The organism is Mycobacterium pinniadriaticum (genome assembly GCF_026242045.1).
GTDB lineage: Bacteria > Actinomycetota > Actinomycetes > Mycobacteriales > Mycobacteriaceae > Mycobacterium > Mycobacterium pinniadriaticum.
In genome coordinates, this window is record NZ_JAPJDO010000038.1 from 1 (window position 1) to 52408 (window position 52408).

Here is a 52408-nt window from a genome sequence, read left to right on the forward strand (position 1 = left end):
GTCCCGTTTAAACTCGTCGGGATAATTTTTCCTTGCCATCGTGGTGGATCATCTCGCTTCCCCCGCCAATCTTGCGGGATTAAGCGTGTCCAACACACGGGGGCAGGGCCCTAGAGCGGGTCTGAACTGTCGTTTGTATTGGTGAGCGGGCGTTTCGTGTCCACACACTGGTGCCAGTGTAGACATGCAGAGTTCTCATTTGTACGGCGTGTCATGTTCTAATAATGGGCTTCAACGTGGGTATTTGTGCTACAAAGTAGACATGTATGTGGCGCGGATCCCGAATCGTGGATCACCGCCGGCGATCCTGTTGCGGGAAAGCTACCGCGAAGGCGGCAAGGTGAGAAACCGCACCCTGGCCAACCTGTCGCACTGGCCTGAACCCAAGGTCGATGCGCTGTCGCGGGCGCTTAAAGGGCAGCAGCCGACGCGGGAATTGTCTGAGGCGTTCGAGATCACCCGCAGCCTGCCGCACGGGCACGTGGCCGCAGTGCTGGGCACCGCGCGCAATCTCGACGTGGAGGCGCTCATTGACCCGACGCCGTCGCGACGGCGAGATTTGGTGACCGCGATGCTGGTCGCGGCGGTGATCGCGCCGGACTCCAAGCTGGCCACCGCGCGGGGGCTGCGCACCGAGACGGCCACCAGCTCACTGGGCCAGCTGCTCGGTGTCGCCTCGTGCGACGAGGATGACCTGTATGCGGCGATGGACTGGGTGCTGGCCCGCAAGGACACCATCGAAACCACCTTGGCCACCCGGCATTTAGTCAACGGCACGCTGGTGCTCTACGACGTGTCCTCGGCGGCGTTCGAGGGCCGCACCTGCCCGCTGGGGGCGATCGGGCACCCCCGAGACGGGGTCAAAGGCCGGCTGCAGATCGTCTACGGGCTGCTGTGCACGACCGCCGGGATCCCGATCGCCATCGAGGTGTTCGAGGGCAACACCGCCGACCCCAACACCCTGGCCGCCCAGATCAGCAAGCTCAAAGACCGGTTCGGGCTGACCCGGGTGTGTCTAGTCGGGGATCGGGGCATGCTCACCAACGCGCGCATCCGCGACGAGGTGGCCCCCGCGCAGCTGGATTGGATCAGCGCGTTGCGCGCACCCCAGATCAAGGCCCTCGTCGAGGAGGGCGCGCTGCAGCTGTCGCTGTTCGATGAGCAGGACCTCGTCGAGATCGCCTCCCCGGAGTTTCCCGGCGAGCGGCTGGTGTGCTGCCACAACCCCGCCCTAGCCGAGAAACGCACCCGTAAACGCCAGGAGCTGTTGGCCGCCACCGAAAAAGAACTCACCCCCATCGGGGCCGCCACCCGCAGAGCCACCCGGCCATTGCGCGGCAAGGACAAGATCGCGCTGCGGGTGGGCAAGGTCATCAACCACTACAAGATGGCCAAACACTTCACCATCACCATCACCGAGGACTCCTTCACGTTCACCCGTAACACCGAGGCCATCGCCGCCGAGGCCGCCCTCGACGGCATCTACGTGCTGCGCACCAGCCTGCCCGAACAGACCCTGGCCACCGACGATGTGGTGTTGCGCTACAAGGGACTCGAAGACGTCGAACGGTTCTTCCGCACACTGAACAGCGAACTCGACGTGCGCCCCATCCGCCATCGGCTGGCCGACCGGGTCCGCACCCACATGTTCTTGCGCATGCTGTCCTACTACATCACCTGGCACATGAAACAAGCCCTGGCCCCAATCCTGTTCCGCGACAACGACAAACCCGCCGCAGCCGCCAAACGCACCAACCCCGTGGCCGCAGCTCAACGCTCCGATGAAGCGCTGGCCAAAGCCGCCCGTAAACGCACCCCCGAAAACACCCCGGTGCACAGCTTCACCAGCCTGCTCGCCGACCTGGCCACCATCTGCGCCAACCACATCCAGCCCGCCAACGACACCCCAGCGTTCACCATGACCACCACCCCCACCCCACTGCAGCGACGTGCCTTCGACCTGCTCGCCGTCTCCCACCGTCACGGCTACACGTAGTCAGTGCCCAACCCAAAACCGCAGGTCAACACCCACCCATCACCACACCAGGGGGAACTTCGGACTAAATCAGCGGTGTCCTAGTGTCCTGCGCCTGGTATTCGTTGATTAATTGTAGAATCGGTGGATGGCAAGACGGGGCCGTCCGGTAGTTGAGTTGGTGTTGACCGATGAGGAGCGCGAGACGCTGCAGCGGTGGGCGAGGCGGCCGAAGTCCTCGCCAGCGCTGGCGCAGCGGTCACGGATCGTGTTGGGCTGTGCGGCAGGCAAATCCAACAAGGAAGTGGCTGCCGAAGAGGGGGTGTGGCCACAGACGGTGTGCAAGTGGCGGCAACGTTTTGTTGACGATCGCCTCGATGGCTTGAGCGATGAACCGCGTCCTGGTGGGCCGCGCACCATCGCCGATGAGCAGATCGAGGCGGTGCTGGTGGCCACGCTGGAACGTACCCCGGCCGATGCCACGCACTGGTCGCGGGCGTCGATGGCCAAGGAGTCCGGGCTGTCGAAGTCGACGGTAGGTCGGATCTGGACGGCGTTCGGACTCAAACCGCATCTGGTCGACACCTTCAAGATCAGTAACGATCCGCAGTTCATCGACAAGGTCCGCGATGTCGTCGGGTTGTATCTCGACCCTCGTGCGCCGCGAGGCACTGATGATTTGAGCGGAGGTGAGAGACCTTCGCCGCCGGACCTGTCGCAGCAGGGACGGTGAAGCTGAGGGCAGCCTGACCCGGGAGTTGCCGGGATGGGTGGGAGCAGCCCTGACAACGCCGGGACGTGTCAGCATCGCCAGATGGGGCGGGTCCGGCAAGCGTGATGAAGAGGAGTACGCGAGGAACCAGCGTCATTACGTCCCTCGAAAGGTAAACCGGCTCAAACCTGGCGGATATGGGCCGGGCGCGGTGCGCACCCGTGCCGGGTGGATCGGGGCGGGGAACTTCTGGGCAGTCATGTGGGTGGCGGTCCGGGAGGCCACGGTGATGTGCTGCGGGGTAGTCGTGGCGAGGCCGCAGGGATAGAGCTGGGCTCCTCCTTCGTCGAGCGAATCACAGTGAACGCGGGAACCGCCCTGGTCCTGCCTCGTAGCCGTGATGCCATCACGGATTGCCGGGCTGGGCACATCGTCGGCCGATCGGGTCGGGGCGGGACGGAGCCGCCGTAGTACTCCGAGCCGGGGAAAGCCCGTGCACATGGGGAAGGGCGGCAGCGGTTGCGAGAAGGGAAGGATGCTGTAATGCCGAAAGACGCACCGGTGGATGTCGGTGCACCGTCGGAACCCATTGTGGGACCTCACCGTCGGGTATCGGAGATGCAGACCAAGCTTCACTGTTGGGCTGCGACCGATCCGGGTCGCAGGTTCGATGACCTGTTCAATTTCGTGTGTGACCCGGCAACGTTGTTGGTGGCGTTCGATCGGGTCGCGGGCAACCACGGAGCGAACACTCCTGGTGTGGACGGCCTCACGGCCGCCCATGTCGAGGAAGTCGTCGGGGTGCCCGGGTTTCTGGACGACCTGCGAACCTGTTTGAAGGATGGTTCGTTTCGACCGTTGCCGGTGCGGGAACGCAAGATTCCCAAACCCGGTGGGTCGGGAAAGCTGCGAAAGCTGGGCATCCCGACTGTGGCGGATCGGGTTGTTCAGGCTGCGTTGAAGCTGGTGCTGGAACCCATTTTCGAGGCTGATTTCGAACCGGTCTCATACGGGTTCCGCCCCAAGCGGAGGGCTCAGGACGCGATCGCCGAGATTCACCTCTACGGCACCCAAGGCTATCGGTGGGTGCTTGACGCGGATATAGAGGCGTGCTTTGACCGGATCGACCACACGGCCCTTATGGACCGAGTGCGGTCGCGGGTCAAGGACAAACGTGTCTTGGGCTTGGTGAAGGCGTTTCTCAAGGCCGGTGTGCTCACCGAGTACGGCGACCGAGAGGACACCCACACCGGAACACCGCGGGGCGGCATCTTGTCGCCGTTGTTGGCCAACATTGTCTTGTCGGTGCTCGATGAGCACCTGATGCGGCCATGGTGGCCGGGTGGTTCGATGTCGACTGCTTATCTGCGTAGTCGGCGTCGCGTCAAGGGTCTGCCGAGGTGGCGAATCATCCGCTAGGCGGACGATTTCGTCGTACTCGTGCACGGAGACCGGACGCACGTCGAAACCCTACGCGAAGATGTCGCCAACGTGCTCGGCCCTTTGGGACTTCGACTCTCCGAGTCCAAGACCCAGGTGGTGCACATGAGCGACGGGTTCGACTTCCTCGGCTTCCACATTCGGTGGAAACACAAGCGGGGAACGAACAAATGGCATGTATACACCTTCATCGCCGAGCGACCGCTACGGTCGGTGAAGGCGAAGGTCCGTGCCTTGACGAACAGGAAATCGCAGCAGAACCCAGGGGCCGTGCTGGTCAGAATCAACCAGATCTTGCGCGGCTGGACCAACTACTTCCGGCACGCGGCCTGCAAACGCACCCTCAGCCGCCTGTTCCACTTCGTGTGGTGGCGGGTGATCCGGTGGTTACGGGCGCTGCATCGCTGGAGGTGGAAGGACGTCCGCCGCCGGTTCACCACCCCCGATGGACGGTGGAAACCGATTGAGGCGGACGGGATCGCCCTGTTCAACCCGGCGACGATACCGGTCACCCGATATCGCTACCGAGGCACCCGATCCCCAACCCCTGGACCAGCGTCACCACTGCCTGACGGCAGCGACCGTGGAGAGCCCGGTGCGTGGAGACACGCACGCCGGGTTCGGCGAGCGGCCTGGGGAAACGGACCGAGAGTAATCCCGGCGCCGCGCCCCAGGCCGACTCAACCCGAGAAGGCGTTGGTGCTGTACGTGGACGAGAAATCCCAGATCCAGGCCCTGGACCGCTCGGCGCCGGTGCTGCCGATGATGCCTGGACTGCCTGAACGCCGCACCCATGACTACGTGCGCCACGGCATCACCACACTGTTCGCGGCCCTGGATGTGGCCACCGGTCAGATCTACGGATCGATCCACCGCCGCCACCGCGCCGTCGAGTTCAAGAAGTTCCTCATCAAACTCGATAGCGAGGTTCCCCCCGGGTTGGATGTGCATCTGGTCTGCGACAACTACACCACCCATAAATCACCGGTAGTGACCAAATGGCTTGCCGCACACCCGCGGTTCCACATGCACCACACCCCAACCTACTCGTCGTGGCTCAACCAGGTCGAACGCTGGTTCGCGCTACTAACAGACAAGAAACTGCGCCGCGGTGCTCACCGCTCAATCCAGGCCCTGGAGAAGGACATTCGCGACTGGATCGCCGACTGGAATCGAAATCCACGGCCATTCACCTGGACCAAAACCGCCGACGAAATCTTTGAACGCCTCAACTCATATCTTCAACGAATACCCGGTGCAGGACACTAGCCCGCCAGGTTGAATCGTCCTTGGCTACCGTAGATCGCCAGCGAGACGAGCAGCGTCACCGACACCACGACGACGAGTGACGTCCGCACAGCGTCGCCCGTCGCGACCCCGACACCCGAGGGCCCACCGGACGCGAAGTATCCGAAGTAGGTGTGGATCAACAGGATTGCCAACGCCATCAGGATGGCCTGGACGAACGACCACAGCAGATCCATCGGGTTCAGAAAAGTCGAGAAGTAGTGGTCGTAGAGGCCCGCCGACTGGCCGAGCAGGGCCACGGTGGTGTACCGGCTGGCGAGGAACGACAAGATGACCGCGACCGCGTACAACGGTGCGATCGACAACATCCCGGCGACGATCCTGGTGCTCACCAGGAAAGCCACCGGCCGGATCGCCATGGCTTCCAGTGCGTCGATTTCCTCGTTGACCCGCATAGCACCCAGCTGGGCGGTCACCCCTGCGCCGAACGTGGCAGCCAGACCGATTCCGGCGACCACCGGTGCCGAGATGCGCACATTGATGAACGCGGCCAAGAACCCGGTGAGCGCTTCGATGCCGATGTTGCCCAGCGAGCTGTAGCCTTGGACCGCCAACGTGCCGCCGGTGGCCACGGTCAGAAACCCGACGACCACCAGGGTTCCGCCGATCATCGCCAAGACGCCGGCACCCATACTGATCTCGGCGACCAGACGAACGATCTCGATGCGGTAGTACCGCAGCGCGGTCGGAATGCCCGCCATCGCCCTGGCGTAGAACAGGGCCTGATCCCCGATCCGGCCCAGCACGTACACGGGCCGGTCGAATGCGCGGGCCACCCGGGGAAACACCGTCCGGTGCGTCACGAAGGTTTCCGTCTCACCATTTTCAAGCTCCACCCCTGCCATGCTGCGCTGTAGGGCCGATCGTCCCAGCTATCGACGCCGAATGGCTTCACTTCGGGTGGGACCGGTGCTTTGAGCTGGCGGTTGGATCGCGGATGCTGGTTGCGTGATCACACCCGAACCGTTCAGCGCGCTCGGTGTCGACGGCATCCGCATCGCCGCCGATCGCCTGGGCGATCCGGACGCGCCGACTGTTGTGTTCCTGCACGGCGGCGGGCAGACCCGCCGCTCCTGGGGCCGGGCCGCGGCCGCAGTCGCCGACCGCGGCTGGCAGGCGATCACCGTCGACCTACGCGGGCACGGCGAGTCCGACTGGTCGGCAGATGGCGACTACCGGGTGGTCAGCTTCGCCGCTGACGTGCTGGAACTCCTGCGTGAGCTGCCAGCGCGGCCGGTGCTCGTCGGGGCATCGCTGGGCGGGTTCACCGCCATGCTGCTCGCCGGCGAGCTGGCACCGGCCGCGCTGCGCGCACTCGTTCTGGTCGACATCGTCCCCGACATGGACCCGTCCGGGGCCTCGCGGATCCACCGCTTCATGTATGACCGCATGGAATCGGGCTTCGAGTCACTCGACGAAGTGGCCGACATGATCCAGGAGTACAACCCGAACCGGCGGCGGCCCGCCGATCTCGACGGCCTTCGTGCCAACCTGCGCCACCGCGACGGCCGGTGGTACTGGCATTGGGATCCCAAGTTCATCGACGGTACCGCGGCCCGCCCACCCATCGAAGTGACCGAGGTCGAGCGGATCAACTCAGCGGTCGAAGCGATCCTCACCGCCGGCGTTCCGATGCTGCTGGTGCGCGGCCAGATGAGTGACCTCGTCACCCACGAACGCGCCGCCGAGTTTCTCGAGCGGTTCCCGCAGATCGAGTTCGTCGACGTCGCCGGCGCCGGGCACATGGTCGCCGGTGATCGCAATGACGTCTTCGCCGCGGCGGTCGTCGAATTCCTGACCAGACATGTCGACAACCGGTGAGCCGACCCGGAGCGGTGGTTCGAATGCGAATTGCAGGCGTCGACCGGGTGGACGGGTGAAGTTCCGGACTGCGGTGCTCGGCCTCGGGTTCGCGTTCACGGTGATGGCTGATCCGGTGTCCTCGGTGGCCTACGCGATCGAGGCCGCGCTGCGTGGCTTGGAAGGTGACCTCAGCGCCCTGATCCCGACCATGGGGGCCGTGGTCGCGATCATTGCCGTGATCTCGGCGACCTATCACGAGCTGATCGGGCGTTTTCCGGGCGGAGGCGGAGGACCCGAGGCGATCGCGCGCGCTTTCGGCGAAGGGTGGGCCTTCATTCCACTGGGCGCGCTCCTGGTCGATTTCACCCTGACGGTTGCGGTCAGTTGCGCAGCGGGGGCTTCAGCGCTGATCGCGTATCTGCCCCAGCTGGAGTCGTATCGGACCCCGATCGGGCTGGGGCTCGTGGCCTTGGTCGCCGGGGTGGTCTTGCTCGGCCAGGGTGGCCGGGTGGTCTTCGCCGTGGCGACCATGGCCTTCATCGTCTTGTCGACGTGCGTCATCGTGGCGGGCATCTCCGCTTCGCCCGCCGTGGACAGCACCGCGAATCACCCCTCAGGCGGCAATCTGCTGGTGGCAGGCGCCGGACTGGCTTCGGTGCTGCTCGCGATCCCGCTCGGGATGGCGCTGGCCACGGGAGTCGAATCCCCGTCGAATGCGATCGCCCAGTTGCCCCAACTCGGTGATCACGCCAGACGGCGGCTCGGACGCCAGACTCTGTGGTTGATGGTCGCCATCGTCGGGACGCTGACAATCTGCTTCACCGCGCTGGCGGTCAAGCTGCGGTTGGGTATCCCGGCAGAAGATTCCACACTGATCGCCGACATGGCGCGGCGTGCCACGGGGAGTGGTGTTCTGTTCACCACCTTCCAGGCCAGCAGTGCGCTGCTCCTGCTGGCTGCCGCGGCGTCGTCCTATCTGGCCGGCTCGGGAGTTCTCAAGGCGCTGGCCACTATCGGCGCGGACGGCGCCGGCTTGGTCCCTAGCCGGTTTGGGCGCTTGAACAAATTCCTGATACCGGAGTGGGGAGTCGGCCTGGTGCTCGCGGCGGCAGCGATGCTGATCGGGGCCAGCGGTCGGGAGCAACGCCTGGTCGGCTTCTACGCCGTGGCAGTCTTCGCCAGCTTCCTGGCCGCGACGATCGCCTGTGCGCGGTTGTCCTACCGCGACGGTCGATGGGCGGCTCTGGTGCTCAACATCGTCGGAGCGGTGTTGGTGGCAACGGTGTTGGTCATCAACGCCCGTCGGGTTGAGGGACTAGTAGCGTTGCTAGCGTCTGCCGCAGTAGCGGTCTACCTGTGGCGGGTGTGGGTGGCGCGGGGACGGCCCCGGGGGGTGGCGGGCGCTGGCGCCCAATGATGCCCGACGACCGGGTGGTCTGGCCGGTGCGCACCGCGGTGAACGAGGTGTGAACCGGGGGCGAACTGTCCTACCAGTGCTGGCGCCTCCCGCTGCTGACCACGACACTGTTCTGCGTGACTGCGGATTCGCTCTTCCACAAGGTCCTCGACTGGCTGCGCGGCGGCTACCCCAATGGGGTCCCGGGACCCGATCGTGTTCCTCTGCTGGCTCTGCTGCGCAATACGCCGCTCAGTGAGGACGACATCAAGGGCATCGTCCGCGAGATCTCGGTGCACGAGGCGGAAGAGCCCGCCGGCCATCAGATCGATCGCGACGAGATCGAGCACTTCATCGCCGATCACGTCCACCACGACGCCGGTCCGGAGAACGTCCAGCGGGTGGCGGCGACGCTGGCCGCGGCGGGTTGGCCGCTGGCCGGCGTGGCCGAGGACACGGTCAAGGACTGACCATTACCCGGCGCGCAGCGACTCGGTGTCGATCACGAATCGGTACCGGACGTCGCTGGCCAGCACCCGCTCGTAGGCCTCGTTGATGTAGTCGGGCGCGATGACCTCGATCTCGGGCGTCACACCGTGCTCGGCGCAGAAATCGAGCATCTCCTGCGTCTCGGCGATTCCGCCGATCAGCGAACCCGACAGGCTGCGCCGACCGAAGATCAGGGCCGATGCGGGAACGCTCATCGGATGTTCGGGCATGCCGAGCTCGACCAGCGTGCCGTCCAGAGCGAGCAGGCCAAGGTAGGCGTCGAGATCCAGGTTGGCCGACACGGTGTTCAGGATCAGGTCGAACGTGCCTGCCAGCTGCTTGAAGGTCGCCCGGTCGCTGGTGGCGTAATACTCGTCGGCGCCCAGCCGCAGGCCGTCCTCCATCTTCTTCAGCGATTGGCTCAGCACGGTCACATGGGCGCCCATCGCCTTGGCCAGTTTCACCCCGACGTGGCCGAGGCCACCGAGACCGATGACGGCAACCTTCTTGTCCGGTCCGGCATTCCAGTGCCGCAGCGGCGAATACAGCGTGATCCCCGCGCACAGCAGGGGTGCCGCGGCGTCCAGCGAGATGCTGTCGGGGATCCGCAGCACATAGTTCTCGTCGACGACGATCGCGCCGCTGTATCCGCCCTGCGTGGGCTGACCATCGCTACCGACACCGTTGTAGGTGCCCACCATGCCCGGGTTGGTGCAGTACTGCTCGACGCCGGCCAGGCAGTTGGCGCACTCGCGGCAGGAGTCGACAAAACAGCCCACACCGACCCGGTCGCCGACCTGGTATTTGGTCACCTCGGGTCCGACTTCGGTGACCACACCGGCGATTTCGTGTCCGGGCACCATCGGATACTCGACCTGGCCCCATTCGCCGCGCACGGTGTGGATGTCGGAGTGGCAGATGCCCGCGAAATGGATGTCGAGCTTGACGTCATGGGGGCCGACGTCGCGGCGGGTGATGGTGGTCTTGGCCAGTGGATCCGTAGCGGATGTGGCGGCGTATGCGGAGACTGTGCTCATCGGTGTCCTCGTGTTCACGTTTCAGGCAGCACTGATCGGGTCAGCGATAAAGGGAAATGTCGCGACGCTGCGACCAAGGGGAATAACCCGGGCCGGCGGGTGCCTAATCCCGCTTGAGAGATTTATAACCCGGCTGCGCGAATTCCGCCGTTGAAGGACACCCGCTGATAGGTGGCGACGCCGGCCAGCGTGTAGGGATCCCGGTCGATGATGTCCTGAACGGCTTCGGTGCTGATGTCCGCGGTGATCAGGAGGCCGCCGACACCCGACTCCTGGCGGCCGGCGAGCAGGAGACGTCCGGCGGCGACCTCGTCGTTCAACCAGGCCAGGTGAGCGGGCCGGGTCTGCTCGACGACATCGAGCGGCTTCTCGTAGGTGCCGATCAACACGTGGAACACAGGGCGGACGTTACACGTGGGCTAGTTGATCGGAGCATTGAGCCAGCGCAGGTCGTCGAGAATTCCACGCGCGGCGACGATGCCCTGGCCGGTCTGCCACACCTCGTTGTTGACGATGAAGACCCGGTTGTCGCGGTTGGCGGACAGCTTGCGCCACGGTGCGCTGTCGAGGATCGCCGGTGCCCGGTCCTTGGCCGCCTGGGACGCGAAGGACAGGTACACGATGTCGCCGTCGGCGGGGGACAAGTCGGGCGAGTGTTCCAAATCGGCGTCGGAGATTCCGATCTCGATGTAGGGCTTGTCGGTAAACCTTTGGGCCGCAGGACGATCCACGCCGACATCGGCCAACACCGAGGCTGGGAAATTCTGCGCGCCGTACACCCGCATCGTGGTGTCGGTGAACTGAACGATGGACGCCTGGAAGTGGGCGGCGTCGACGGCAACGCCTTTCTGCCGGGCTTTTTCGGTGAACTCGCCGATCAGATCGCCGGCGGCTTCGGCGCGCCCGGTCGCCGCGCCCGTGGTGCGCAGGTTGTCCTGCCACTGGGCGCCGGGGGCATCGGTGAACACCGTCGGGGCGATGGCCGACAACGCTTGATACGACTGCGGGGTCAGCGCCTGCGAGCCGAGGATGAGATCCGGATTGGCGGCCGCGATCGCGGCGAGGTCGGGGGAGCTGCGGGTACCGACGCCGGGCAGATCGTGGATCACGGTGCCCAGATACGACGGCTGGCCGGTGGCTCCGTCGGGCAGGGCGGCGGCCACGATCCGCGACTGCAGGCCCAGCGCGCACAGGGCGTCGAGCTCGTCACCGGCCAGCACCACGATGCGCTGCGGGTCGGCGACCACGGTGGTTTCCCCGGTGGCGTGCCGAATCGGACCGGGCGGCACCGGATCGAGCCGGGCCGGGTCGGGCGCGCACGATTCGTCGGGGCGGCGCTGATTGCCCAGGACGCCGGCACCGGCGATCTTGGTGGTACTCGTGATGAGGTCGGGCGAGGCCGCCGGCGCCGGACTCTTCGACGAACCGGAGCATCCGCTGGCGACCGTCATGGCGACCGCCGCGAGCACCGCGCCGGCAGCCATCACGACACCCGAACGCTTACCGCCGATCAGCACGACGCCGACGGTAACACCCGACCGCGACAGTGCCGCTGAGCTGCGGCCGAGGCGGTCTCGGTGACGAATACGACAGAATGTAGGACCCACACCCCATCCGCGGCGGCGGGCGGTTAGGATCAACTACACGTTCTCGGGTGTGCTAACTGATTTTGGAGGACTGTTGACTGCCGTTGTGCCTTCGCGGGGAGAACTCGAGGCCACTCGGCCCATGCCTGCACGGATGGGCCCGAAGGGCAACCTGATCTACAAGCTGGTGACCACCACCGATCACAAGCTGATCGGGATCATGTACTGCGTCGCCTGCTTCATCTTCTTCTTCCTCGGCGGCCTGATGGCCCTGTTCATCCGCGCCGAGTTGGCGGTGCCGGGTCTGCAGTTCCTGTCCAACGAGCAGTACAACCAGCTGTTCACCATGCACGGCACGGCGATGCTGCTGTTCTACGCGACGCCCATCGTGTTCGGGTTCGCCAACCTGGTGCTGCCGCTGCAGATCGGCGCCCCCGACGTCGCCTTCCCCCGGCTGAACGCGCTGTCGTTCTGGCTGTTCGTCTTCGGCGCGATGATCGCGCTGGCCGGTTTCATCACCCCCGGTGGCGCCGCCGACTTCGGCTGGACGGCCTACACCCCGCTCTCGGATGCCATGCACAGCCCTGGTGCCGGCGGCGACCTGTGGATCCTCGGTCTGGCCGTCGGTGGCCTGGGCACCATCCTGGGCGCGGTGAACATGATCACCACCGTGGTCTGCATGCGATGCCCGGGCATGACCATGTTCCGGATGCCGATCTTCACCTGGAACATCTTCGTCACGTCGATCCTGGTGCTGGTGGCGTTCCCGCTGCTCACCGCCGCCCTGTTCGGCCTGGCCGCCGACCGCCACCTCGGCGCGCATATCTACGACCCTGCCAACGGCGGCACCCTGCTGTTCCAGCACCTGTTCTGGTTCTTCGGCCACCCCGAGGTGTACATCATCGCGCTGCCGTTCTTCGGCATCGTCACCGAGATCTTCCCGGTATTCGCCCGCAAGCCCGTCTTCGGCTACACCACGCTGATCTACGCCACGATCAGCATCGCGGCGCTGTCGGTGGCGGTGTGGGCCCACCACATGTACGTCACGGGTGCGGTGCTGCTTCCGTTCTTCAGCTTCATGACGTTCCTGATCGCGGTGCCCACCGGGATCAAGTTCTTCAACTGGATCGGGACAATGTGGAAGGGGCAGTTGACGTTCGAGACACCGATGCTGTTCTCCGTCGGCTTCCTGGTGACGTTCCTGCTCGGCGGGCTGTCTGGTGTGATCTTGGCCAGCCCACCGCTGGACTTCCACGTCAGCGACAGCTACTTCGTGATCGCGCACTTCCATTACGTGCTGTTCGGCACCATCGTGTTCGCGACCTACGCCGGGATCTACTTCTGGTTCCCGAAGATGACGGGCCGCCTGCTCGACGAACGGCTGGGCAAGCTGCACTTCTGGCTGACGTTCATCGGCTTCCACACCACGTTCCTGGTGCAGCACTGGCTCGGTGACGAGGGCATGCCGCGGCGCTACGCCGACTACCTGCCCTCCGACGGCTTCACGACGCTGAACATCATCTCCACGATCGGCGCGTTCATCCTCGGTGTCTCGGTGATCCCGTTCGTGTGGAACATTTTCAAGAGCTGGCGCTACGGCGAGGTCGTGACCGTCGACGACCCGTGGGGCTACGGTAACTCGCTGGAGTGGGCGACCTCGTGCCCGCCGCCGCGGCACAACTTCACCGAACTGCCCCGGATCCGCTCCGAGCGGCCCGCCTTCGAGCTGCACTACCCGCACATGATCGAGCGGATGCGCACGGAGGCGCACGTCGGGCGCGCGCACGGACCCGACGACGGCGACATCACCCGCCTTGACGACGACAGCGTCCGTACCTAGCGCGGGATACGTAGCCGTCCTGGTATGACCATGTCCAAGGTGTCGGTGCTGATCACCGTCACCGGCGTCGACCAGCCTGGGGTCACCTCGGCGCTCTTCGAGGTGCTCGCCCGCCACGAAGTGGAGCTGCTCAACGTCGAGCAAGTGGTGATCCGGGGCCGGCTCACCCTGGGGGTACTCGTCTCGGGCCGCGTCGAGGTGGCCGACGGCGTCCAATTGCGTGACGACGTTACCGACGCCATTCACCGCGTCGGATTGGACGTCACGATCGAACGCAGCGATGCCCTGCCGATCATCCGCGAGCCGTCCACCCACACCATCGTGGTGCTGGGCCGGCCGATCACCGCGGCGGCGTTCGGGGTGGTGGCCCGCGGGGCCGCGGCACTGGGCGTCAACATCGATTTCATCCGCGGCGTCTCCGACTATCCGGTGACCGGCCTGGAACTGCGGGTGTCGGTGCCTGCCGGCGTCGGCGGCGAACTGCAGACGGTGCTGGCCCGGGTGGCCTCCGAACAGGGTCTGGACATCGCCGTCGAAAACTACAGCCTGGAACGCCGGGCCAAACGGCTGATCGTGTTCGACGTCGACTCGACGCTCATCCAGGGCGAGGTCATCGAGATGCTGGCCGCCCACGCCGGGGCCGGGGAGGCCGTCGCCGCCATCACCGAAGCCGCCATGCGCGGCGAACTGGACTTCGCCGAGTCACTGCACCGCCGGGTGGCCACCCTGGCCGGCCTGCCCGCGGAGATCCTCGACGAGGTCGCCGACCAGATCGAGCTCACTCCCGGGGCGCGTACCACGATTCGGACGCTGCGCCGCTTGGGTTTTCACTGCGGCGTGGTCTCCGGTGGCTTCCGGCAGGTGATCGACCCGCTGGCGCACGAACTGATGCTGGATTTCGTGGCGGCCAACGAGCTGGAGATCGTCGACGGCAAACTGACCGGTCGAGTCGTCGGCGAAGTGGTCGACCGCGCCGGTAAAGCCAAGGCGCTGCGCGATTTCGCCCGCCAGGCAGGGGTCCCGATGGAACAGACGGTGGCGGTCGGCGACGGTGCCAACGACATCGACATGCTGGCCGCCGCCGGCCTGGGGGTGGCCTTCAACGCCAAACCCGCGCTGCGGGAAGTCGCCGACGCCTCGCTGAGTCACCCCTACCTGGATACCGTGCTGTTCATCCTCGGCATCACCCGCGCCGAAATCGAGGCGGCCGACGCCGTCGACGGCACCCTTCGCCGAGTCGAGATCCCACCGGAGTAGCGATTTCGGCGCGCAAACCGTCGCTGAGCGAACGTTTGCGCGCCGAAATCGCTAGATCACCACGGCCGTGGTCTCGGGAGTGGCCGCCCCGGTGATGCTGCGCCACGCTCGGCCCAGCAGTTCGATGGCCTCGGTCAGCTCGTCCTCGGGCAGGGCGAAGGGAATCCGGACGAACCGCTCCAGTGTGCCGTCGACGCCGAAGCGCGGCCCGGGCGGCAGCTCCACCCCCAGGCGAGATGCCGATGCGCACATCGCGGAGCTGACCGGGGCCGGTAGCTGCACCCACATCGACATGCCGCCGTTGCCGGGCAATGGACGCCAGTCGGGCAGGTGCTCGGCGATCAGTTCGAGCAGAAGCGTCCTTCTGCCACGCAGGATTTCGCGACGCTCGGGTAGCACGTCGTCGGCCCGCTCGGTGAGAAGCCATGCTGCAGCGAGTTGTTCGATCACCGACGTGCCCAGGTCCATCGACGGGCGAAGTGCCCGGATTGTTGCCAGCACGTTCGGTTCGGCGCGGATCCAGCCGATGCGCATACCGCCCCAGTACGACTTCGACATCGAGCCGATGGTGATCATCAAGTCGGTGCGCGACGTCATCGATGCGGCCACCGGCGGGGGCACCGGCTCGTCGAGCCAGACATCCGTCATCGTCTCGTCGATGACCGTGCGCGTTCGGGTCTCGGAGACGATGTCGGATAACCGCTTGCGATCGGCCGGCGGCATCGAGAACCCTGTCGGATTGTGGTTGTCAGGTACCAAGTAGGCCAGCGTCGGGGCGAGTTGGCGGACGGCGGCGTGCACGGCGTCGAGGTCCCAGCCCTCGCGGGTCATCGCGACGGGCACCGGTCGCGCTCCGGCGGTGGCGATCGCCGTGAGCACTCCGTGGTAGGTGGGCTGCTCGACGAGTACCCGATCGCCCGGCTGAACATAGGTCGCCAGGATCAGCGCGATCGCGTGCTGCGCGCCGCTTGTCACCATGATTTGGTCCGGGGTGGTGGGAAGCCCTCTCGCGCAATACCGTTCGGCGATCGCAGTGCGGAATGCCAGTACCCCTCGCATGTCGTGACCGGTCTGCTGCAGATAGGCAGGGGACTGGCGAGCCGCCTCGGTGAACGCCTCCTGCACCGCGCTGGCCGGGGCGGCCAACGCCGCTTCGGCCAGATTGATCCTCGTCGGCGCATCGCTGGGGACGGGTGCGGCTGTGCGGGGGAGCGCAACCGTGCTGCGTGCGCCGCGGCGGGCATGCAGATAGCCACTCTCACCCAGCTCGGCATAGGCCGCGGTGATCGTGGTGCGGGAGACGCGGAGCGTGTCGGCCAGCGCGCGCTCACTGGGCAGCCGCGAACCGACCGGCAGACGGCCGTCGACGATCAGCATTCGCAGCCCATCGGCGAGCCCTTGATAGGTCGGGCCGCTGCGGCTGGAGGTGCGCCAGTTGCCCAATTCTCGAGCCAGAAGATCCGGATCGAGAGCCCTGGTAGTCACAGAAGTCACCATATGCATGCCAGTATGAGTCAACTGGCTATTGAATGGCAAGCCAGTTGGTCAGAATCATGACTGCCATGAGCAATTGGTTCTCCCGCGTGGGCCAGCGATTGGCGGCGTTGCTTGACCCCGGTCACGGCCCGTGGAATCCGACATCGACAGGCTGGGATGACGTCGACGCCGACGTCCGCCGGCTACGCGGTGATCTGGACGCCATCCGCGTTCGGTTCACCGACCACCGGTGAGATCCGCGCTGCGCGGTGTCGCGCTGATGACCGGACTGGCCTGTTACGGCTTCTCCATGGCGATGATGGTGCGGGCCGGGCTCGGGCTGGACCCGTGGGACGTTTTCCACCAGGGCCTGACTCGGCACACACCGATGACCATCGGCGTCGCCTCGGCGGTCGTCGGTGTCGTGGTGCTGATCGCGTGGATTCCGCTGCGTAACAAGCCCGGCATCGGCACCGTCGCCAACGTCATCGTCATCGCGGTCACCGTCGACGCCGGTCTGGCCGTGCTGGCCACGCCAGAGTCGATGCCGGCCCGGGTTGCCATGATGGTGGCGGCGGTCGTCCTCAACGCCGTCGCTACGGTGTTGTACGTCGGCGCTGGGCTGGGACCGGGGCCCCGCGATGGGCTGATGACGGGACTGGTTGCGCGGACGGGTCTTTCAGTGCGGTTGGTGCGCACCACGATCGAGGCCACCGTGCTCGCCGCGGGCTGGTTGCTCGGCGGCAGCGTGGGTGTCGGGACCGTCATCTACGCGTTCGGAATCGGTCCGATCGTTCAGCTGGTGCTGCGGCTCACACCCAAGCCGGTTCTGGCGGTCAGCGGTTGGGCGCACATCGTCGGGCACACCGGAAGTCGCGGCGACCCCGGGCGTGCGGACGCAGCCGAATGCGGCACGATGGTGCAGTGCCCGCTGCCGACGAGGTCGACCCCGACCTGCTGATCGACTTCCGGAAAGTATCGCTGCGCCGCGGGGGCCGGGTCCTGGTCGGGCCCGTCACCTGGCAGGTGGAGCTCGACGAACGCTGGGTGGTGATCGGCCCCAACGGCGCCGGAAAGACCTCTCTGCTGCGCATCGCGGCGGCGATGGAACACCCGTCGTCCGGCACCGCCTACGTGCTCGGCGAACGGCTGGGCCGCACTGACATGTCCGAACTGCGCCAGCGGGTCGGGCTGAGCAGCTCTGCGCTATCCCAGCGGGTCCCCGATGACGAGGTGGTCCGCGACCTCGTCGTCTCGGCCGGATACGCGGTGCTGGGACGCTGGCGGGAGAACTACGAGGACGTCGACTACGCCCAGGCCATCGACACACTGGAGAGCGTGGGCGCCGAGCATCTGGCCGAGCGCACCTACGGCACCCTGTCGGAGGGCGAACGCAAGCGGGTGCTGATCGCCCGCTCCCTGATGACCGATCCCGAATTGTTGCTGCTCGACGAACCCGCGGCCGGGCTCGACCTCGGTGGCCGTGAGGAACTGGTGGCCCGGCTGGCCGATCTGGCCGCCGACCCCGACGCGCCGGCGCTGGTGCTGGTCACCCACCATGTGGAGGAGATCCCACCGGGCTTCAGCCACTGCCTGATTCTGTCCGAGGGCCAGGTGGTGGCCGGTGGGCTGCTGCATGACACGCTGACAGCGGAAAACCTGTCCGCGGCGTTCGGTCAATCGATCGCGCTGGACCACATCGACGGCCGCTACTTCGCCAGGCGCGTGCGCAGTCGCGCGGCCCACAGGAGGCGATTGTGAGCGACAAACCCGAACCGCTGCCGGTCCGACCGGCGGCGACGGTGATGCTGGTCCGGGACACTCCATCGGGGATCTCGGTATTCCTGATGCGCCGGCACCGCGCGATGGAGTTCGCCGGCGGGGTGATGGTGTTTCCCGGCGGTGGGGTCGATGACCGCGACCGGAATTCGGACATCGCCTGGTTCGGCCCCGGGCCGGACTGGTGGGCCGGTCGGTTCGGCATCGACGCCGACCTCGCCGAAGCACTGGTGTGCGCGGCGGCCCGCGAGACGTTCGAGGAATCCGGCGTGTTGTTCGCCGGCCCCGCCGACGATCCCGACGGCATCGTCGCCGACGCGTCGGTCTACCGCGACGCCCGCGCGGCCCTGGTCGACCGCAGCCTGTCGTTCTCCGAGTTCTTGCGCCGGGAGAAGCTGGTGTTGCGGGCCGATCTGCTGCGGCCGTGGGCCAACTGGGTCACCCCCGAAGAGGAGCGCACCCGCCGCTACGACACCTACTTCTTCGTCGGTGCGCTCCCGCACGGCCAACGCGCCGACGGCCACAACACTGAGTCCGAGCAAGCGTCGTGGACCAGCCCGGAGTCCGCGCTGGAGGACTTCGCCGAGGCGCGCACGTTCCTGTTGCCGCCGACCTGGACGCAGCTGGATTCGCTGGCCGGGCGCAGCGTCGGCGAGGTGCTCGCCCTGGAACGCCAGATCGTGGCGGTACAGCCCAATCTCGCTGTTCACGGGGGGAACTGGGAGATCGAATTCTTCAACAGCGACCGCTACAACGAGGCCCGCAATCGTCGAGCGCCACAGGGCTACTGAGGTGCGGGAGTTCGTCAGCATCCATGTCGGCGAGCAGTACCCCGGCGTCGGCGTGCTGCTGGTGTCGCGGCCACCGACCAACGCGCTGACCCGGCAGACCTACCGGGAGCTCGTCGCCGCGGCCGGCGAACTGGCCGATCGCACCGACATCGCCACGGTGATCCTCTTCGGCGGGCACGAGATCTTCTCCGTCGGTGACGACATCCCCGAGCTGCGCACGCTCAACCGCGGCGAGGCCGAGGCTGCCGACCTGCTGCGCCGCGACGCCATCAACGCGATCGCGGAGATCCCCAAGCCGACGGTGGCCGCGATCACCGGTTATGCCTTGGGTGCGGGGCTCAGCCTGGCACTGGCCGCCGACTGGCGGGTCAGCGGCGACAACGTCAAGCTGGGCGCTACCGAGATCCTGGCCGGCCTGGTCCCCGGCGGCGGCGGAGGCCAACTGCTGGCCCGGGTGACCGGCCCGGCGCGGGCCAAGGAACTCGCGTTCAGTGGTCGTTTCGTGGGCGCCAGGGAGTCGCTGGCGCTCGGGCTCGTCGACGAGTTGGTTGCCCCCGACAACGTCTTCGACGCCGCCGCGGCGTGGGCGAGCCGGTTCACCGACACCCCGCCGACCGCGCTCGCCGGTGCCAAAGCCCTGATCGACGGCCAGCTCGATGCCGGTGAGCAGGCCGAACGCTACGGCCAGATCTTCACGGCGGACGATGGCGGTTAGGCTGCCCTGATGACCACGATCGACCCGGCCCCCCAACCGCGCGCCACTGCGGAGCAAGTCCAGGCGGCGCTCAAGGACAGCAAGCTGGCCCAGATCCTGTACCACGACTGGGAGGCCGAGACCTATGACGACAAGTGGTCGATCTCGTATGACAAGCGCTGCGTGGATTACGCCCGCAACCTGTTCGACGCGACCGTGCCGCCCGAGGAACTGCGCCGGCTGCCCTATGACCGGGCCCTGGAGCTGGGCTGTGGCAGCGGATTCTTCCTGCTCAACCTGATCCAGGCGGGGGTGGCCCGGCGCGGCTCGGTGACCGACCTGTCTCCCGGCATGGTCAAGGTCGCCACCCGTAACGGCGAGAACCTGGGCCTGGACATCGATGGCCGGGTCGCCGACGCCGAAGGCATTCCCTACGAGGACGACACGTTCGACCTCGTCGTCGGTCACGCCGTCCTGCATCACATTCCGGACGTCGAAAAGTCGCTGCGCGAGGTCGTCCGGGTGCTCAAGCCGGGCGGACGGTTTGTATTCGCCGGCGAGCCCACCAGCGTGGGCAACACCTACGCCCGCTCGTTGTCGACGCTGACCTGGCGGGTCGCCACCAACGCCACCAAGCTGCCCGGCTTGGACGGCTGGCGGCGACCGCAGGCCGAACTCGATGAATCCTCCCGCGCGGCGGCGCTGGAAGCCGTCGTCGACCTGCACACCTTCGGCCCCGACGATCTCGAGCGGATGGCCCGCAACGCCGGAGCCGTCGACGTGTCGACGGCGACGACGGAGTTCACCGCCGCGATGCTGGGCTGGCCGCTGCGCACCTTCGAGGCCGCCGTGCCCCCCGGCAAGCTGGGCTGGGGCTGGGCCAAGTTCGCGTTCAACAGCTGGATCGGGCTGAGCTGGCTGGACGACAACGTCTGGCGCCGGGTGGTGCCCAAGGGCTGGTATTACAACGTCATGATCACCGGGGTCAAACCGTCCTGACCTTCGGTCGCGACGACGTCAGCTACCTCACCAGTGACGCCGGTACGGCGGCGCTGGCCGAGGTCGCCCGCTATCCGCTGACCGACGCCAGCCGACTGGCCGACGTCGCGGCGATCCGCGTAAAGTTCGCCGAGCGCAGCGTGACGCTGATCGAAACCACTCTGCTGCGCCGCAAGGCCGCCACCAAACTCGGCGAACTGGGCGATGTCTCCGGCTGGCTGTTCACTGACGACGCGCTGCAGCAGGCCACGGCGGCGCCGGTGGCCCGGCACCGCGCCGCCCGGCTGGCCGGTGTGGTGGTACACGACGCGACCTGTTCCATCGGCACCGAACTGGCTGCCCTGCGTGCGACCGCGGCCATGGTCATCGGCAGCGACCTCGACGACGTTCGGTTGGCGATGGCCCACCACAACCTTCCCGAGGTCGCGCTGTGCCGTGCCGATGCGCTGCACCCGATCACCCGGGACGCCGTGGTGCTGCTCGATCCGGCGCGCCGGTCGGGCGGGCGCCGCCGCTTCGACCCGCGCGACTATGTGCCGCCGCTGGACGCCCTGCTCGACACGTATCGCGGCCGGCCCACCGTGGTGAAGTGCGCGCCGGGAATCGATTTCGATGCCGTCCACCGACTGGGTTTCGCCGGGGAGATCGAGGTGACCTCGTCGGGTGGATCGGTGCGCGAGGCCTGCCTGTGGTCATCGGAGCTGGCCGCACCGGGGGTGCGCCGCCGGGCCTGCGTGCTGGATCGCGACGAGATCGTCACTGATGCCGACTCCGACGATTGTCCGGTCCGCCCCGCCGGACGGTGGATCGTGGACCCCGACGGCGCGATCGTACGCGCCGGACTGGTCCGGCACTACGCCGCCAGGCACAGCCTGTGGCAGCTCGACCCCGACATCGCCTATCTCAGTGGCGATCACGTGCCTGCCGGTGTGCGCGGTTTCGAGGTACTCGAGCAACTGCCGTTGCGCGACAAGGTGTTGCGACAGGCACTCGCGCGGCGCGACTGCGGGCAGCTGGAGATCCTGGTGCGCGGGGTGGACGTCGATCCCGACCGGTTGCGGCGCCGGCTGCGGCCGGCGGGCCACCTGCCGGTCTCGCTGGTGATCACCCGGATCGGGTCAGGTGCGGGCGAACGTACGGTCGTGTTCCTGTGCCGACCGTCCGGCGCGGCCGGGTAGGCTGGGCGGCGGCGGCGACGGTGCCGTCTTCTCGGCGCGAGGACGATTGGCAGATGCGCATTCTCAGTTTGGCCGCAGTGCTGGCCACGGGTGTTCTGCTCGGTGATCCCGCCGTCGCGGTGTCCGCGGCACAGGACGGGTGCGCGGCGCTGGGTGGTGCTGTGGAAGCCGGCAACGTCTGCCACGTGCACAGCGATGCCCCCGGGTACATGATGGATCTGAAGTTTCCCACCGACTTCGCCGACGAGCAGGCCGTCGTCGACTACCTGATACAGAACCGCGACGGATTCACCAATGTCGCGCAGACCCCGGCCTTTCGAAGCGCGCCCTACGAAATGGACGTCACCGCACAGTCATTCAGCTCCGGTCCGCCCACCGCTGGCACCCAGAGTGTGGTCCTCAAACTGTTCCAGGATGTCGGTGGCGCGCACCCGACGACCTGGTACAAGGCGTTCACCTACGATGTCGCCCAGCGCAAGCCGGTCACCTTCGACACCCTGTTCGCGCCGGGTGTGAACGCTGTCGACGCGATTTTCCCGGTCGTGCAACGTGATCTGGAGCGCCAGACCGGTCTGACCGGCGTCATCGCCAGCAGCGACGGGCTGGATCCGTCGCACTACCAGAACTTCGCCATCACCGACGACGCGGTGATCTTCTTCTTCGGCCAGGGCGTGCTGTTGCCCTCGGATGCCGGGGCGACGTCGGCTTCGGTGCCGCGGGCAGCGCTGCCCCCGCTGCAACTCTGAGGCCCTCGGCGCGCCACGGGCTGCGCGTTCGTCTCGATCGGGTGACGATGGAACCCAGAGACACAATCGCTGCCGGCGGGCGGTGCGATCGGTCGTCGAGTCCACCGCGGGGAGATGAGTCATGGGTGACCGGATCGAAGCGGGCGAACTGATCGTCGGACATGACGAACAGGTGCACCACCGACTGGAGCGCTCCGTTGCGCTGCTGCGCGACATGGTCGGCTCCGGGGCATTCCGCGGCCACGAGGACAGCATGGGTATGGAGGTCGAACTCGATCTCGTCGACCCGTTGGGCCGACCGCGCCTCATCAACGACTCGGTTTTGGCGTGCCTGGACCGCTCCGATATGAAGCACGAACTCGGCCGGTTCAACATCGAGTTCAACCTTGCTCCACAACCCCTCCACGGTCGGGTGTTCCACGACTGCCAGCAGCTGCTCACCGAGGTCCTGGACCGATCGGGTGGCCGCATCGCCGGGCTGGGGGCGCGGATCATCTCCGTCGGCACGCTGCCCACCGCGGCCGCCGAGCACATGACGGCCGAGCGGCTCTCCACCAACCCCCGGTACGCCTTGATGAGTCGTCGTCTGCGGGCCGCCCGTCATCGCGCCTTCCGTATTCGGATACCGGAGGCGGTCGAGCCTGTCGACTTCTCACCCGATTCGGTCGCCCTCGAAGCGTGCGCGACGAGCCTGCAACTCCACCTGCGGGTCGCGCCGGAGCATTTCGCGGCGTATTACAACGCCGCGCAGTTGAGCGCCGGCGTCCAGGTTGCGGTCGCGGCGAATTCGCCCTTCCTGCTTGGCAATCACGTCTGGGAGGAATCCCGGATTCCGATGATGGAGCAGCTGTTCGACTCGCGGCGACCCGCGGAGGTCAAGGCAAGGGCCGCCGCGCGGGTGGAGCTGGGCGAAGGGTGGATCGATGGTCCCGTCGACCTTTTCGACAGCCTCGTTCGTCTCTACCCCCCGCTCTTCCCAACCCTGGAACCGGAGGATCCGGACACGGCCTACCTGGCCGGCCGCACTCCGGCGTTGCACGAACTCAGATTGCACAACGGGACGGTGTGGTTGTGGAATCGCCCGGTCTACGACGTCCAAGCAGGCATCCCGCAACTACGCATCGAAAATCGGGTCTTGCCCAGTGGCCCGACGCCGGTCGACATGGTCGCCAACGCGGCCTTCTACTACGGACTGGTCCGGGCCGTCGTGGACAGTGGTCGGGTGCCGTGGACACGGACATCGTTTGCGACCGCGGAGCGCGATCTGCACCGGGCGGCGCGGTTCGGCCTCGGGGCGGTGCTGCACTGGAACGGCGAAGATCGACCTGCCGCAGAGTTGGTGGCCGATGTCCTGGTACCGATGGCCGCCGACGGGCTCGACTCCTGGGGTATCGCCCACGCCGACCGCGATCACTACCTGGGCATCATCGAGGCACGGGCCCGTCGCGGCCGCACGGGCGCGACATGGCAGGCTGCGACGGTCCAGCGTTTGCAGGACGCCGGCGCCGAACGGATAACGGCGTTGCACGAGATGACCCGCCGGTACGTCGAGAACGCGAACACCGGCACACCGGTGCACGATTGGCCGCTCGTGTGACCGAGCGTGTTAGCCCCGCATCGTCAGTCGGCCGGCTCGAAGCTGTACACCTGGCCTGCGCTGGTCGCCACCACCACACGACGATGCAGGCCCACCGAAATCCCCACCGGGAAGCCGTCCGCCTCGGGTAGCGGGTAGTTGTCGAGGGTGTGGCCGTCGGCGGGACCGAACACCAGCAGCGACAGGCCCGACTGCGGGTCGGCCACCACCGTGTAGGCCACCCCGCCAGCCTGGCTCGACGTGCTCAGCGGTGTGATGTCGTCTCGGCGCCAGGTCACGTCGGCGTGGCTGCCGGCGTCCTTGACCGCAACGAGGTGGGTATTCGGGCCACCGCCGCAGACGATCAGGCCATCCGGTGACACCGATGGCGGCGTCTGCGGCTGAAAGTCCAGCGGCACAGACCATTTCAGCTTTCCGTCGGAGGTGTTGAGCGCCCACAGCTTGCGGTCACGACCGGTGATGTAGACGGTGCTGCCGTCGGCGGAGGAGACCGGCGCGGCCAGGACGCCGGCGGCGACGACGTCGCTGGTCCACTCCCGGGTCAGCAGGGGGGTCTGGCCCGGGTGGTATCGCAGGCCGATGAGTGTCGATGCCTCGGCACCGGGCTGCCACACGCTCACGACGATCATGTGCGTGGCCGCGGCGTACGCCGGCGGCGCGGCCACCGGGCATTGCGGCAACCCCCGAGCGCAGTCGGCCAGTCCGCGGGTGGAGTCGGTCGGATCCAGCCCTTCGACAAGATCCAGTGGGGTTCCGCTCACCTCGCCGCGATGCGAGTCGAATACCAGAACCTGCCCGAGATGGGTGACCACCAGCAGTTGACCACCGCCGAGAAACCTAGCCGTCGTGGGCATTCCGATGACGTTCTGGCGCCAGCGGATCCACTGCGTGGGTGGGTAGGACTGCATCATGCCCGGCTGGCCGACATAGAGATTGTCGAACTGATCGAACAGCGGGCTGGCGAATCCGCCGCCCAGAACCATGCGGGTGCACCATCGTTGCCGGCCGTTGTTGTCGTTCTCCCACACCATCAACGAACATCCGGCCGCGGTCTGTCCGTTGACCGCCAGATAGGCGCCGTCGCCCAGCGCCGCGCCGGCACCCAGCTCGCCTTTCACCGATCGGCTCCACTGCAGCCGCAGCGTGGAGGCGCCGCCGGTGGCGGTGTAGCTGCTGTTGGCGGCGTCGCCGTACTGGGCCGCCCACCCGTGCGCCGCGGTGGAATCGACCCAGGAGTCGGTGTTGCCGCAGCCGGCCAAGCCGGTCACGACCAGCGCGGTCGACGCCGACGCCAGCAATCGCCGCAGCACCCGTGTCCTCCCTGTCCCGGCCGTCCCGAACGGGACGGTACAGGCGAGGGTAACCCGTGCCCCTCCTCGGTTAGGCTCTCAGCCCATGACGACGATGTGGGGCTCGCCGATCCACAAACGGTGGAGGGGCTCTCGCCTGCGTGATCCGCGTCAGGCCAGGTTCCTCACCAAGGAATCGCTGCGCTGGGTCATCGCCAATCGGGCGTACACGCCCTGGTACCTGGTGCGCTATTGGCGGCTGCTGAAGTTCAAGCTCACCAACCCGCACATCATCACCCGCGGGATGGTGTTCCTCGGCAAGGACGTCGAGATCCACGCCACCCCCGAACTGGCCCAGCTGGAGATCGGCCGGTGGGTACACATCGGCGACAAGAACACCATTCGCGCCCACGAAGGCTCGCTGCGGTTCGGCGACAAGGTGGTACTGGGCCGCGACAACGTCATCAACTGCTACCTGGACATCGAGCTGGGTGACTCGGCGTTGATGGCCGACTGGTGCTACGTCTGCGACTTCGACCACAAGATGGACAACATCGAGATGGCGATCAAGGACCAGGGCATCGTCAAGAGTCCGGTGCGTATCGGCCCGGACACCTGGATCGCGGCCAAGGTGACCGTACTGCGGGGCACGACGATCGGCCGCGGCTGTGTGCTCGGTGCTCATGCCGTGGTCAAGGGCGAGATTCCGGACTTCTCCATCGCTGTCGGCTCGCCGGCCAAGGTGGTCAAGAACCGCAAACTGGCCTGGGAGACCTCGGCCGCCCAGCGCGCCGAACTGGCCGCCGCGCTGGCCGACATCGAGCGGAAAAAAGCCGCTCGTTAGTGACTTAAGTCACAACAGGGTGGGCGTTAGGGCTCTATGGCCCGGCATTTGTCTGGAGTTATGCAGAGGCATCCATTCACGTCTTCGTCGGGGAGGGCACTGTGAAGATCTCCAGAGTTGTCAAGGCAGTACTGGCCACCGCGGTGAGCGTACTCATCGCGCTGGCGGTCGCACCGTTCTCGGCCGCGACCGACTATCCCATCGTCGGCAGGCTGGGCAGTCCGCTGACGATGACCGACAGTGTCGGCCAGGTCGCCTTGAGTTGGACGGTCAGCGACCTCAAACCCAGCAACGACGTGATGCCGGGCTACCAGGTCGCCGGCCAGCTCTGGGAGGCGACCGCGACCGTGGTGGCCCTGAGTGGACCCGTGACGCCGGCCATCTCGCAGTTCAACGCGGTCGCCCCCAACCAGGCGGCTTACCGAGTGCTGTGGATGGTGGCCGCCCCGTCGAACATCAGCGGCGCCACCATCCCGCAGGGCGCGCAGGCGACGGGCAAGATCCACTTCGACGTCACCGGTCCGGCGCCGACCACGGTCACCATGAACAACGGCATGCAGGACCTGTTGATCTGGACGCCCTGACGCGCCGTCGGAGGTGTCAACGCCCCGGCAGGGCGTGCTCGATGATGGGCCGGCGGGGCTGTGGCTCGCGTTCCCGGCGTTTGGCGGCCAGGTAGACCTGGGCGGTCTCGGCGGCCACGGTGTGCCAGTCGAAATCCGAGGTCAGCCGCTGCCGCGCGGCGTTCGCGCGCTGCTGCGCGGCAACGGGATCGTCGAGAACCCGCCGTACCGCCGAAGCCAGCGCGGCGACGTCGCGCGGCGGGCACGACACCCCGGTCTCGCCGTCGATGACCGCCTCGCCGAGTCCGCCGACATTGGAGGTGACCAGCGGCGCACCCGCCGCGGCCGCTTCGAGAGCCACGATGCCGAACGGTTCGTAGTGGCTGGGCAGCACCGCGGCGTCGGTGCGGTGCAACAGGCGCAGTAGTTCGTCGTGGTCGACCCGTCCGACGAAGCGAATCGCCTTGATCACCTTGTGCTTTCGGGCCAGTTCGACGAGCCAGTCCTGCTGCGTGCCGTCGCCGGCGATGGTCAGGGTGGTCCCCGGATGGGTGCGCCGGATCCGGGGCAGTGCAGCGATCGCCTCGTGCACGCCCTTCTCGTATTCCAGCCGGCCGAAGAACAACAGTTCCGGCGGCCCGGCGTGGGCCCGGCGACGCGCGAAGGGCCAACGGCTCGAATCGATTCCGTTGCGGATGACGACGATTTCGCCCAACTCCGGGCCGAACAGCGTGGCGACCTCGTCGGCCATCGACGCCGAGCAGGCGATCAGCGAATCGGACTCCCGGACGAACCACGACTCGACGGCGTGCACTTGGCGGCTGATCTGCCCGGACACCCAGCCGGAATGCCGGCCGGCCTCGGTGGCGTGCACCGTCGAAACCATTGGCACATCGAAGAACTCAGCCAGTGCGATGGCCGGGTGGGCGACCAGCCAGTCGTGGGCGTGGACCACGTCGGGTTGCCAGCCCTTGGCCTGCAGGGTCAGGCCCGCGCGGGTCATGGCGTGACCCATGGCCAGTGTCCAGGCCATCAGATCACGGCCGAAGTCGAATTCATGCGGGTCCTGGGCGGCCGCGATCACCCGCACCCCCTCATGGACCTCGTCGGTGGTCGGATGCGTACTGGGATCGGTGCCCGATGGGCGTCGGGACAGCACCACTACCTCGTGGCCGTCGGCGGCCAGCGCGGTTGCCAGCTGGTAGACGTGCCGGCCCAGGCCGCCGATGATCACCGGCGGGTACTCCCACGACACCATGAGGATCTTCACGCGGGGACCTTCTGTCGCGAGCGTGCGCCAACCGCTCGTTGTAGCGGTGTGTCGGCGTGCGGACACGCACGCTCGCGGTCAAGGACTTTCACGGCAGCCGCCGGGCGTCCAGGGCGCCGAACAACCCGTCGGCGCGGTTCCAGCCGGCGGCCAGCCGCTCGGCGGCGTCGCGACGCCCCGATGCCAGCGCGTCGGCGATCTCGCGGGTGGCGTGTGCGTGCAGGTGCGCGCGGTAGCGGGCGTAGTCGGCCGCCGAATCCTTGCTGACCATGAACGGCCAGTCGCTGGACACCGTCAGCAGTGTCTCGCGCAGGATCTGGTCGGCGACGAAATCCCGGCTGGGCAAGTTGCCACGGTGCGCCAGCGCTTTGTCGACGCAGGCCAGGGCGGTGTCGACGACCTCGGTGTTGAGCTGGACCAGGTCGGCTACCTGCTCACCCGACCACACCTGCCAGTCCTTGCCGGATCCCCAGGAGCTGGGTGGTAGTTCGACGGGTGCGCCGACCAACCCGGCGGACAGCGCGTCGCTCAGGGTGCCGACCTTGACCCCAGCCGCCGGCAGCGCGCGCAGCAACCGCTCCAGCCAGAGCGGACCCTCGTACCACCAGTGGCCGAACAATTCGGTGTCGAAGGCGGCCACCACGTGGGCGGGCCGGCCGATGCGCTCGGACTCGGAGATCAGCCGCTGGCGCACCAGGGAGACGAAGTCGGCGACGTGGGTGTCGATTGCCTTCTCGGCGCGCTGCGGGTCGTAGGGGGCCTTGGCGTCGGAGCCGACGTTTCGGCCGGTGACCCGGGCGGGCTTGAGCCCGGTCAGGTGGTCGTAGGTGTGAAAATCGCGGTAGGCGGCATGCCCCGGGTAGCCCGACTTCGGTGACCAGACCCGGTAGCTGACCTGAAGGTCGCGGCCGAACGCCACCACGTCGGTCGCCCCGACGGGCCGGCCCAGTGCGGTGTCGCCGTGCAGCGAGGGGCCGTCGACCATGAAGTGCCCGACTCCGGCGGCGGCATAGTCGTGCTCCATACCCGGGGCGTAGGCGCACTCGGGCGCCCAGATGCCCCTCGGCGTGTGGGCGAAGCGCTGACCGGCGTCGGCCAGCCCCTCGCGCAACGCGAACTCGCGCAGACGGGGATTGAGCAGCGGCTGGAACGGGTGCGCCAGCGGGCCGCCGAGGAGCTCCACGGTGCCGGCGTCGATCAGCTCGCGCAGCAGTGGACTGGCCCCGTGCCGCCACAGTGTGCCGAAGTCCGCCAATGCGCGGCTGGCTTCGTCGTATTCGCGAGTACCGAACTGCCGTAATGCTTCCGGTGTCGTAGCGGTGCCGGGCTCCGCGCCGGTCGGGGTGCGCAGGGTGGCTGCCTCCAGCGCGCGCAGCTGCCAATTGGCCAACCAGCGGTGCATGCCGTCCAGACAGTAGGGATCATCGAGCTGGGCGGTCACCACCGGCGTCATGCCCAGGGTCACCACTCCGCGGCGACCCTCCGCGGCGAGCGTGCGCAGCACCCGCATCAGTGGGAGGTAGGCCGCCGACCACGACTGGTAGAGCCACTCCTCGCCGACCGGCCACCGGCCGTGGTGCGCCAGCCAGGGCAGGTGGGTGTGCAGGACGAGGGTGAACTGCCCGGGTACCGATGCCGGCACCGGTCCCGACGGGCTCACGGGCGCACCGCGATCGCCACCAGGTCCAGGCTGTCGTCGATATCGCGCTCGCCGTCCGGCGGGCAGGAGCGAAGCGACCCGGGGAGTGGTCCGCAGTCGAGCAGGTCGAAGTCCTCGCAGCGGACGGCCGCCACATCGGCCAGCAGATCCTCGGGCCACGGTGCGTCGGCCAGCGCCCGGGCGATCTGGGCGTCGATGATCGAGCCACCGTGGCGTTCGTCCATGGCGGCGAGGCCCGCACCATGGAACACACCGCTCATCGAGCGCAACTCGAAACCACCGTCGGTGAGCAGCTCGGCGAGTTCGCCGGCGTTGAGCTCGCGGGTGTGGAACGGGTTGACCGGGGTGTCGAGGCCGGGGGAGAAGGTGATGCGGTTGGGCGTCGACATCAGCAGCAGGCCGCCGGGCCGCAGCACGCGCGCGCATTCGGCGACGAACTGTGGCTGATCCCACAGATGCTCGATGACCTGGAAATTCACCACAACATCAACTGAAGCGTCGGGCAGCGGGAGCGACGCCAGATTGCCCGCGACCACGCTGACGCGGGGATAACGCGTCCGGATGTGCGCCACCGTGGCTGCGTCGTAGTCCACGGCCACCACCCGGCGTGCCACCGACGCGATCATGTCGGCTCCGTAGCCCTCGCCACAGCCCGCCTCGAGCACTTCGCGACCTGCGCAAAGGTCCAGCACGCGGCGGTACACCACCTCATGGCGGCGGAACCAGTAATTCTCCTCCGCCAGCCCGGGGATGGTCCGCTCACCGGTCAGCGGCAAACCGCTGTCACCTGCGTCAGTCACGAATGCGCTCATTGCAACGCAGGCTAACGCGAAGTTGGCGGTTCGCGAACTGCTCGGTACCGATGGGCTGCTAGAACACAAACTTCGACCAGCTATGGTGTTCCTGCGAACCACTCTAAGTTACCCACTAGTAACATGATGTGAGTTGCGGAATGACCAAATGTCTTGCGACCTTCGCTGGCCGCAGGACGCCTGCCAGGAGGACGTAGAAGACTCATGACGAACATCGTGGTCCTGATCAAACAGGTCCCAGACACGTGGTCCGAGCGCAAGCTGTCCGACGGTGACTTCACGCTCGATCGCGACGCTGCCGACGCCGTGCTGGACGAGATCAACGAGCGTGCCGTCGAAGAAGCCTTGCTGATCAAGGAGAAGGAAGGCGACGCGGGCGGCACCGTCACCGTGCTGACCGCCGGCCCGGAGCGCGCCACCGAGGCGATCCGCAAGGCGCTGTCGATGGGCGCCGACAAGGCCGTGCACCTGCTCGACGACGGCATGCACGGCTCCGACATGGTGCAGACCGGCTGGGCGCTGGCCCGAGCGCTGGGCGCCATCGAGGGCACCGAGCTGGTCATCGCGGGCAACGAGGCCACCGACGGCACCGGCGGCGCCGTCCCGGCGATCATCGCCGAGTACCTCGGCCTGCCCCAGCTGACACACCTGCGCAAGGTGACCGTCGAGGGCGGCAAGATCAGCGGCGAGCGGGAAACCGACGAGGGTGTGTTCGCCGTCGAGGCGCCGCTGCCCGCGGTCATCAGCGTCACCGAGAAGATCAACGAGCCCCGCTTCCCGTCCTTCAAGGGCATCATGGCCGCCAAGAAGAAGGAAGTGACCACCCTGACGCTGGCCGAGATCGGTGTCGAGGGCGACGAGGTCGGTCTGGCCAACGCCGGGACCTCGGTGACGGCGTCGACGCCGAAGCCGCCGAAGACCGCAGGCGAGAAGATCACCGACGAGGGCGACGGCGGCACCAAGATCGCCGAGTACCTGGTCGCGCAAAAGATCATCTAACCCCGTCCCCGACCAACAGATAAGAACAAGAGGCGAACGAACCGCTATGGCTGAAGTACTTGTGCTCGTTGAGCATTCCGAAGGTGCGGTGAAGAAGGTCACCGCCGAACTCATCACCGCCGCCCGTACCCTGGGCGAGCCCTCCGCCGTCGTCATCGGCGCCCCGGGCACCGCGGCTCCGCTGGTCGACGATCTCAAGGCCGCCGGTGCGGCCAAGATCTACGTCGCCGAGTCGGCGGACGCGGAGAGCTATCTGATCACCCCCTTCGTTGACGTCCTGGCGTCGCTGGTGGAGTCGGCCGCCCCGGCTGCCGTGCTGCTGGCCGCCAACGCCGACGGCAAGGAGATCGCCGGCCGGCTGGCCGCGCGGACGGGTGCCGGTGTGCTGTCCGACGTCGTCGAGGTCAAAGAAGGCGGCAAGGCCGTCCACTCGATCTTCGGTGGCGCGTTCACCGTCGATGCGCAGGCCAACGGTGACACCCCGGTGATCACCGTGCGCCCCGGTGCCGTCGAGGCCGCGCCCGCCGCCGGGGCCGGCGAGCAGGTCAGCGTCGAGGTGCCCGCACAGGCCGAGAACGCCACCAGGATCACCTCGCGCCAGCCCGCCGTGGCCGGTGACCGCCCGGAGCTCACTGAGGCCAGTGTCGTGGTGTCCGGCGGTCGTGGTGTCGGAAGTGCGGAGAAGTTCTCGGTGGTCGAGGACCTGGCCGACTCGCTCGGCGGCGCGGTGGGCGCATCGCGTGCCGCCGTCGACTCCGGCTACTACCCGGGCCAGTTCCAGGTGGGCCAGACCGGCAAGACGGTCTCGCCGCAGCTGTACATCGCGTTGGGCATCTCCGGGGCCATCCAGCACCGCGCCGGCATGCAGACGTCCAAGACGATCATCGCGGTGAACAAGGACGAGGAAGCGCCGATCTTCGAGGTCGCCGACTACGGCATCGTCGGCGACCTGTTCAACGTCGCGCCGCAGCTCACCGAGGCGGTCAAGGCTCGCAAGGGCTGACTCTTTCTGCGCGAGCAGGCACAAACGCCTCCGACACGCCGAGTGTTCGGAGGCGTTTGTGTCTCTTGGCGGGCCAATAATTTTATTGGTCATCGAGCGTGCACGAACACGTCACGCAGGCGTTGACATCCGGCCCAACACCTGGGCAACCGTGCAGCTATGAGCACTGCATCTGTACTCATAGCCCCCGACCGGAACGAGTCCGCCGCGCTGCGCGGCCCACGCTATTCGCTGTTGCTGTCCACCGACCCCGCCCTGATCGAGGCGGCTCAGCGGCTGCGCTATCAGGTGTTCACCACCGAACCCGGGTTCGCTCTGCCCACCGAGGGCGAGGCCAGAGACGCCGACCGGTTCGACGAATTCTGCGACCACCTCCTGGTTCGCGAGGACACCTCGGGCGAGCTTGTCGGGTGCTACCGCATGCTGCCTCCGCCCGGCGCGATCGCCGCTGGAAGCCTCTACACCGCAACGGAATTCGATGTCAGCGCGCTGGACCGGCTGCGTCCGTCGCTGGTGGAGATGGGTCGTGCGGTGGTGCGGGCCGACCACCGCAACGGCGCGGTGGTGCTGCTGATGTGGGCGGGCATCCTGGCCTATCTGGACCGCTGCGGGTACGACTACGTCACGGGATGCGTCTCGGTGCCCACCCATGGCGAGGGTGCCCCCGGCAGCCAGATCCGCGGGGTGCGCGACTTCGTGCTGCGCCGCCATGCCGCCGCGGCCGAACACACCGTCTACCCGTATCGCCCGGTCGTGGTCGACGGACTGGGACTCGACGACATCCAGCCGCCGGCCAGGCCGACCATTCCGCCGCTGATGCGCGGCTACCTGCGCCTGGGTGCCCGGGTCTGCGGCGAGCCGGCCCACGATCCGGACTTCGGCGTCGGCGATTTCCCGGCCCTGCTGGACAAGCGGCAGGCCGACACCCGCTACCTCACCCGGCTGCGGTCGGTCTCGGCGGCCAGCGAGATGGCCGGCGGAATGGGAGAGACCGCATGACCGCCCCCGAGCACGCCTGGCTGCCCCGGGCGCTGTGCGACGACAGCTGTGTGCGTGCCGGTGGTGCTCCGCCGTCGCGGCGGGTGGTCGCCGGGCTGCGCGCCACCGTGCGCATCTCGTCTGCGCTGCTGCTGTTGCTGATGGTGCCGCTGCTGGCGGTGCCGATCCCGGGCCGGGGCCGGGTGCAGCGGTTGTACTGCCGGACCTTCCTGCGCTGCCTGGGCGTGCGAATCACCGTGTCGGGTGGGCCGATTCGCAACCTGCGCGGTGTCCTGGTGGTCAGTGGGCACGTGTCGTGGGTCGACATCTTCGTCATCGGTTCGGTGCTGCCCGGCGCCTTCGTCGCCCGCGCCGACCTGGTCGACTGGCCGGCGGTCGGCCTGGCGGCCCGCATCATGAAAGTCATCCCGATCGACCGGGGCAGCCTGCGCAGGCTGCCCCAGGTGGTGGCCCAGGTTGCCGACCGGCTGCGCACCGGACAGACCGTCGTTGCCTTCCCGGAGGGCACCACCTGGTGCGGCCTGGCTTACGGCCAGTTCCGGCCGGCGATGTTCCAGGCCGCCGTCGACTCCGGACGACCGGTTCAGCCGCTGCGGTTGACCTACCACCACCGCGATGGACGCCCGTCGACGGTGGCGGCGTTCATCGGCGAAGACACTCTGTGGCAGACACTGAGCCGCACGGCGCGGGCCCGGCTGACCGTGGTCGATGTCGAGGTGGCCTCCCTGGAGCTGCCGGGCACCGACCGGCGCGAACTGGCGGCACGCTGCGAGGTGGCCGTGCGCGGGCAGATCGCGCCCCGCTTCGCCCACGCCCACGCCCTGGCGGGCTGACGGCGGCGAGCCGCCACTGCGGCTGCCGGTATCCTGGACGGGCTATGAGCCCGACCGCCGGTCCGGTGTATCTCGACCACGCTGCCACCACCCCGATGTATCCCGCTGCCATCGAGGCGATGACCGCTGCGCTGGCCACTGTCGGGAACGCCTCCTCGTTGCACACCGCGGGCCGTGCTGCGCGGCGCCGGATGGAGGAGGCCCGCGAGAGCATCGCGGCGCGACTGGGTGCCCGGCCGTCGGAAGTGATCTTCACCGCCGGCGGCACCGAGAGCGACAATCTCGCCGTCAAGGGCATCTACTGGGGTCGCCGCGACGCCGAGCCCGCACGCCGCCGCATCGTCACCACCGCGGTCGAACACCACGCCGTCCTCGACGCCGTCACCTGGCTGGCCGAGCACGAGGGCGCCGAGGTGACGTTCTTGCCGACCGAACCCGACGGTTCGGTGACCGCCGACGCACTGCGCGACGTCCTGCGCGAGCACGGACACGAGGTCGCCCTGGTCTCGGTGATGTGGGCCAACAACGAAGTCGGCACGATCATGCCGATCGCCGAACTCGCCGCGGTGGCCACCGAGTTCGACGTGCCGATCCACAGCGACGCCGTCCAGGCGGTCGGTCACATCCCGGTCGACTTCGCCGGATCGGCGCTGTCGGCCGTGAGCCTGGCCGCGCATAAGTTCGGCGGACCGGCCGGGGTCGGTGCTCTGCTGCTGCGCCGCAACACCGCCTGCGTCCCACTGCTGCATGGCGGCGGTCAGGAGCGCGACATCCGTTCCGGTACACCTGATGTCGCCGGTGCGGTCGCGATGGCCGCGGCCGCCGACATCGCCGTCGAGTCCCTCGACGCCACCGGCGTCCGGCTGCGTGTCCTGCGTGAGCGGCTCATCGCCGGGGTGCTGGACTCCATCGCCGACACCCACGTCAACGGAGCCCTCGGCGACCGGCGACTGCCGGGCAACACCCATTTCACGTTCCGCGGCTGCGAGGGTGACTCCTTGCTGATGTTGTTGGACGCGAACGGAATCGAATGCTCGACCGGGTCGGCCTGCACGGCCGGGGTGGCCCAGCCGTCGCACGTCCTGCTGGCCATGGGTGCCGATGCCGATGCCGCCCGCGGCTCACTGCGACTATCGTTGGGACACAACAGCTCCGATGCCGATGTCGACGCGGCGTTGCGCGTGCTGCCGGCTGCCGTCGAGCGCGCCCGCCAGGCCGCATTGGCTAGTTCCGCACTGGGGGCACTGCGATGAGGGTGCTGGCCGCGATGAGCGGCGGCGTCGACTCCTCGGTGGCCGCTGCCCGGATGGTGGACGCCGGCCACGACGTCGTCGGTGTGCACCTGGCACTGTCGCGTACGCCGGGCACCTTGCGCACCGGATCCCGGGGCTGCTGCTCCAAGGAGGACGCCGGTGACGCCCGACGTGTCGCCGATGTACTCGGGATTCCGTTCTACGTCTGGGATTTCGCCGACCAGTTCGCCGAAGAAGTGATCGACGACTTCGTCTCGTCCTACGAACGCGGCGAGACCCCCAACCCGTGCGTGCGGTGCAACGAGAAGATCAAGTTCTCCGCCCTGGCGGCCAAGGCGCTGGCGCTGGGCTTCGACTCGGTGGCCACCGGCCACTACGCCCGGCTGTCCGAAGGCCGTCTGCGTCGCGCCGTCGACCCGGACAAGGACCAGTCCTATGTGCTGGGTGTGCTGACCGCCCAACAGCTGCGCCACGCCGCGTTCCCCGTGGGCGACACTCCCAAGCCGGCGATCCGCGAGGAGGCTGCCCGCCGCGGTCTGGCGGTGGCCGACAAGCCCGATAGTCACGACATCTGCTTCATCCCGTCCGGCGATACCCAGGCGTTTCTCGGCGCCCGGATCGGTGTGCGACGCGGAACCGTCATCGACGATGCCACTGGTGCCGTCCTCGCCGAGCACGACGGGGTGCACGGATTCACCATCGGCCAGCGCAAGGGCCTCGGTATCGCCGGGCCCGGGCCGGACGGCCTGCCGCGCTACGTCACCGCCATCGACGCCGAGTCGCAGACGGTGCGGGTGGGCGCGAAGGAGGATCTCGATGTGCGGTCGCTGACCGGTGAGCGCCCGGTGTTCACCTCCGGGCGGACCCCGGACGGTCCGGTGGAATGCGAGGTGCAGGTGCGCGCGCACGGCGGGACGGTCGCCGGTGTCGCCGAGGTTGTCGGCGGTGAGCTGAGGGTGGCGCTGCGCACTCCGCTGCGTGGTGTCGCGCCGGGCCAGACGATGGTGCTCTACCGGCCCGACCCGGCCGGTGACGAGGTCATCGGCAGCGCGACGATCCTCAACCGCCCGGAATCTTGTTGACGATATTGGTCATGACGATCTCGGGCACCGATTCGGGGAACGCGCAGAACGTCACCTCCACCAGCACCGAGGACTTCAGCCGGTAGTCGCGGCCGCACCGGCCCGGCCGGGTCCGCAGCGAATCGGTATCGCCGTCGACCTCGCCGACCAGATAGGAACCCATGGAACCGTCAGCACAGCGATGCACCGCGGTGGAGAGCATGTTGAACGCCTGCCGCGCCGCGGCGTCGTCGCGGTAGGCCGCCGCCGCCTCGGAGATCAGTGCACCCCGGGCCGGGTACTGGAAGCTCGTCTTGTGGAAATCCGCGACGTCGCTGCCGAAGGTGTCCGTCTCGGCGAAGACGAAGCGACAGTCCCGGGGCACCGACTCGGCGAGGGGCTCGATATCCACCTGGTACTTGCCGTCCATGCTCGGGATGATCGTCAGGTCCTGGCCGCCGCCGGTGATCGCCCGCATCTGGGCCTGGGTGAGGAGCACCTGGTCGACGTCGACGATCCCCGGCGGCCGGTACGGTGGCTCGCTGGCGGCGCGTAAGGGCGACCCCTCGACCCACTGGGTGCAACCGGTCAGCAGGGCCGCCGCCGCGCAACAGGCCAGCCCCGCGCGCACCGTCATTCCCAACACGTTATGCCCCCGGCCGCGCGATGCGCCCGGCCTGTCCAATACGGTTGGCCGGTGAGTGCTTTCGCCGCGGCCACCGGGATCGGTTCGTGGCCGGGTTCGGCACCGCGGGAGGCTGCCGACATCGTGGTCGGCGAGCTGCACCGGCTGCCCCACCTGGTCGAATTGCCGGCCCGCGGCGTCGGTGCGGACCTGGTCGGCCGGGCCGGCGGTCTGCTGGTCGACATCGCCATCGACACCGTCCCCCGCGGCTACCGCATCGCGGCCCGGCCGGGTGCGGTCACCCGCCGGGCGATCAGCCTGCTCGACGAGGACATCGACGCCATTGAGGAGGCGTGGGAGAAGGCCGGCGGGCCGGGCTCGGGGCGGCCGGTCAAGGTTCAGGCGCCCGGTCCGATCACGCTGGCCGCTCAGCTGGAGCTGGCCAACGGACACCGGGCGCTCACCGATGCCGGGGCGGTTCGGGATCTGGCGTCCTCGCTGGCCGAGGGGGTGGCGCGGCACCGCGCCGAGCTGGCGCGGCGGCTGTCGACGACGGTCGTGGTGCAATACGACGAGCCACTGCTGTCGGCCGCGCTGGCGGGCCGGCTGACCGGGGTGACGGCCCTGAACCCGGTGCATTCGGTCGACGAGGCGGTGGCCATCGGGCTGCTCGACGAATGCGTGGCCGGTGCGGGCACCGAGGTGCTACTGCACAGCTGTTCGACCGGACTGCCCTGGAATGTCTTGCAGCGCAGCATGATCAATGCCATTTCGGTGGATGCGAGCACACTCGGCGACGCCGATTTCGATGGGCTGGGCGAGTTTCTGGACTCGGGCCGCGCCGTGGTCTTCGGGCTGGTGCCGACCAGCGCCCCGGTGAAGCAATCGTCGGCCGAGGAGGTGGCCGCAGCCGCGGTCGCGATCACCGACCGGATCGGCTTCTCCCGCGGTTCGGTCCGCAACCGTGTCGGCGTCAGCCCGGCCTGCGGGTTGGCCGGCGCGACCGCCGCGTGGGCCCGCGTCGCCGTCGGGTTGTGCCAGCGAGCCGCCGACGCCGTCGCCGAGGATCCCGAAGCGATCTAGCGGCCCGCGTGGTCGCCCGGACCGGAATTGCAGTATCGGACTACTCAGAGTGGTCGGCGATCGCGGCCCTAGCGTTCGAATCGGCGGTGAACAGCCGCGGATCGGCGAACCGGGGGTGGGCGATGACTCGACTTGGGGAACGGGCGGTTGTGCTGGGGGCCAGCATGGCCGGCATGCTGGCCGCCCGGGTGGCGGCCGAGTACTACCGGGAGGTGCTCGTCGTCGACCGCGACGCGCAGCCGGGCCGGCCGCTCAATCGTCGGGGTGTTCCGCAGGGGTGCCATGGCCACGTGCTGCAGGCCGCCGGCGTGGGCGTCCTCGACGAGCTGTTTCCCGGGATCCTCGACGAGTTGGTTGCCGATGGCGCCCCCGTCTGGGATGACGGCGATCTCAACAGGGTGGTCCTGGAGTACGGTGGTCACCGATTTCTGCGCTCCGGTGTGCTGCCCGACCCGGTGGTATCCTACCTGCCCAGCCGCGCGCTCCTGGATTGGCATGTGCTGCAACGCTTTTTGGGTGTGCCGAACGTCACCTTGCTCGATGCTCATGACGTGGTCGGTCTGACCTCGGCGGCAGACCGGCGCCGGGTCACCGGTGTGGCCGTCGCACGCAGTGACGGCGGCGACACCAGCGTGCTGGGCGCGGATCTGGTGATCGACGCCACCGGCCGCGGCTCTCGTGCTCCGGTCTTTCTCTCCGAACTCGGATACGACCGTCCCCGCGAGGACGAGTTGGTGGTCAATCTCTGCTACACCAGCCAGTGGCTTCGCGTCCCGCCGGGGTTGATTCGCGAGCACATGGTGGCGATGTTCCCCAAACCCGGGGACCTGAGCACCGTGGCCCTGTTCGGGCACGAGAACGGCAAGTGGCTGATGACGGTTGGTGCGATGGCCGGGCAACAGCCGGCAGCCGACTATGCCGACATGCTGGCGATCGCCCGCCGGCGAGTTCCCGGGCGGATCTATGACGCGCTCGAGGCGGCCGAACCGGTCGGCCGGGCAGCTCATTACCGGACGCCCTCCAACCGCTGGCGTCGCTACGACAGCTTGGAGCGCATCCCCGACGGGTTCGTCGTGACGGGGGATGCGGTGTGCAGTTTCAATCCGATCTACGGACAGGGCATGTCGGTCGCGGCGTTGGACGCGATGGCGCTGCGGCGATGTCTGCGCCGCGGCGACCGGGATCTACCACGGCGGTTCTTCCAGGCCGCGGCCAAGTCCATCCGGGTGGCGTGGCGTAACGCGACGAGTGCGGATCTGTCCCTGCCCGAAGTCGCCGGCGAGCGACCACTGGGGATCCGGATCAACAACAAGTTCTCCGACTGGGTGCTCACCGCCGTCGAAACCGATCCGGCGGTCAACGGCCAGTTCTTCCGGGTGCTGGGCATGCTCGATTCGCCCGCTCGGCTGATGCGGCCCACCTTGCTGGCCCGGGTGGCGCGTGCCAATGTCGCACGGGCCCAGCGGGTTCGCCAGCCGGAGTTGTCGCCGAGCGGTTAGCCGTCGAGCAGGCGGACCAGCCGCGCCGGCGCCTGTAGCCGGAACGAGGCGTCGACCAGTTCGGTGACCTCGTCCCAATCGACTGCGGCGGCGTCGAAGTCGAGGCCCAGCCAGCCGAACGGGCCCAGATAGGCGGGATGGAAAAAGCGGGGATCCTGCTGCAGGGCCTGCCGTTCGCTGTCGTCCACCTTGACCAGTAGCGCATGGTCGTACCGGGTGTGCGGGCCGCCCGGGTTCTTGCGGCTGCCGCCGTAGACGGCGAACATCTTGGGCGCGGAAAACGTGGGCCGGCCGTGGGAGATCTTCTCGGTCGCCTCGGGGAACGCCAGCGCGATCGCTCGTACCCGGGCCAGGACCGGGTCGGCGTCGTCGAACATCACCGGATGGGGCATGTCTCAACCCTGCCACGAAGGGGCCGTCGGTGGGCTCGGCTAGCCTTCGGGGGTGGCTCCAGAGACATCCGATGCCGAGGTTGACCCCATCGATCCGGATGTGCGCCGGCGTTGGCAGGAGCTCGCCGACGAGGTGCGTGAGCATCAGTTCCGGTACTACATCAAGGACGCGCCGATCGTCTCCGACGCCGACTTCGACAAGCTCTTCAACGAACTGCTCGCCCTCGAGGAGCGCTACCCCGAACTCCGGGTCGCCGATTCGCCGACCCAGTTGGTCGGCGGGGCCGGATTCACGACCGACTTCACCGAGGCCGCGCATCTGGAACGGATGCTGTCGCTGGACGACGTGTTCAACACCGAGGAACTGGTGGCGTGGTCCAACCGGGTGGAAACCGAGATCGGCCGTGACCCACAGTATCTGTGCGAGCTCAAGGTCGATGGCGTGGCGCTGGCCCTGGTGTACCGCAACGGGCGGCTGGACCGGGCGGCCACCCGTGGTGACGGCCGGGTCGGCGAGGACGTCACCAACAATGCGCGCACCATCGACGACGTTCCTGAAACCCTCAGTGCATCAGAGGAATATCCGATTCCCGCGGTGCTGGAGGTACGCGGCGAGGTCTTTTTCCTGGTCGCCGACTTCGAGAATCTCAACGCCAGCCTGGTCGCCGACGGCAAGGCGCCGTTCGCCAATCCGCGTAACAGCGCGGCCGGGTCGCTGCGGCAGAAGAATCCGGCGGTCACCGCGCGACGCCGGCTGCGGATGATCTGTCACGGGCTCGGTTACACCGAGGGCTTCGACCCGGCCAGCCTGCACGACACCTACTTCGCGCTGAAGGCCTGGGGTCTGCCGGTCTCCGACCACACCACGCGGGTGGCGGGACTCGGGGCCGTCGAGGAGAAGATCGCCTACTGGGGTGAACGGCGGCACGAGATCGAGCACGAGATCGACGGTGTCGTGGTCAAGGTCGACGACTTCGCACAGCAGCGCCGCCTGGGGGCCACCTCGCGGGCCCCGCGCTGGGCGGTGGCCTACAAGTACCCGCCGGAAGAGGCCCAGACCAAGCTGCTCGACATTCAGGTCAACGTGGGCCGTACCGGCCGGGTCACCCCGTTCGCGATGATGACCCCGGTGCGCATCGCCGGATCCACCGTCGGCATGGCCACTCTGCACAACGGCTCGGAGGTCAAACGCAAGGGCGTGCTGATCGGTGACACCGTGATGATCCGCAAGGCCGGCGACGTCATCCCCGAGGTCCTGGGACCCGTGGTCGACTTGCGGGACGGCACCGAGCGGGAATTCGAGATGCCCACCCACTGCCCGGAATGCGGCACCCCGCTGGCGCCGGCCAAGGAGGGCGATGTCGACATCCGCTGCCCGAATGCCCGATCGTGCCCCGCGCAACTGCGTGAGCGGGTCTTCCACCTGGCCGGTCGCGGTGGGTTGGACATCGAAGGGCTCGGCTATGAAGCCGCGGCGGCGCTGCTGGCCGCGAAGATCATCGGAGATGAGGGGGATCTGTTCAGCCTCACCAGCGCGGACCTGCTGACCTCGGAGTTCTTCACGACCAAGGACGGCGCGCTGTCGGCCAACGGCGCGCGGCTGCTGATCAACCTGCAGCAGGCCAAGGATCGCCCGCTCTGGCGGATTCTGGTGGCACTGTCCATTCGCCACGTGGGGCCGACCGCGGCGCGGGCGCTGGCCGCCGCGTTCGGGAGCCTCGAGGCGATCATGGCGGCGTCCGAGGAGCAGCTGGCCGATGTGGAGGGCGTCGGGCCGACCATCGCCGCCGCGCTCAAGGAGTGGTTCGACGTGGACTGGCACCGCGCGATCATCGACAAGTGGCGGGCGGCCGGCGTGCGGATGGAGGATGTTCGCGACGCCGAGATAACGCCGACGCTGCAAGGGCTTTCGATCGTGGTCACCGGGTCGCTGCCCGGCTTCTCCCGCGACGAGGCCAAGGAGGCCATCATCGCCCGCGGCGGCAAGGCGGTCGGCTCGGTCTCGAAGAAGACCTCGTTCGTGGTGGCGGGGGACTCGCCCGGATCGAAATACGACAAGGCTGTCGAACTGGGAATCCCGATCCTCGACGAGGACGGGTTCCGCAAACTGCTGGCCGAGGGCCCGCCGCAGGAACCCGCGGACGGCTAACCGTCGCCGGTGCGGAACGCGAACTCGCTCAGGTCGATCGAGACCATCAGGTCCTTGGTGATGACACGGTTGTCCGTGTCGGCGCGGTACGCCTTACGCTTCGTCGGCATCGTGAACCCGTCGAAGTCCACCGCGCCGTCGATGTACTGGATCGCCGCAAATCCGCCGGCCACATCCACCCGGTAGTCGTGGCGGCACACCAGATATTGCTCATTGACGTAAAACTCTTGCACCGCACTGTGGCTGGGGAACTCAGCGGGGAACTCGACACGCAGGCCCGCTAACTGCCGGCCGTGATCTTCGACCGGGTCGATCTCGCTGACCCTGAGGCCCGGCAGTGCCATCAGAAACGGGGTGTTCAGATAGGTCCACAGCGCATAGCCGTTGAAGTAGGCCCGCTGCAACGGATCCCACGGGGTAGCCAGTTCGTGGCCGGTAAACGATTCTCGCGGGTTGCGCCGCTCGGCGACCACGCGGCCGTCGAGCTTCTCGATCGCGATCCGCGCCGCGGTGAAGTCGGTTCTCTGGTCGGGCGCGCCGAATGGCCGCACCGACGCCCACGACCGCTGGGTGGCAACCGCCATCCGGCGTGGGGTCGCGTCCTGCGGCTGGCCCTTAATCTCCCAGAGCTTGCCGCCGCTGACGACGGTCGCTTCGACGGTGGCCAGCGCGTTCCAACGGTCGAGCCCACCGTGGGCGTCGAGCACCTTGTCCAGCAGCCCGGCCATGGCGGCTCAGCGCAGGATGGTCGCGACGATGCCGGCCAGATAGCCGAGCCGGGCCACCTCTGAGGGCCGGAACGCCGGCCCGCCCGGGCGGCCCAGCATCACCGCGGTATTGGGATCACCCAGCGGTGCGGCGGCCAGTGTGGTGTCCATGTCCCGCCAGACCTGCGGCACCCAGTCGGCGGTGCCGTCGAGGGCTTCGGCGTGGGCCAGTGGCAGCCACGGGGCCGAGGTCGCCTGGGTCTCCGGCGCACCGGGGCTGCCGACGATGCGCTGCAGACCGGCCTCCGAGATCCGCGCCACCGTGCACCAGCCGACCCGCAGCACGCGCGGCGCCTCGTCGGCGAGCACCTGCAATTTGGCGGCGGGGTCGGCGGCCGCGGCGATGTGATCGATGAGTTCCAGTTCGCGGTGGGCCTCCAGCAGACCGGTGTGTGGCCGGATGGTGTCCACCCGCACACCCTCGAGCCGCTCGGCGGCCGTGATCAGCATGTCGGGCATGGAGCCGGGCGGCAGTTCGACCACCAGGTCGTCGATCGCGTATCCGGATCCTCGCTCGACGACGTCGAGCGAGAGGATGTCGGCACCGACCGTGCCCAGCGCGACGGCGAGCGAGCCGAGACTACCGGGCCGGTCGACCAGCTGGACCCGCAGCAGATACGAAGGCACGCGCACACTGTTGCACAGCAGGCTGAACTCAGCACTCCGGCAGGTCTGGCCGCTCAGCCCCGCAAATAGACCGTGCAGGGGGCCGGGCCACAGCCGAAAACCGGCCGAAACCGCACGTCAGAGCGTGCCAAGCGGGCGGTGACGGAATCGTCTCCGACCATCAGGACGGTGACGTCGGGATCGGTGAGCAGGGCACGGGCCTGGGCGGGCGTGGCATCGTCGGGTATCCGGATCGCCCGGCGCGACAGATCGGGCGGCCAGGCCAGGTAGGGCAGCTCGACCGAGCTGTCGAACGCCGTCACCGCCCCGGGCGGCAGGTGTCCCATCAGGGCGACGACATCACCGGGCGGGCCGGCGGCGCCGACCGCCGCACGCCGCTGCTCCGGCGTCATGTGGACATATGCGCCCAGCGGCGGCCCTTCGCCGGTCAGCCCGGGGTAGGCCACCCACAAGCCCTGCGCCGCGGCGACCGCGGCAGCGGCGAAGACGACCTGTCGCCCCCGCCGGCCCAGCCGGTCGACGGCGGGAACCGCGAACGCCAGCACCAGCCCGGCGAAGCCCAGCACATAGCGGGCCACCGCGGGATCCGGGGTGGCCAGCGCCGCGGCGAAACACAGCCACACCGCCGGTGATCGGGTCCGCACGGCCCGCACGAGCGCGACCGGAAGGGCCACCAGGAACACCAAGCCCAGTCCGCCGATCCGCATGTCGAACACCGGGAGCTGCGGCGCGATCGTCGTCCAGGACCGGACCACCCGGCTCAGCAGCGGTCCCTCGAGGTGCGGTGCGGCCGCCCCCGATTCCAGCAGGGCCGACATGGCTCGGGTGCCGGGCAGATGCAGTGGGCCGACGTCGATGCGCACCGGCCACACCGGGTTGTGGTGACGGGCGATGTTCACCGCATACGTCGGGGCCCCGAACAGCAGGGCGGCCAGCCAGGCCGTCGCGATCCAGCCGCGCCGACCGGCACGGTGGCCGCGCACCGTCAGCACCGCCAGCAGCAGCGCACCCGCGATGAGGGCGTTCGGTTTGGATCCCAGAAACAGGCCGATCGCGATGCCGGCCAGCAGTAGCTGAGTGCGGTGCATCGGCGCCACCACGAACGCGACCGCGCTCAGCAGCAGGGCGGCCGAGGCCACGTCGGTGTAGTTCGACGGCAGCTGCAGGAACACCGCGGGCAACGTCAGCCAGGCCGCGCCTGCGGCCACCGCGTGGGCGCCGCGGGCGCCCGAGCCCCGGGCGATCGCCGCGATGGCCAGCGCCCCCAGCAGGCCGAACATCAGGTGGGCCAGCTCGACGAGGCGGTCGTCGGGCAGCATCGCCCGCCAGGCGATGAACGCGTCCTCCACGATGTGCGGGTAGCTCGACAGGTACGCAACATCGGACGGGATGTCGGCGAATGTGGCGCGCTGTAGCGCGAAGTTCACGTACGGCAGGTGATAGCCCAGCGCATCCCATTGCCACACCGGAAGGTAGTAGGCGGTTACCACGGTCAGCACCACCGCCGCCAGTGCGACCAGCAGCACCGGCAGGGTCGAGACGCTGACGCAACTCCGCCATGGCAGCCGCCACCACCGCACCGCCCGTCGGTGCGCCACCAGCAGCACGGCCAGCGTCGTCCAGGCCAGTACGGCCAGCAGCAGCGGGCCGGTCAGCCGGCCGGCGGTGCCCAACCCGACCACGGCCACCACCACGGCGCCCAGCGTCACCAGCGCCCCGGCGAGCAGCCGTTGCGCCGCGGGTCGGGGCAGGATCAGCGTGCCGCCGGCCAGGACCAGCAGCCCGCCCAGGGGCAGGCCGACCGGAAGCAGTCCCCACGGCACGCGCATCACCCTTCCACGCCCCGACTGTGGTTGTTCGCGTCCGCTCTCGCCACACCTGCGGTCTCGGCCAGGGAGCGCGGCCAACTAGGCTTGAGCCTCGTGTCCCAGATCTCCCGCGACGAGGTCGCCCGGCTGGCCAAATTGGCCCGGCTGGCGCTGACCGACCACGAACTCGACAGCTTCGCCGGCCAGCTCGATGCCATCTTGGGGCACGTCAGCCAGATCCAGGCTGTCGACACCGGCGACGCGAAGCCGACCGGCAACCCGTTGCCCGATGTCAACGTCACCCGCCCTGATGTCGTCGAGCCGTGCCTGACCCAGCAGGAGGCACTTGCCGAGGCCCCGGCGGCGGCCGAGGGCCGGTTCGCGGTGCCGCAGATCCTGGGGGAATCGGAATGAGTGCGACGAGCGACCTCACGCGCCTCGACGCGGCCACGCTCGGGGAGAAGATCGCCGCCAAGGAGGTCTCCTCGGTCGAGGTGACGCAGGCCTGCCTGGACCAGATCGCCGCCACCGACGAGCGCTACCACGCCTTCTTGCACGTCGCCGCCAACAAGGCGCTGGCCGCAGCGGCGCGCGTCGATGCGGCGGTGGCCGAGGGCGAGGTGCTGCCCTCCCCGCTGGCCGGGGTTCCGCTGGCGCTCAAGGACGTCTTCACCACCTCGGACATGCCGACCACATGCGGGTCGAAGATCCTCGAGGGCTGGGTGTCACCGTATGACGCGACGGTCACCACCCGGCTGCGCGCGGCCGGCATCCCGATCCTCGGCAAGACCAATATGGACGAGTTCGCGATGGGCAGCTCGACGGAGAACTCCGCCTACGGCCCGACCCGCAACCCGTGGGACACCGAGCGGGTGCCCGGCGGTTCCGGCGGCGGCAGCGCGGCCGCGCTGGCCGCGTTCCAGGCGCCGCTGGCGATCGGTTCCGACACCGGCGGCTCGATCCGCCAGCCGGCGGCGCTGACCGCCACCGTCGGGGTCAAGCCGACGTACGGAACGGTGTCGCGCTACGGCTTGGTGGCGTGCGCGTCCTCGCTGGATCAGGGCGGTCCCTGCGCCCGCACCGTCCTCGACACCGCGCTGCTGCACGCGGTGATCGCCGGGCACGACAACCGCGATTCCACCTCGGTCGAAGCCCAGATTCCCGACGTCGTCGCCGCGGCGAAGGCCGGTGCCGCCGGTGACCTCGCCGGGGTGCGGATCGGTGTGGTCAAACAGCTTCACAGCGGCGAGGGGTACCAGCCCGGCGTGCTGGCGTCGTTCAACGCTGCGGTCGAGCAGCTGTCGGCGTTGGGTGCGCAGGTCAGCGAGGTCGACTGCCCGCACCTGGACTACTCGTTGTCCTCCTACTACCTGATCCTGCCCTCGGAGGTGTCCAGCAACCTGGCCCGGTTCGACGCCATGCGTTACGGCTTGCGGGTCGGCGACGACGGCAGCCACAGCGCCGAAGAGGTGATGGCACTGACCCGGGCGGCCGGGTTCGGCCCGGAAGTCAAGCGCCGCATCATCATTGGCACCTATGCGTTGTCGGCGGGTTATTACGACGCCTATTACAACCAGGCGCAGAAGGTCCGCACGCTGATCGCGGGCGACCTGGACGCGGCATACCGACACGTCGACGTGCTGGTGTCCCCGGCCACCCCCACCACCGCCTTCCGGCTGGGCGAGAAGGTCGACGACCCCCTGGCGATGTACCTGTTCGACCTGTGCACCCTGCCGTTGAACCTGGCCGGGCACTGCGGGATGTCGGTACCGTCGGGGCTCTCGCCCGACGACAATCTGCCGGTCGGACTGCAGATCATGGCGCCGGCGCTGGCCGATGACCGGCTCTACCGGGTGGGAGCGGCCTATGAGGTTGCCCGCGGTCCGCTGCCAACCGCGATCTGACGGGGCAGGATAGGGCCCATGCGAATCGGAGTGCTCACTGGTGGCGGTGATTGTCCCGGCCTGAATGCCGTGATCCGGGCTGTCGTGCGAACCTGCGATGCCCGCTACAGCTCGTCGGTCGTCGGCTTTCTCGACGGTTGGCGTGGCCTGCTGGAAGACCGCAGGATCCAACTGAGCAACGACGACCGCAACAACCGGTTGCTGGCCAAGGGCGGCACCATGCTGGGCACTGCCCGCACCAATCCCGACAAGCTGCGCGCCGGGCTCGACGACATCAAACAGACGCTGGAGGACAACGGGATCGACGTGCTGATCCCGATCGGCGGGGAGGGCACGCTGACCGCCGCGCACTGGCTGTCCGAGGAGGGCGTGCCGGTCGTCGGTGTGCCCAAGACCATCGACAACGACATCAACTGCACCGACGTGACCTTCGGCCACGACACCGCGCTGCAGATCGCCACCGATGCGATCGACCGGCTGCACAGCACCGCCGAGTCACATCAGCGGGTGATGGTGGTCGAGGTGATGGGTCGGCACGCCGGCTGGATCGCGCTGAACGCCGGGCTGTCCTCGGGTGCGCACATGACGCTGATACCCGAGCAACCCTTCGATGTCGAAGACGTGTGCCGGCTGGTCAAGAAGCGCTTCCAGCGCGGCGAGTCGAGCTTCATCATCGTGGTCGCCGAGGGAGCCAAACCTGCCGAGGGTTCGATGCAGCTGCGCCAGGGCGGCACCGACGAATTCGGCCACGAACGGTTCACCGGGGTCGCCCAGCAGCTCGCCCTCGAGGTGGAGAAGCGGATCAAGAAGGAAGTCCGGGTCACCGTGCTCGGCCACGTGCAGCGCGGCGGCACCCCCACGGCCTACGACCGGGTGCTGGCCACCCGGTTCGGGGTCAACGCCGCTGACGCCGCCCACGCCGGTGAGTACGGGATGATGGTGTCGCTGCAAGGTAACGAGATCGGTCGAGTTCCGTTGGCCGACGCGGTGCGCGAACTCAAACTGGTGCCGCAGACCCGCTACGACGACGCGGCCGCGTTCTTCGGCTGATCGCCCGGCATTGCCGGTCAGTCGCCCGCGATCAACTCGGCTCTGATGGTGGCCAGGTCGGCCCTGCCTTGATCATCGAGTTCCGGGTAGGCCGGGCGCAGATCCTTCATCGTGTCGAGCAGGATCGCGAACGTCGAGATGTGCGAGAACCACTTGTGGTCGGCGGGGATCACGTGCCACGGCGCGAACTCGGTGCTGGTGTGCGTCAACATGTCCGAGAACGCCTCCTGGTAGTCGGGCCAGAACTCACGCTCCCGCATGTCGCTGGATGACACCTTCCAGTTCTTGGTTTCGTCGTCGATGCGCTTCAGGAAGCGGTTCTTCTGTTCGGCGCGGGACAGGTGCAGGAACAGCTTGATGATCACGGTGCCGTTCTCGGTCAGATAGCGCTCCCAGTCGTTGATCTGGCGGTATCGGCGATGCCAGATGTGCTTGGACGTCAGATCGGCGCTGCGCGGCCACAACAGCTCGGGATGCACCCTGGTCACGGTGACATTCTCGTAGTGCGAGCGGTTGAACACCGCTATCCGTCCGAGTTCGGGAACCACGAGCTGGTGGCGCCACAGATAGTCGTGGGCACGCTCGGCCTGGCTGGGCGCCTTGAAGCTGTAGACGTCGACACCCTCGGGATTCAGGCCCGACATCACATGCTTGATGGTCCCGTCCTTGCCCGCCGCGTCGATGGCCTGCAGGACCAAGAGCAGCGAATAGTCGGCCTGGGCGTAGAACTTGTCCTGCAGGGCGAACAATTCCTGCTTAGCATGTTCGAGCGCGGCCACCGCGGACTCTTTGTCCAGGTGGTGGTCGGCGCGGCCGGGGTCGAAGTCGTGCCGCAGGTCGACGGTCGTGCCTGGTTTGACCCGACACGCGGCGGCGAGTTTGCGGTAGTCGATCTTGATCCCGGACGTGTTGTCGGACAAGGCTTCTCCTGCCACCAGGGGAAACCGGCACTGGGACGGCGGTCGTCGGCCGGTCAGAACCCGACAACGGATCGTCGTTGCCAGGTACTTCGCACCTTAGCGCGATAGTCTCCTAACGGCCCCAGTTCTACCCCGGGTAATTGCTAGGAGCCAACGATGGCGGTCAAAGGAGCTGTGGCTCAACCGAAGAGCGGTGGTCCGCTGGACGACCTGGAGAAGGCGCCGCTGGGCGATGTCCTGAGCCGGCTCGGCGTAGCACCAGATACCGGCTTGGCCTCGGGCGAGGCAAAGCTGCGCCTCGACAAATACGGCCCCAACATCATCGCCGAACAGCAACAGAGCCTGCTGCGCAAGGTGCTCGGCTACTTCAACGGCCCCATCGCTTACATGATCGAGGCGGCGGCGTTGGTGTCGGCGATCTTGGGTCATTGGGACGATTTCGCGATCATCGCCGCGCTGTTGGCGTTCAACGCGGGGCTCGGGTTCTGGCAAGACAGCAAGGCCGCCAATGCGTTGGCCGCCCTGAAGAAGGGGCTGGCTCCGGACGCGTCGGCGCTGCGCGACGGGGCGTGGCAGACCGTCGATGCCGCGACGCTGGTGCCCGGTGACATCGTCAAGGTGCGGCTCGGTGACATCGTGCCGGCCGACCTGCGCCTGCTGGGTGACGGCTTCGCCTCGATCGACCAGGCGGCACTGACCGGCGAGTCGGTGCCCGTGGGCAAGAAGGCCGGTGATCCGGCCTACTCGGGCAGCACCGTCAAACAGGGTGAGATGACCGGGGTGGTGGTCGCCACCGGCGCGAACACGTTCTTCGGCCGGACCGCCCAACTGGTGGCCGGGGCCGGCTCGGTCAGCCACGCCCAACGGGCGATGTTCCAGATCGGCAACTTCCTGATCGTGGTCGCGGTGGTGCTGGCCGTCCTGCTCGTCGCGGTCGAGGCGTGGCGGGAAATCGCATCCGACACCTGGCGGTGGAATGACGCGCTGGGAATCCTGCAGTTCGTCCTGATATTGCTCGTGGCGTCGATCCCCGTCGCGATGCCCGCGGTCTTCTCGGTGACCATGGCTCTCGGTGCGCTCGCCCTCTCGAAAGAGCAGGCGATCGTGTCCCGGCTGGAGTCCATCGAGGAGATGGCGGGGGTCGACATCCTGTGCACCGACAAGACCGGCACGCTGACGAAGAACGCGCTCAAGCTGGGCGATCCGATCCTGTTGGCGGCTACCGAGGCCCAGGACGTGATCCTTGCCGGCGCGCTGGCCTCACGGGCCGAGGATCGCGACGCGATCGATACCGCGGTGATCAACGGTCTGACCGACCGCGCGGCCATCAACGCGTTCACCGTCGTGAAGTACACGCCATTCGACCCGGTCACCAAACGCACCGAAGCGACGGTCACCGACGCCTCGGGCGCGACGATCATGGTCGCCAAAGGGGCTCCGCAGGCCATCGTCGAACTGGCCGGTGCCGATCCGGACACGGCGACCACGGTCACCGAAACCGTTGCGCAACTGGCCGCGAAGGGCAACCGCGCACTGGCGGTCGCGCGGTCCACCGATGGCGGCGCCAGCTGGGCGGTGCTCGGGATCCTGCCCATGTTCGACCCGCCACGCGACGACACCAAGGCCACCATCGACGCGGTCGTCGGCAAAGGGGTCGCGGTCAAGATGATCACCGGCGATGACACCGCCATCGCCGTCGAAACAGCCCGCCAGCTGGGCATGGGCACCAACATCATGACGGCGGCAGATGTGTTCCCGAAGAACATGGATCCCGACAACGTGCCAGAGCCGATCGCCGAGGCGATCGTTGCGGCCGACGGGTTCGCCCGCGTTTTCCCCGAGCACAAATACGCGATCGTCAAGGCGCTGCAGAAGCGGGGCCACCTGGTGGCGATGACCGGCGACGGGGTCAACGACGCGCCAGCGCTCAAGCAGGCCGACTGCGGCACCGCGGTATCGGGGGCCACGGACGCCGCGCGGGGTGCCGCCGATCTGATCCTCACCGCGCCGGGACTGTCGGTCATCGACACCGCCATCGATGAAGCCCGCCGAATCTTCGGCCGGATCACCAGTTACACCCTCTACCGGGTGGCGCTGACCATCGACATCATGTTCCTGGTGGTGCTGGCCAGCATCATCCTGGGTTTTCCACCGCTGACCGCAGTGATGATCGTGATCATTTCCCTGCTCGACGACGTACCGATCATGACCATCGCCTACGACAACACCGCGGTCAGCGCTACGCCCATCCGGTGGAAGATGCCGCAGATACTCGGTACGTCGACGGCGCTGGGTTTCTTCGCCGTCGTCCAGTCGCTGGGGATGTTGTTCCTGGCGTACTGGCATCTGCGGCACGGCTCGTTCGGGGTCACCGAGCACGGCCATCTGCAGACCGTGATGTTCCTGCAGCTGGTCAACGGCGGCCACCTGTTGATGCTGGTCACCCGGGCCGAGAGCTGGTTCTTCCGGCCGCCGTTCCCGGCCCTGCCATTGGCGACCGCGATCGTCGGTACCCAACTGGTCGCGGTCCTGATGAGCGCATTCGGATGGCTCGTTCCGGCCATCACGTGGCCGATGATCGGGGTGGTCCTGCTCTATAACGTGGTGTGGGTCTTCGTCATGAGCGGGGTGCGCATCACCGCTGACCGGCTGGGCAGTCACAGCACCACGGTGCGGCGCAAGCACCGGCAGCTGGTGGGCCGGGACGTGCGGGAGCTGCCTGCAGGCCGCTGAGTGCGCGAGCAGACACAAAATCGCATGAATTGGGCCTCTTCGGTGCGATTCTGCGTCTCTCTCGAAAATTGGGTGACCCAAGCTGGGTGAGCGGTTGCTCGCTGGTGCTAGGCGGCGTTGGTGCGGGGTTCGAGAGTGACTTTGTACCCCAAGGTTTCCAGT

47 protein-coding genes and 2 pseudogenes are annotated in these 52408 nt (G+C 67.8%); 34 read left to right on the plus strand and 15 right to left on the minus strand.

The window, feature by feature from the left end; translation table 11 throughout:
- Window positions 1-262 precede the first annotated feature (262 nt).
- The 5 genes and pseudogenes from ORI27_RS26985 to ORI27_RS27000 all read left to right on the plus strand — a co-directional run.
- Window positions 263-1996: an IS1634 family transposase gene (locus tag ORI27_RS26985; RefSeq protein ID WP_266000192.1), complete on the plus strand. Its 1734-nt coding sequence runs from the start codon at window positions 263-265 to the stop codon at window positions 1994-1996.
- Between the two features lie 127 nt (window positions 1997-2123).
- Entirely contained in the window at window positions 2124-2708 is a 585-nt protein-coding gene (locus ORI27_RS26990; protein ID WP_266000193.1) for an IS630 family transposase, read from the plus strand.
- A gap of 597 nt (window positions 2709-3305) precedes the next feature.
- Entirely contained in the window at window positions 3306-4106 is an 801-nt protein-coding gene (locus ORI27_RS33055; RefSeq protein ID WP_323055677.1) for a reverse transcriptase domain-containing protein, read from the plus strand.
- Window positions 4107-4232: 126 nt separating this feature from the next.
- Window positions 4233-4550: pseudogene (locus tag ORI27_RS33060) on the plus strand (group II intron maturase-specific domain-containing protein); the annotation flags it as partial.
- Between the two features lie 261 nt (window positions 4551-4811).
- Window positions 4812-5396 (plus strand): annotated as a pseudogene (locus ORI27_RS27000) (IS630 family transposase); the annotation flags it as partial.
- Here ORI27_RS27000 and ORI27_RS27005 read toward each other — a convergent pair.
- A complete protein-coding gene (locus tag ORI27_RS27005) occupies window positions 5393-6280 on the minus strand; it encodes an MlaE family ABC transporter permease (protein WP_266000194.1) in 888 nt (295 codons plus the stop codon). The pseudogene ORI27_RS27000 and the gene ORI27_RS27005 overlap by 4 nt on opposite strands.
- A 106-nt stretch (window positions 6281-6386) precedes the next feature.
- On the opposite strand from ORI27_RS27005, the gene ORI27_RS27010 reads away from it, so the two are divergent.
- The 3 genes from ORI27_RS27010 (at window position 6387) to ORI27_RS27020 (ending at window position 9104) form a co-directional block, all read left to right on the plus strand.
- Window positions 6387-7256 carry an alpha/beta fold hydrolase gene (locus ORI27_RS27010; RefSeq protein WP_266000232.1) on the plus strand — a complete coding sequence of 290 codons (870 nt, stop codon included), beginning with the start codon at window positions 6387-6389 and terminating at the stop codon, window positions 7254-7256.
- A 55-nt stretch (window positions 7257-7311) separates the two neighbouring features.
- Window positions 7312-8655, plus strand: coding sequence for an APC family permease (locus tag ORI27_RS27015; protein ID WP_266000195.1), 1344 nt, complete (start codon window positions 7312-7314; stop codon window positions 8653-8655).
- Between the two features lie 116 nt (window positions 8656-8771).
- Complete coding sequence (locus ORI27_RS27020) at window positions 8772-9104, plus strand: DUF3349 domain-containing protein (protein ID WP_266000196.1); 333 nt, start codon at window positions 8772-8774, stop codon at window positions 9102-9104.
- A gap of 3 nt (window positions 9105-9107) precedes the next feature.
- Here the strand turns inward: ORI27_RS27020 and ORI27_RS27025 are convergent, their stop codons facing one another.
- From ORI27_RS27025 to ORI27_RS27035, 3 genes are all read right to left on the minus strand, one after another.
- Window positions 9108-10160: an NAD(P)-dependent alcohol dehydrogenase gene (locus ORI27_RS27025; protein WP_266000197.1), complete on the minus strand. Its 1053-nt coding sequence runs from the start codon at window positions 10158-10160 to the stop codon at window positions 9108-9110.
- Between the two features lie 122 nt (window positions 10161-10282).
- The gene (locus ORI27_RS27030; protein ID WP_266000198.1) at window positions 10283-10558 is read right to left on the minus strand and encodes a YciI family protein; all 276 of its coding nucleotides are present in this window, start codon (window positions 10556-10558) and stop codon (window positions 10283-10285) included.
- A 21-nt stretch (window positions 10559-10579) separates the two neighbouring features.
- Window positions 10580-11677 (minus strand): iron-siderophore ABC transporter substrate-binding protein, encoded by a 1098-nt coding sequence (locus ORI27_RS27035; protein ID WP_266000199.1) that lies wholly within the window; start codon window positions 11675-11677, stop codon window positions 10580-10582.
- 163 nt (window positions 11678-11840) lie between these two features.
- On the opposite strand from ORI27_RS27035, the gene ctaD reads away from it, so the two are divergent.
- Both ctaD and serB read left to right on the plus strand, forming a co-directional pair.
- Window positions 11841-13586 (plus strand): aa3-type cytochrome oxidase subunit I, encoded by a 1746-nt coding sequence (gene ctaD, locus ORI27_RS27040; RefSeq protein ID WP_266000200.1) that lies wholly within the window; start codon window positions 11841-11843, stop codon window positions 13584-13586.
- A 30-nt stretch (window positions 13587-13616) separates the two neighbouring features.
- Window positions 13617-14843: a phosphoserine phosphatase SerB gene (serB, locus tag ORI27_RS27045; RefSeq protein WP_266000233.1), complete on the plus strand. Its 1227-nt coding sequence runs from the start codon at window positions 13617-13619 to the stop codon at window positions 14841-14843.
- A gap of 51 nt (window positions 14844-14894) precedes the next feature.
- On the opposite strand, the gene yczR is transcribed toward serB, so the two are convergent.
- On the minus strand, window positions 14895-16340 hold the full coding sequence (gene yczR, locus ORI27_RS27050; protein WP_266000201.1) for a MocR-like transcription factor YczR: 1446 nt from the start codon (window positions 16338-16340) through the stop codon (window positions 14895-14897).
- A 65-nt stretch (window positions 16341-16405) separates the two neighbouring features.
- On the opposite strand from yczR, the gene ORI27_RS27055 reads away from it, so the two are divergent.
- From ORI27_RS27055 to ORI27_RS27095, 9 genes are all read left to right on the plus strand, one after another.
- Entirely contained in the window at window positions 16406-16573 is a 168-nt protein-coding gene (locus tag ORI27_RS27055; RefSeq protein ID WP_266000202.1) for a hypothetical protein, read from the plus strand.
- On the plus strand, window positions 16570-17280 hold the full coding sequence (gene yczE, locus ORI27_RS27060; RefSeq protein WP_266000203.1) for a membrane protein YczE: 711 nt from the start codon (window positions 16570-16572) through the stop codon (window positions 17278-17280). Before ORI27_RS27055 ends, yczE begins: the two co-directional genes overlap by 4 nt.
- The gene (locus ORI27_RS27065) at window positions 17226-18080 is read left to right on the plus strand and encodes an ABC transporter ATP-binding protein (protein ID WP_266000204.1); all 855 of its coding nucleotides are present in this window, start codon (window positions 17226-17228) and stop codon (window positions 18078-18080) included. Before yczE ends, ORI27_RS27065 begins: the two co-directional genes overlap by 55 nt.
- A gap of 44 nt (window positions 18081-18124) precedes the next feature.
- A complete protein-coding gene (locus ORI27_RS27070) occupies window positions 18125-18889 on the plus strand; it encodes an NUDIX hydrolase (RefSeq protein WP_266000234.1) in 765 nt (254 codons plus the stop codon).
- Window position 18890: 1 nt separating this feature from the next.
- A complete protein-coding gene (locus tag ORI27_RS27075; protein WP_266000205.1) occupies window positions 18891-19604 on the plus strand; it encodes an enoyl-CoA hydratase in 714 nt (237 codons plus the stop codon).
- Between the two features lie 9 nt (window positions 19605-19613).
- The gene (locus ORI27_RS27080; protein ID WP_266000206.1) at window positions 19614-20582 is read left to right on the plus strand and encodes a class I SAM-dependent methyltransferase; all 969 of its coding nucleotides are present in this window, start codon (window positions 19614-19616) and stop codon (window positions 20580-20582) included.
- A complete protein-coding gene (locus ORI27_RS27085; RefSeq protein ID WP_407666443.1) occupies window positions 20579-21760 on the plus strand; it encodes a THUMP-like domain-containing protein in 1182 nt (393 codons plus the stop codon). Before ORI27_RS27080 ends, ORI27_RS27085 begins: the two co-directional genes overlap by 4 nt.
- A 53-nt stretch (window positions 21761-21813) precedes the next feature.
- On the plus strand, window positions 21814-22506 hold the full coding sequence (locus ORI27_RS27090) for an esterase (protein WP_266000207.1): 693 nt from the start codon (window positions 21814-21816) through the stop codon (window positions 22504-22506).
- Window positions 22507-22627: 121 nt separating this feature from the next.
- Window positions 22628-24103 (plus strand): glutamate--cysteine ligase family protein, encoded by a 1476-nt coding sequence (locus tag ORI27_RS27095; RefSeq protein WP_266000208.1) that lies wholly within the window; start codon window positions 22628-22630, stop codon window positions 24101-24103.
- Between the two features lie 23 nt (window positions 24104-24126).
- Here the strand turns inward: ORI27_RS27095 and ORI27_RS27100 are convergent, their stop codons facing one another.
- A complete protein-coding gene (locus ORI27_RS27100) occupies window positions 24127-25413 on the minus strand; it encodes a PQQ-binding-like beta-propeller repeat protein (RefSeq protein WP_266000209.1) in 1287 nt (428 codons plus the stop codon).
- 85 nt (window positions 25414-25498) lie between these two features.
- Between ORI27_RS27100 and ORI27_RS27105 the strand changes: the two genes are divergently transcribed.
- Window positions 25499-26236, plus strand: a complete 738-nt coding sequence (locus ORI27_RS27105) for an acetyltransferase (protein ID WP_266000211.1) — start codon at window positions 25499-25501, stop codon at window positions 26234-26236.
- A 143-nt stretch (window positions 26237-26379) separates the two neighbouring features.
- The gene (locus ORI27_RS27110; protein ID WP_266000236.1) at window positions 26380-26820 is read left to right on the plus strand and encodes an MPT63 family protein; all 441 of its coding nucleotides are present in this window, start codon (window positions 26380-26382) and stop codon (window positions 26818-26820) included.
- A 16-nt stretch (window positions 26821-26836) separates the two neighbouring features.
- Here ORI27_RS27110 and ORI27_RS27115 read toward each other — a convergent pair whose 3' ends face one another.
- From ORI27_RS27115 to ORI27_RS27125, 3 genes are all read right to left on the minus strand, one after another.
- Window positions 26837-28069 carry a glycosyltransferase family 4 protein gene (locus ORI27_RS27115; RefSeq protein WP_266000212.1) on the minus strand — a complete coding sequence of 411 codons (1233 nt, stop codon included), beginning with the start codon at window positions 28067-28069 and terminating at the stop codon, window positions 26837-26839.
- 88 nt (window positions 28070-28157) lie between these two features.
- A complete protein-coding gene (locus tag ORI27_RS27120; protein ID WP_266000237.1) occupies window positions 28158-29711 on the minus strand; it encodes a glycoside hydrolase family 57 protein in 1554 nt (517 codons plus the stop codon).
- 14 nt (window positions 29712-29725) lie between these two features.
- Window positions 29726-30610 (minus strand): class I SAM-dependent methyltransferase, encoded by an 885-nt coding sequence (locus ORI27_RS27125; protein ID WP_407666442.1) that lies wholly within the window; start codon window positions 30608-30610, stop codon window positions 29726-29728.
- 135 nt (window positions 30611-30745) lie between these two features.
- On the opposite strand from ORI27_RS27125, the gene ORI27_RS27130 reads away from it, so the two are divergent.
- From ORI27_RS27130 to mnmA, 6 genes are all read left to right on the plus strand, one after another.
- Window positions 30746-31540: an electron transfer flavoprotein subunit beta/FixA family protein gene (locus ORI27_RS27130; protein WP_266000214.1), complete on the plus strand. Its 795-nt coding sequence runs from the start codon at window positions 30746-30748 to the stop codon at window positions 31538-31540.
- Window positions 31541-31586: 46 nt separating this feature from the next.
- Window positions 31587-32543, plus strand: coding sequence for an electron transfer flavoprotein subunit alpha/FixB family protein (locus tag ORI27_RS27135; RefSeq protein WP_266000215.1), 957 nt, complete (start codon window positions 31587-31589; stop codon window positions 32541-32543).
- A gap of 159 nt (window positions 32544-32702) precedes the next feature.
- The gene (locus ORI27_RS27140; RefSeq protein ID WP_266000216.1) at window positions 32703-33542 is read left to right on the plus strand and encodes a GNAT family N-acetyltransferase; all 840 of its coding nucleotides are present in this window, start codon (window positions 32703-32705) and stop codon (window positions 33540-33542) included.
- Complete coding sequence (locus ORI27_RS27145; protein WP_266000217.1) at window positions 33539-34375, plus strand: lysophospholipid acyltransferase family protein; 837 nt, start codon at window positions 33539-33541, stop codon at window positions 34373-34375. Before ORI27_RS27140 ends, ORI27_RS27145 begins: the two co-directional genes overlap by 4 nt.
- 44 nt (window positions 34376-34419) lie before the next feature.
- Entirely contained in the window at window positions 34420-35628 is a 1209-nt protein-coding gene (locus tag ORI27_RS27150; protein WP_266000218.1) for a cysteine desulfurase family protein, read from the plus strand.
- Complete coding sequence (gene mnmA, locus ORI27_RS27155; protein WP_266000219.1) at window positions 35625-36710, plus strand: tRNA 2-thiouridine(34) synthase MnmA; 1086 nt, start codon at window positions 35625-35627, stop codon at window positions 36708-36710. The genes ORI27_RS27150 and mnmA overlap by 4 nt, the downstream gene beginning before the upstream one ends.
- Here the strand turns inward: mnmA and ORI27_RS27160 are convergent.
- Window positions 36688-37326, minus strand: coding sequence for a sensor domain-containing protein (locus ORI27_RS27160; RefSeq protein ID WP_266000220.1), 639 nt, complete (start codon window positions 37324-37326; stop codon window positions 36688-36690). The two genes, mnmA and ORI27_RS27160, sit on opposite strands and share 23 nt — an antisense overlap.
- Window positions 37327-37386: 60 nt before the next feature.
- Here ORI27_RS27160 and ORI27_RS27165 point away from each other — a divergent pair, with 60 nt between their 5' ends.
- Both ORI27_RS27165 and ORI27_RS27170 read left to right on the plus strand, forming a co-directional pair.
- Window positions 37387-38397, plus strand: coding sequence for a uroporphyrinogen decarboxylase/cobalamine-independent methonine synthase family protein (locus ORI27_RS27165; RefSeq protein ID WP_266000221.1), 1011 nt, complete (start codon window positions 37387-37389; stop codon window positions 38395-38397).
- A 122-nt stretch (window positions 38398-38519) separates the two neighbouring features.
- Window positions 38520-39896: an FAD-dependent oxidoreductase gene (locus tag ORI27_RS27170; RefSeq protein ID WP_266000222.1), complete on the plus strand. Its 1377-nt coding sequence runs from the start codon at window positions 38520-38522 to the stop codon at window positions 39894-39896.
- Here ORI27_RS27170 and ORI27_RS27175 read toward each other — a convergent pair.
- Entirely contained in the window at window positions 39893-40288 is a 396-nt protein-coding gene (locus ORI27_RS27175; RefSeq protein WP_266000223.1) for an MmcQ/YjbR family DNA-binding protein, read from the minus strand. The two genes, ORI27_RS27170 and ORI27_RS27175, sit on opposite strands and share 4 nt — an antisense overlap.
- Before the next feature lie 52 nt (window positions 40289-40340).
- On the opposite strand from ORI27_RS27175, the gene ligA reads away from it, so the two are divergent.
- Window positions 40341-42437 carry an NAD-dependent DNA ligase LigA gene (ligA, locus tag ORI27_RS27180; protein ID WP_323055681.1) on the plus strand — a complete coding sequence of 699 codons (2097 nt, stop codon included), beginning with the start codon at window positions 40341-40343 and terminating at the stop codon, window positions 42435-42437.
- Here ligA and ORI27_RS27185 read toward each other — a convergent pair.
- From ORI27_RS27185 to ORI27_RS27195, 3 genes are read right to left on the minus strand one after another with little or no spacing between them, the layout of a single operon-like run.
- Window positions 42434-43165, minus strand: coding sequence for a hypothetical protein (locus ORI27_RS27185; protein WP_266000224.1), 732 nt, complete (start codon window positions 43163-43165; stop codon window positions 42434-42436). The genes ligA and ORI27_RS27185 overlap by 4 nt on opposite strands.
- Window positions 43166-43171: 6 nt before the next feature.
- Window positions 43172-43831 carry an ACT domain-containing protein gene (locus tag ORI27_RS27190; RefSeq protein WP_266000225.1) on the minus strand — a complete coding sequence of 220 codons (660 nt, stop codon included), beginning with the start codon at window positions 43829-43831 and terminating at the stop codon, window positions 43172-43174.
- Window positions 43832-43884: 53 nt separating this feature from the next.
- Window positions 43885-45654 carry a hypothetical protein gene (locus ORI27_RS27195; protein ID WP_266000226.1) on the minus strand — a complete coding sequence of 590 codons (1770 nt, stop codon included), beginning with the start codon at window positions 45652-45654 and terminating at the stop codon, window positions 43885-43887.
- Between the two features lie 99 nt (window positions 45655-45753).
- Between ORI27_RS27195 and gatC the strand changes: the two genes are divergently transcribed.
- Genes gatC through ORI27_RS27210 form a run of 3 tightly spaced genes read left to right on the plus strand, consistent with a single transcriptional unit; the run spans window position 45754 to window position 48593 of the window.
- Window positions 45754-46053, plus strand: coding sequence for an Asp-tRNA(Asn)/Glu-tRNA(Gln) amidotransferase subunit GatC (gene gatC, locus ORI27_RS27200; protein ID WP_266000227.1), 300 nt, complete (start codon window positions 45754-45756; stop codon window positions 46051-46053).
- Window positions 46050-47543 (plus strand): Asp-tRNA(Asn)/Glu-tRNA(Gln) amidotransferase subunit GatA, encoded by a 1494-nt coding sequence (gene gatA / locus ORI27_RS27205; RefSeq protein ID WP_266000228.1) that lies wholly within the window; start codon window positions 46050-46052, stop codon window positions 47541-47543. The genes gatC and gatA overlap by 4 nt, the downstream gene beginning before the upstream one ends.
- A gap of 18 nt (window positions 47544-47561) precedes the next feature.
- On the plus strand, window positions 47562-48593 hold the full coding sequence (locus ORI27_RS27210) for an ATP-dependent 6-phosphofructokinase (RefSeq protein WP_266000229.1): 1032 nt from the start codon (window positions 47562-47564) through the stop codon (window positions 48591-48593).
- A 17-nt stretch (window positions 48594-48610) separates the two neighbouring features.
- Here ORI27_RS27210 and ORI27_RS27215 read toward each other — a convergent pair whose 3' ends face one another.
- Window positions 48611-49513 (minus strand): PPK2 family polyphosphate kinase, encoded by a 903-nt coding sequence (locus ORI27_RS27215; RefSeq protein WP_266000230.1) that lies wholly within the window; start codon window positions 49511-49513, stop codon window positions 48611-48613.
- A 156-nt stretch (window positions 49514-49669) separates the two neighbouring features.
- Between ORI27_RS27215 and ORI27_RS27220 the strand changes: the two genes are divergently transcribed.
- Window positions 49670-52246: a plasma-membrane proton-efflux P-type ATPase gene (locus ORI27_RS27220; protein ID WP_266000231.1), complete on the plus strand. Its 2577-nt coding sequence runs from the start codon at window positions 49670-49672 to the stop codon at window positions 52244-52246.
- Window positions 52247-52408: the final 162 nt, after the last annotated feature.

Coding starts and splice junctions, on each gene's coding strand:
- ORI27_RS27170 (WP_266000222.1), top strand. CDS start 38,520: ATGACTCGACTTGGGGAACGGGCGGTTGTGCTGGGGGCCAGCATGGCC.
- ORI27_RS27160 (WP_266000220.1), bottom strand. CDS start 37,326: ATGACGGTGCGCGCGGGGCTGGCCTGTTGCGCGGCGGCGGCCCTGCTG.
- ORI27_RS27025 (WP_266000197.1), bottom strand. CDS start 10,160: ATGAGCACAGTCTCCGCATACGCCGCCACATCCGCTACGGATCCACTG.
- ORI27_RS27220 (WP_266000231.1), top strand. CDS start 49,670: ATGGCGGTCAAAGGAGCTGTGGCTCAACCGAAGAGCGGTGGTCCGCTG.
- ORI27_RS27175 (WP_266000223.1), bottom strand. CDS start 40,288: ATGCCCCATCCGGTGATGTTCGACGACGCCGACCCGGTCCTGGCCCGG.
- ORI27_RS33055 (WP_323055677.1), top strand. CDS start 3,306: ATGCAGACCAAGCTTCACTGTTGGGCTGCGACCGATCCGGGTCGCAGG.
- ORI27_RS27185 (WP_266000224.1), bottom strand. CDS start 43,165: ATGGCCGGGCTGCTGGACAAGGTGCTCGACGCCCACGGTGGGCTCGAC.
- ORI27_RS27210 (WP_266000229.1), top strand. CDS start 47,562: ATGCGAATCGGAGTGCTCACTGGTGGCGGTGATTGTCCCGGCCTGAAT.
- ORI27_RS27105 (WP_266000211.1), top strand. CDS start 25,499: ATGACGACGATGTGGGGCTCGCCGATCCACAAACGGTGGAGGGGCTCT.
- ORI27_RS27080 (WP_266000206.1), top strand. CDS start 19,614: ATGACCACGATCGACCCGGCCCCCCAACCGCGCGCCACTGCGGAGCAA.
- gatA (WP_266000228.1), top strand. CDS start 46,050: ATGAGTGCGACGAGCGACCTCACGCGCCTCGACGCGGCCACGCTCGGG.
- ORI27_RS27135 (WP_266000215.1), top strand. CDS start 31,587: ATGGCTGAAGTACTTGTGCTCGTTGAGCATTCCGAAGGTGCGGTGAAG.
- ORI27_RS27145 (WP_266000217.1), top strand. CDS start 33,539: ATGACCGCCCCCGAGCACGCCTGGCTGCCCCGGGCGCTGTGCGACGAC.
- ORI27_RS27130 (WP_266000214.1), top strand. CDS start 30,746: ATGACGAACATCGTGGTCCTGATCAAACAGGTCCCAGACACGTGGTCC.
- ORI27_RS27150 (WP_266000218.1), top strand. CDS start 34,420: ATGAGCCCGACCGCCGGTCCGGTGTATCTCGACCACGCTGCCACCACC.
- ORI27_RS26990 (WP_266000193.1), top strand. CDS start 2,124: ATGGCAAGACGGGGCCGTCCGGTAGTTGAGTTGGTGTTGACCGATGAG.
- yczR (WP_266000201.1), bottom strand. CDS start 16,340: ATGGTGACTTCTGTGACTACCAGGGCTCTCGATCCGGATCTTCTGGCT.
- ORI27_RS27140 (WP_266000216.1), top strand. CDS start 32,703: ATGAGCACTGCATCTGTACTCATAGCCCCCGACCGGAACGAGTCCGCC.
- ORI27_RS27090 (WP_266000207.1), top strand. CDS start 21,814: ATGCGCATTCTCAGTTTGGCCGCAGTGCTGGCCACGGGTGTTCTGCTC.
- ORI27_RS27070 (WP_266000234.1), top strand. CDS start 18,125: ATGCTGGTCCGGGACACTCCATCGGGGATCTCGGTATTCCTGATGCGC.
- serB (WP_266000233.1), top strand. CDS start 13,617: ATGTCCAAGGTGTCGGTGCTGATCACCGTCACCGGCGTCGACCAGCCT.
- ORI27_RS27095 (WP_266000208.1), top strand. CDS start 22,628: ATGGGTGACCGGATCGAAGCGGGCGAACTGATCGTCGGACATGACGAA.
- ORI27_RS27055 (WP_266000202.1), top strand. CDS start 16,406: ATGAGCAATTGGTTCTCCCGCGTGGGCCAGCGATTGGCGGCGTTGCTT.
- ORI27_RS27005 (WP_266000194.1), bottom strand. CDS start 6,280: ATGGCAGGGGTGGAGCTTGAAAATGGTGAGACGGAAACCTTCGTGACG.
- ORI27_RS27065 (WP_266000204.1), top strand. CDS start 17,226: ATGCGGCACGATGGTGCAGTGCCCGCTGCCGACGAGGTCGACCCCGAC.
- mnmA (WP_266000219.1), top strand. CDS start 35,625: ATGAGGGTGCTGGCCGCGATGAGCGGCGGCGTCGACTCCTCGGTGGCC.
- ORI27_RS26985 (WP_266000192.1), top strand. CDS start 263: ATGTATGTGGCGCGGATCCCGAATCGTGGATCACCGCCGGCGATCCTG.